Genomic DNA, 54,287 nt, shown 5'->3' on the forward strand with positions numbered 1-54,287 from the left:
TGACTTTTATGCAGAACCTTGGAAATTAAGACGGAGTCTTGATTCATCAGATATAGAAATTATGGATGATTGGTTCTTTAATATGGGCGGAAGAGGTTCTCTTGAAAGTAGAGGGTCTCGACAAAAAAATGCCTTGTTATCAGCAGGTTTAATATCTATTCTTGGCGAATTATATGGAGATCAGTTTCAGACTCTTATTTTAGCTTCGCAGCCTGAACGATTAGGTGAATGGAGAAGAATTCTTCAAGATTCACTTGGTCTCACAAGGGATGACTTTGGACCTAATAGTGGGATTGTTCTTTTTGAAAGGCCTGAAGGTGTAATAGAAAGAGCTGACAGATTAGAAGCCAATGAAGAATTACCATTTATTATTATTGATGCAGCAGAAACATCTGTTGAAATTCCAATACTTCAATTCCCATTATGGCTTGCATTCGCTGGTTCAGATAATGAAATTTACGATGATCTTGAACTAAACTAATCTTTATGAATATTTTAATAATTTTTGTAAGTTATCTCTTAGGATCTTTTCCTACTGGTTTTTTAACTGGAAAATATCTCAAAAATTTAGATCTAAGAACAATAGGCTCTGGATCTACAGGTGCCACAAATGTCTTGAGAAATGTAGGAAAATGGCCAGCACTTTTTGTTTTTATCATTGATGTTGGGAAGGGTGTTATTGCTGTAAAAATTGCTCAGCATTACACAGACCAAGGATTAATAGAAGTAATAGCAGGCATATCCGCTATCACAGGACATATATGGCCAATATGGCTTGGAGGGAAAGGAGGAAAAGCTGTTGCTACTGGACTAGGCATGTTTTTAGCCCTTTCCTGGAAAGTTGGACTTGCTTCTCTTGGGATTTTTTTAATCGTATTAGCAAAAACTAAATTTGTATCTTTATCAAGTATTTCAGCTGCGATCTTACTTCCTTTGTTTATGTTTTTTTATCTAGGTAATATTATAAATTCATACTTTTTTATTAGTTTAATTGTGGCGTTTTTAGTTATCTGGAAACATAGAACTAATATAACAAGATTGATTAAAGGAGAAGAATCTAAAATTAATCAGAATTAATAGATTTGAAAATTTCTATAAGAGCTTTATTAGGATCTAAAGCTTTGGATATTGTTCTACCAATGACCAATTTAGAAGCACCATTATCTATAGCCTCATGGGGAGTCATAATCCTATTTTGATCATCTGCACTATCGATCTTTAATCTAATGCCCGGTGTTATTAGTTCAAAATTATTTTTATAAATCGATCTCAATATTTTTACTTCCCATGGGGAGCAAACGCATCCATCTAATTCAGCATCAAAAGACAATTTCGCAAGTCTCAATACATTATCTTCAATTGAATTTTTCCTATCGAGATCAGTTTGAAAATCTTTAAGAGAAAAACTTGTTAATACAGTTATACCAACAACTAATGGAGGTTTTACATTAGCGACGGTCGCTCCTTCAAAAGATGCTTTTTTTGAATACTTAAGAGCTTTAAGACCTGCCGAAGAATGAATAGAAATTATATCAACCCCTAATTTTGAAACTTGATAACATGCTGCACTCATGGTATTTGGAATATCATGAAATTTTAAATCTAAAAATATCTTTTTATTTAAACCTTTCAAAATTTCAATAGCTCTTGGACCTTCCCTAACAAAAAGCTCTAAACCAACTTTCACCCACTTAATACTAGGACATCTTTCTAGAAGTAATTTTGCTTGATTAAGATCTAGACCATCAATTGCCAATATTATTTTATCTTCTAAATTAAATCTATTTTTCATTTATAATCAGTTTTCAAACCTTTTAATGATTTTTTTTCCAATTTGCAAAATTTTACCTTCTAAATCTTTTTTTGATTCAAAAACTAGATTTGGATCGATTACTTTCTGGCTATCAATCTTAACTCCACCACCTTTAATAGATCTTTTCGACTCACTGCTAGATTTAAATAATTTTAAAGCACTTAACAAATAAAAAAATTTAACAGGAAAAACTATTTCTTTTAAAGAAATCTCTGGTATTTCTCCAACTTTCTCTTTATGTCCAAGGAATAATTTTTCGCAGTTGGATTGTGCTTTTAATGCTTCTTCCGCGCCATGGAATAAAGTAGTAACTTCTAAAGCCATTCTTCTCTGCAATTCACGAGGATTCATGTCATTAAGTACATTTAGATCTAATTCAGTGAGTAATTCAAAGTAGGTGGGTATTATGTTATCGGGAACTTTTTCTAACTTTGAATACATTGAAAGAGGATCTTCAGTTAAACCTACGGTGTTAAATTCAGATTTACTCATCTTCTTAATTCCATCTAAGCCTGTCAAAATTGGCAACAGAACACCAAATTGAGGTTCTTGTTTAAAGTGCCTCTGAAGATCTCTTCCTATTGCAATATTAAATTTCTGATCTGTACCTCCCAGCTCAATATCTGATTGAACAACTACCGAATCATAACCTTGCAATAGTGGATATAAAAATTCATGCAAAGCAATTGGAACTTGTGAAGTATATCTTTTATTAAATTCTTCCTTAGCTAGCATTTGGCTAACTGTTGAACTGCTCATTAATTCAATTATCGAATTAAGATTTAATCCTTTTAACCATTCACTATTATATCTGATTTCTATTCTCTCTTTTGAATCAAAATCTAAAATAGATTCATTAGCTGTTTTACCCATTCCAAGTTGGTTTAAATATGTTTTTGCGTTCTCCCTAACTTGTTTTTCAGATAACTGCACTCTTGTTTTATTTTTTCCAGTTGGGTCACCTATTTGTGCTGTAAAATCGCCAATGATTAAAACTGCAATATGTCCATTATCTTGGAATGCCCTAAGCTTTTTAAACAATATGCTGTGTCCAAGGTGAATATCGGTTCCAGTTGGATCGATTCCTAACTTAACCCTTAATTTTTTATTATTTTTTTTTGCATGATCAAATATCTCCGAAAAAGTTTGATCTATTCCCTTAACTGGAAAGTACTCGTCTATTCCTCTTGAGAGCCATGACGGCAATATTAATTGATCGGACATTAAGTTTTAACCGTTAAGTTTAAGAAGTTTTATCAAGTTCATCCTTCATTCTTATTAGGGTTTTATTCATCTGCTCAAACATCTGATCAGGAGTAATACCAAACTGGCTTAACTGAGTTTTTAATTGCTCTACTGTCATTTTTGCTTGAAAATCTTCAGACAATTCAAATCTCTTCATAAAAACCTTATAACGATCCATAAGAGATTCCATCTTTTTTATAAACATTTTTTTCCCCTCTCTATCAAATTTGCCATAATCAGAACCAAGCTTCATGAGGTCTTGGTAATCAGTAAAAAGCTTTTTAGCTTCTTCTTGCACAATGTCTGACTCAAAAAATCCCATTTCTATTTTTTAACTTCACAAGATTAAGGCTCAATTACAAGATAACAAGAATCTTTTCAATTGATTAGAACATTAATAAAATTTTAGTTTAAAAATAATTCTCTGATAAATATTTATTCAGAATTAAATTTAATAGAAATGATTTATAATTTTTGGAATACTTCAACTCAAATAACATTTCAAAACAAAATAGACAATTTGAATTATTTGGTTCAAATACAAATACTGCAATTAATATTCAAAATACAAATAATTTAAAAATCAAATGTGAAACCTTAATTGAATGGCGAAATCAAATACATAATCACCAACTCAAAATTTCAGAAGATAGTTACGATAAAACTCTTCAACAAACAATTCTTCCTTTAAACAATATTTTCAATGAAAAAAAAATTGATCCGTTTTCCCTACAACCTTTATCACTAAACTTCTGGAGAACTAATCAACATATACATGATGGTCCAGCAATGTATTTTGTAATTGACAATATGGTAAGTTCTAAAATAATCCTTTACATAGGAGAAACAAATTCAGCAAATAGAAGATGGAAGGGAGAACATGACTGTAAAAACTACTTAATGAACTATAAAGAAGCCCTAGCTAATAACAACCTCTCAAGTCACCAAGATATACGTTTCTTCTTAGATGTACCTAAAGAAGTAAAATTAAGGCGTAAATTAGAACAGCAACTGATATATTTATGGTTACCACCTTTTAATAAAGAAACCAGAGATAGGTGGACAACTACTTTCACAAACAACTAAAAATTTATTTAATCCCTTTTACAAATGCAATTTTCTACATTCCAAAAAAATCTAGATAACTGGCAAGGTCCTTCATTAATTTTTGGAGTTTTAGAAGAAGAAATAGCAAACCAACTTGAAAAATTAAATTTTGTTGTTGACTCAAAATTATTACTAAAAAAAGTTACTCAAAGAAAATTTAAAGGAGAAAAAGGAAAAACTTTAAGCTTTGAATTTTTAGATCAAAAATTAGAAACTTTAATCATTGTTGGGCTTGGAAAATCAAAAGACCTTAACAAAAGTGATATAGAAATCTCCATAGGAAATCTAATTAGGAAGATTGTTGATAAAAACGAGAAAATCAGCATATTGTTGCCTTGGGAATTAATAAATTCAAAAATAGAAATAAATCAATTAGCAGAGTCAGCCAGATTATCTGCTTATAAGGACAATAGATTCAATAAGAAAAAAGATGAAAAGAAAGTTCTTAAAGAAATTGAATTTTTGAATTTAAAAAAATTTGAAAATATTAGCTTTGAAGAGTCAGAAAAAATATGTGAAGGTGTAGAACTAGCCAGAAGACTTGTAGCTGCCCCTCCAAATAGCCTTACGCCTCTAGAAATGTCTATGCAAGCTACTCAAATAGCTAAAGATCATGGCTTGGAAGTAAAAATTTTAGAGTCAAAAGAATGTGAAGATTTAGGAATGGGTGCATATCTAGCTGTAGCAAAAGGATCTGATCTTGATCCTAAATTTATACATCTAACTTTGAAATCAGAGGGGCCTATAAAAGAAAGGATTGCTCTTGTTGGGAAAGGTTTAACCTTTGATTCTGGAGGTTACAATCTGAAAGTAGGGGCATCTCAAATTGAAATGATGAAATATGATATGGGCGGCAGCGCAGCAGTTTTAGGAGCAGCAAAAGCACTTGGAGCTATCAAACCAAAAGGCCTAGAAATTCATTTTATTGTGGCATCATGTGAAAACATGATAAATGGATCTGCTGTACATCCAGGAGACGTAGTTAAAGCATCTAATGGCAAGACAATTGAAATAAATAACACCGATGCAGAGGGCAGACTAACATTGGCTGATTCTTTAACTTACGCATCAAATTTAAAACCAGATTCAATCATAGATCTTGCCACCTTAACAGGAGCAATTGTTATTGCATTAGGAAGTGATGTAGCAGGATTCTGGAGTAATAATAATGATTTAGCAAATGATCTAAAAACTGCATCAGCCGAAGCTGGAGAAGAATTATGGCAAATGCCTTTACAAAAATCCTATAAGGAAGGGTTAAAGTCTCATATAGCTGATATGAAAAATACAGGTCCAAGAGCAGGTGGATCAATAACTGCTGCTTTGTTTCTCGAGGAATTCTTAAATGAAGATATAAAATGGGCTCATATCGATATCGCAGGCACTTGTTGGACTGATAAAAATAAGGGGATTAACCCATCAGGTGCAACCGGTTTTGGAGTTAAAACTCTTGTTCAATGGATTAAAAATAAATAATAATATTTAAAATCATTCAGACCAAGGATTATTTGATCTAGCGTTATTCCCCCATAACTTATCCAATTTCTGATCTCTCCCACAGGAGTATCTATAAAACTTATATTTTAATTCATTTCTCTCAGCAAAATCCTGATGATATTCTTCAGCTAACCAAAATTGACCTCTTGGTTTTAATTCAACATATATTTTTTCTAATGGCAATCTCAATTCATTAGATGCTGAAACAATTGCATTTTTTGCATAAGTTTCCTCTATTTTATCTTTGAAAAAAATCACTGGCCTATAAGAATCTCCACGATCACAAAATTGCCCATTACCGTCCAGCGGATCAATATTTCTCATATATAGCCTAAGTATTTCGGCCAAACTTACAAGTTGGGAATCATAATTAACCAAAACAACTTCTTGATGACCGTCATGATTTTCGTAAGTAGGATTTTGGGAATCTCCTCCAGAATAGCCACTTTGCACAAAATTTATCCCTTTAAAAGACTCTAAATCGTGTTCTAAACACCAAAAACACCCTCCCGCAAGAATCAATTCTTCTGCGAAGGTATTTATAGGGTTAAGAAAAATTGAAAAAGCAATTATTAAAGGTAAAAAATATTTCATCACTTAATTATAAGGTTCAAATAATTGAATTAATGATTTCTTTGGCGGCTCTATCAACTACTCCTTCCTCTCCTAATTCTTTTTTTAAAAGAGCATACCCTTTTTTGATTTTTGCTTTTTCTGATTTCAGATCAAGAAGCCTGCAAGCTTTATAAAAAATTTTCTTTTCATTAAAATTTTTCTGGACAAACTCTGCTATTATTGATTTTTTCATTAAAAGATTCACAGGAGAAATAAATCTCACTTTAAAATTCAGAATTTTTCTTGCAATAAAAGCTGTAACTCTACTCACTTTATATCCAACAACCTGTGGTATACCGTATAAAGCTAATTCCATATTAACTGTACCTGATTTGCATAAAGCTAGTTTTGTTAATGAATAAATATAAGGTTTCAATTCAGAATTATCTTGCTGAGAGATAACCTTACCTTTGATTCCATATTTTTCTAAACCCTTTCTAAATTTTTCATCAAAAGCACTCCTACAGGATGGAATACAAACAACAAGACTTGGGTATTTTAGTTGCAATTGTTTTGCAGTTTTCAAAAATGTTGGCAATATGTACCTCAACTCTTGTGGTCTTGATGCAGGCATTAAAAGTAAAATATTCTGGTTATTTCTAAGTTTAAGAATTGTTCTAGAAACTTTCTTAGAAGGAAGTTTTTTTGTTAAATCAATCATTGGGTGTCCAACCCAAAAAACATTTCCACCCCTCCTTTTATAGAAGTTCGCTTCCTGCTTAAAAATCGCAAAAATTTTATCTGAAAAATTAATTAAATTTGTAGTGCTATTATTACCAACTCTCCACGCCCATTCTTGAGGAGCAATGTAGTAGTAAATTGGAAGAGTATTTTTCGATCTTTTTAATTTATTCCCAATACTAATATTTGGCCCCATATAATCAATCAAAATTAAGCAATCTGGAGGATATTTTTTTAGTAATTTATATAATCTTCTTTGAATTCTTATTGTGGGAAGAAGAAGAGGCAAAGCCTCCCAAATTCCTATTGCACTAATTGATGTAGTATCTTGAAGAATTTTTACACCTTCTTTCTTCATCCTTTCCCCACCTAATCCGCAAATTTCTAAATCTAAAGATTTTTTCATTGCTTCATCAAATAATGCTTTTGACAATAAACTCCCATGTAAATCTCCGGAGACTTCTCCTGTACTGATAAATATTTTTTTGTTCATTAATTTATAAAGGCATTGGACCGCGTCTTTCTTTCGAGATTGAATCTTTTAAAAAATTACATAATTTCATTGAAGCATTATCTAACTTACTTTTTTTTGCGATTTCCAATGCTTCAGACATTACATTATTGGATTTAAAAAGTAAATTCCACGTACTTTGCAAAATTTTTAAATCAACATCATTATTTTCCATCAAACCACTTCTTTTAATACCAATTCTGTTCAAACCTCTTAGTCTCCCAGGATGACCTTCTGCTATACAAAAAGGTGGTACATCCCTATCCACTCTAGTCATTCCTCCAATCATTGCTAAATATCCAATATGTACAAATTGATGAATACCTAAACAGCCACCAATAATAGCTTTATCTTCAACCTTTACATGGCCAGCAACTTGCACACTATTAGATAAAACTATCCCATTACCAAGTTCACAATTATGACCTATATGAGAATAAGCCATTAACAAATTATTATTGCCAATAATAGTTTTTTCCCCTTCATCAGTTGCTTTATTAATAGTTACACATTCTCTAAAAGTATTATCATCTCCAATAATGACCTCTGTAGGAGCTCCTCTATATTTAAGATCTTGGGGATCTTGACCTATAAAAACATTTGGGAAAACCTTATTGTTCCTTCCTATTTGAGTCTTTCCAGTAATTACAGCATTCGGTCCTATCTCTGTCCCTTTCCCAATAGTCACGTTAGGGCCAATAACAGCTCCTTGAGAGATAAATACTCCATCATGCAATTCTGCATTTGAGTCAACAAAAGCATTTGGGTGTACTTGTACACCTTCAAAGTTTTTCTTTAATTCATTATTTTTATTCTTCATATTACTAATCAACCAAGGAAAACATTAATTCTCCGGCACAAGCCAACTTCCCATCTACGTGTGCCTCTCCTTTTACCTTGCCAAATCTTTTTCTTTTTATACTCAATAATTCACAAGTAATTATCAATTGATCTCCAGGTACAACAGGTCTTCTGAATTTAACATTATTTATTCCAGCAAAAACGAAAAGTCCTTTAGGAAGGTCAGGCATTTGAGTTACTATTATTCCTCCAACTTGAGCCATCGATTCAACAATAAGGACCCCAGGCATTAATGGTCTCTCAGGAAAGTGGCCTTGAAATTGCGGCTCATTTATAGTTACATTTTTTACTGCGACGGCACGCTCACCAGGAATATGCTCAATTACTTTATCCACTAGAGCAAAAGGATATCTGTGAGGTAATAAACCTAATATTTTCTCAGAGGAGAGTTGATTATTTTCACTGGATAATTTCTTTTCCAAAGCAATAAAGATAAAGTTAATGTTTTAGCGATGAGGCCAATAAAGCGTTTAAAGAATGTGATCCTTTATAAACTAAAATTTGGGCCTTAGGTAACCCTACCAAAGCCAAGTCCCCAATAAGGTCCAAAATTTTATGTCTTATTGGTTCATTATCAAATCTTAATGGTGGATTAACCCATCCATCACCATCACAAACAAGGGCATTTTCCAAACTTCCACCCTTTATTAATCCAAGTTCACTCAACTCTTGAAATTGATCCTTAAAGCCAAAAGTTCTTGCTGGAGCAATCATTTCAACAAAACTTTTTGGATTTAAATCAATCACAAAAGTTTGATCACTAATTGCTTTATAGGGAAAACTTATGGTTGATATAATTGTAGTTTTTTCAGAGGGGGTTGCTGCTATAACTGAGCTTTTTTTATTTAAAATTATGGATTTATTAATCGCCCGAAAAAAATTATCTGGTTTAGGAGCCTTTTTTATCCCTACTTCCTCAAATTCTTTAACCCACTGAATCGCTGAACCATCTAAAAGCGGGATCTCTCTCCCATCTACTTCAATATGTATATAACTTAATCCACACCCAGCCATTGAAGATAATAGATGTTCAATAGTGTATAAATTTCGTCTTCCTAATTTAACCGCCGTACAAAGCATCGTACTTCCTATTAAATCTTGAGTTAGCTTAAAAATATCGTTGGGTTTATCCTTAAAAGAAACATAATATCCTTCTTTTTCGTAAGGAGAAATTGTTACCCTTGTTGAATCTCCACTATGAAGACCTATCCCTTCTCTGGTAATGGTACCAGCTAAGGTATAGCAATAATCATAATTAGTAGGCCAAGAAAACACTTAAAACTTCCATCCCACTCCAAGTGTATATCTCCAATCTCCACTTAGTTCTTTACTAGCAACATCTAATCTTAATGGACCAATTGGGGTTTTAACTCCAACTGAACCTCCAAGCGAATAGCCAGAACCTGATTTCTTTAATAATTTTCCGGGTTTTCCTGGAACATTCTTTTGAGAGCCTAAATCACTTCCTGCATCAACGAATAAAGCTCCAGTTATCATTCTCCAAACAGGGAATCTATACTCTATGGTACCTTCAACAAAACTTTTACTTACAGCTAGATCACAAGATCCCCAACCTCTAACTGATGATGTTCCTCCCATACAAAATGCTTCATAAGGAGGCAATTCCCCAACAATTGTTCCTCCCGTAAAGTGAAAACCAATAGCCTGAGGACAATCTTCACTACTTTCATTACTAGACCTACATGCTTTGGTTAAATTTATCAACTTTATTGGGATAAAAGATGAATAGGAGGCTTTCATTCTATTGAAAGTTGGAGAGTTTTGACCCATTGAAACAAATTGTTCAGTACCAAAGCTTAATTTGTTTCCTGAAGTTGGATTTACAGAATTATTCAAATTATTTCTAGATGTACTTGCAATTAAACTAACCAGTGTATTTTCTTCAGGACAGGTGCCATCACTAGGAGTAAATCCAATACATATAATATCGCTTATATTACCGGTTGTTGGTGTCATATCACCATAAGGTTTTTTGTTGCCATCACCATCAATCATCTTTACTTTCTTGAAATTCATCCCTGCAAGAACTCTCCATTTGGCAATTTTAAATGGATCCCCATCATTAAATGGTCTTGAGAAAGAAAATCCACCTCCTGTTTTTTCTAGAACTATTGATGAAAAAGTATCAGCTGTTGAAGTAGTTGTATCATTTACAGCATAAATACGTCCATTATCTTCACTTTTAAATTCCTGTGGATAATTTCTACTTAGAAAAATATTTGTTCTAAAAGAAGTTTTATATTTATCTCCTTTAATCCATGGGTCATATATAGAAAAATTATAGGTTGTTGAATATTCTCCAAAATTTAGATTGAATTTTGTAGACCAAGCTCTGCCTAGTGCATTAGTTTCCTGCAAACCAATAGTGGCAAAGACACCTGCACTATTACTATAACCAAGACCACCTGTTAATGATCCTGTTCTTTGCTCGCTCAAATCTAAGAAAATTATGACTTGACCAGGATTTAAATTATCTGGGCCAAGAGATACCTTTACATCATCAAATAATGATGTGGCATAAAGTCTTTTGATATCAGCTTCTAAAATTTTTCTATTAAAAATAGTACCAGGCTGTGTTTTTAACTCTCTATTTATAACCCAGTCTTTTGTTTTCCCTTTTCTAGGTTTCCCATCGACAGTAGATTCACCATCAGACCCAAGAAATCTTAACTTTACATCAGATATAATTCCCTCAGAGACTTTTAATGTTACTATCCCATTTTCGGAAATTCTGTCAGGTCCATTGATTCTCACTAAAGAATAACCCTTACTTTCATAATGCTTTTTAATAATTTTTATCTTGTTTTGCAATTCATTTAGGTTAAGAGTTGTGCCATAAAAATTTTTAAAAATATTATTTACATATGAATTAGAGATTACAGAATTCAATGGTTCAAGTTCAACTTTTGTCAAAATTGGATTGGGCACTACATTTACAATTATCCTTACTCCTAACGGGCCATCTTGAGAATTTATTTTAACTCCTGAAAACCAACCACTAGCATAAATTGCATTTAAATCTTTGTTTAAAATTCGATTATTAACAACACTTCCCGGCTTTATACTCATAGAATCATATGCAGCTAATTCAAGTTTCCTGCCCTCAGGATGATTTTCCCAACCTTTTATAATTATTTCTGAAATAAGAACACTTTCTTGCTTAGTATTCTTTTCATTTTCTGCCATAAAGAAATTTTTCTGTTGTTTAATATCAAAACCTTGAATTAAACCATCTTGAATATTTTGTATTTCTAAAGTTGAGATCGATTGCTCAAAGTCATTTGACAAATACTTAGCCGCTAGTTCTGAATTATTTGATATCAAAATCAAAGGAGAACAAGCAATATTCGTGAAAACCTTTTTAAATTTTAAAAAATGTTTTTGCATAGTATTTTTCATTATGGGAATAAAGCATTGCTCATTGAATTTAGTTAAATGACTTTGTTTATTCTTCGGTTAATTTCGCTATAAGCTTCAATTAGACCACCTAAATCATTTCTAAATCTGTCTTTGTCTAGGCTTACAATTGTATCATTTTTCTGATTGAGATCCCATAATCTACAATTATCAGGACTTATTTCATCTCCTAGAAGTATGTTATTTTTAGAATCATATCCAAACTCCAACTTGAAATCTATAAGTCGAAGCTGAATATTTTTAAAAAAAATTTTCAGGATTTCATTAATTTTTAAGGTTAAATCTACTATTAAATTTAAATCATTAGAACTTATAATATTCATTAATTCAATTCTATCTTTTGTAATAAGAGGATCATTTAGTTCATCATTCTTAAGATAAAAATCAATTAATGGTTTTGCCAAGTCAGTTCCAGGTCTAATAGTTGTTTGTTTACATAAAGAACCATAAGCAGTATTTCTCAAAACAATTTCAAGAGGTATTACTTTTATTTTTTGTGCAATTATTGTATTTTCATTTTTAAGTTCAATAAAATGAGTAGGAATATTCTTTTTAATTAGAAATTCAAAAATTCTTGCACTTATTAGGCAATTAAGTTTTCCCTTCCCTTCAAATTTAGCTTTTTTCAATGCATTAAAAGCTGTAGCATCATCTTTAAATTCAATTATCACTTTATCTACATCATCATGAGAAAATACTTTTTTTGCTTTACCTTCATAAATCAACTCATATTTATTATTCATTAATTTAAGACCTCAATTGATTACTAAAAGTAAAATTTATAATTAACATATTTATTAGAGATCAACTTTTATAAATAGTTTCTTTTATTTTACCTGATTATTCATCGAAACCTCATAACCTTCAAAAAAAACAAATTTTATGAGTATCAATTCAACAATTTCTAAGAACTTAATAAATTTAGAAAATATTTTAATAATTGGAAATGGAGGAAGAGAAAATTCTTTAGCTTGGGCTATTCAAAAAAATGAATTAGTCAAAAAAATTTATTTAGTCCCAGGCAATGGAGGATCAGAAAGAATAGAAAAATGTGAAAGAATAGATATTGATATTAACAAGAAAAATGAATTAGCCGAAAAGCTTTATTTACTAAAAATAGATTTGATTGTAATAGGGCCCGAAATACCTTTAGCAGATGGATTGGCCGATTTTCTTCGCAAAAAAGATTTCAAAGTATTTGGTCCTGGTAAAGATGGAGCAAAACTGGAATATAGCAAATCCTGGGCAAAGGAATTTATGGAAGATGCAAATATTCCAACTGCAAAGTTTTGGAAAGTAAAATCTCTAGAAGAGGCAAAAGAAATTATCCATGCATCTACTATTCCACTAGTCGTCAAAGCGGATGGTTTGGCTTCAGGTAAAGGTGTTTTTATTCCCGATTCAAAAGATGAATGTTTTAGAGCAGCAGAAATAATCTTCAATGGGAAGTTTGGTAATTCTGGGAATGTGGTAGTTCTCGAAGAAAAAATTCAGGGGCCAGAAGTTTCAGTTTTTGCTCTATGTGATGGAGAGAAATTCATATTACTTCCAAGTGCACAAGATCATAAACGTCTCAATGAAAATGATAAAGGTCCAAATACAGGAGGGATGGGGGCTTATTCTCCAGCTCCATTATTAACAGAAGATTACCTTAATATAATTATCAAAGAGATAATTAAACCGACAATAGTTGAGCTTAATAAAAAAAATATTGATTATAAAGGCGTAATTTATTTTGGATTAATGATCACAAGGTCTGGGCCAAAAGTTATAGAATATAACTGTAGATTTGGTGACCCCGAATGCCAAACAATAATGCCTTTGATGGATCAAAATTTTGTATTTCTTTTAGAAAAATGCTCCATGGGTAATTTAACTGGAGACGAAGTGATTAATACAACCGATAAGGTTAGCGGTTGTGTAATAGCAACTTCAGGAGGTTACCCTAACCAATATAAAACTGGTTTTCCGATTAAAATAGGAAATATTGATTCAAATGATTTTCAAATATTCGACTCTGGCACTGCTCAAAGTAAAAACGGGGAATTATTAACTAATGGAGGACGAGTTTTAAGTATTGTCTGTCAAGATAAAGATTTTGATACGGTTTTCGAAAAAGCATATAAAAATTTAAAAGAAATATACTTTGATGGTATTTATTTTAGAAATGATATTGGTCATCAAGTGAGGAAAAACTTTCCAAAGGGTAATTAAACAATGATAAATACTAACAATCAAGAAAGTAGAGATTATAAAATCGTGGATAGTGAAGATATTAATAATAACTATTGGATTAATAGACTGTTTGCTTGGTGGAGTGGGTTTAGTTTAAGAACAAAATTATTAGCAATAGCTACTCTTGTTGTAAGTCTCTTAATGACAGGAATAACATTCTTTGCATTAAACAGTATTCAAAGAGATGCGGGAATGAATGACACTAGATACGCTCGAGATCTTGGATTATTGCTATCGGGAAATGTCACAGAATTAGTTGCTAATAATCAAAAAAAAGAAATTTCAAATGTAGCTGAAAAGTTTTGGAGATCAAGTCGAAATTTACGTTATATATTTTTTACCGATGCTGAAGATATAGTTCAACTTGGAATACCAATTAGTGCAACTCCTACAAGTTCAGATAGTCAGTTTCAGCTTACTAGAAGATTAAAACTACCATCAGAATTGAAGAAGAGGCCCCAATTTCCACTAGTAAGACAGCATGTTACGCCTCAAGGTCAGGTCACAGATGTATTTGTCCCAATGCTTTGGAAAGGGAAATATCTTGGAACTTTAGCTTTAGGAGTTACACCTAATAAAAAAGCCTTAGCCAGTGCAGCTTTAACAAGAGAAGTAACAATAGCAGTATTTATATCAATTTGGGTTTTAGTAATACTTGGAGCTGTATTCAATGCACTTACAATTACTAGACCTGTAAGAGAGTTGGTAAGAGGTGTTAGAGAAATTTCAAAAGGAAACTTTAAATCCAGAATTTCTTTACCTATGACAGGAGATCTAGGAGAACTTTTAAATGGATTTAATCGAATGGCCACTCAGTTAGAAAATTATGACGAGGCAAACATTAAAGAACTTAAAGCCGCTCAAATAAAGCAGCAATCACTAATAGCTACTATGGCTGATGGTGCAATATTACTAGATTCTCAGGGAAAGATTGTACTAACTAATCCAACCGCAAAAAGATTATTCCGATGGGAAGGAAGATTCTTAGAAGGAAAATATTTTTTAAATGAAATTCCAGAAATTTTATCTAATGACTTGCATACAAATGTAGAATCTCTCCTCAATAGAGAAAAAGAGAAGGATGATTTGAGGTTTAGCCTAGGAGAACCTGCTAGAACTCTAAGAATTGTCTTACAATCAGTATTAGATACCAACAAAGTTGAATTAAAAGGTATAGCAGTCACAATTCAAGATCTAACAAGAGAAGTAGAATTAAATGCTGCACAAAACAGATTCATTAGTAATGTTTCTCATGAACTAAGGACACCACTTTTTAACATTAAAAGCTACGTAGAGACTTTACATGATTTAAAAGATCAGCTCACTAATGAAGAACAACTTGAATTTCTCGGAATAGCAAATTCAGAGACTGATAGGCTTACAAGACTTGTAAATGATGTTTTAGATTTATCAAGACTTGAGTCTGGGAAAATAATTCAACTAGAGGAAATGGATATAAAACCAGCAATTGAACAGACTCTACGAAATTACAGACTTAACGCTACAGAAAAAAATGTTTCATTGGCGCACGATATAGAAGAAACTATTCCCTCAATTCTTGGAAATTTTGATCTACTTCTACAAGTTTTCGATAATTTATTGGGGAACGGATTGAAATTCAGTCCAAAAAACAGCAACCTTATGATAAGAGCTTATACATGGCCAGATTCTTGTCCTGCCTTCCCCCCCAGTAATAAAGATGATGGAGCTCCTCAATGTGAATTAGTTTCACCATTACCAAAAGTCAGAATTGAGATTGCTGATACAGGTTCAGGAATATCTCAAGCAGATCAAGAAAAAATATTTGACCGTTTTTATAGAGTGGAGAACGCTGTTCATACTGAGCAAGGAACAGGTTTAGGTTTATCTATAGTGCGAGGAATAATTGAAAAACATGGAGGGGAAATTCGTATGGCTAGCGAATTAGGAGTTGGAACAACCTTTTGGTTTGATTTAGCCTTATCACAATCTGATAAAGATGAACTATTGACTCAAACAATTAAAAATAAAGATAATTTTTCAAACTCTGAAATCAGCGAAATTATCTAAATACTATCAACACCTTTAAAAACATTTTGAACATTTTGATCAGGAATAACTCTATGGGGGGCGCCACTAAATATTTGTTCAAAATTAGAAAAAGAATCTTTTATTTCAGGACCCTTATTTGTAATAATAAATTCTCTAATTCGTTTATCATGCCATGAACCTCGCATTTTAAAGACATTTAAAGCTCTAGCCATCTCTCCCTTAATTTCAACATATTGGAGCAAAAGTATAGTATCAGTAATTGTTGAGATATGAGAATCAGTAATAGAATGACTTCCCATGAATTCCTCTGCAGTATTAGTAAAAAATCCTGCTATTTCCTCTTGTTTTGTATAACCTGTGACTGCAATTACAAATTGTCTAAATGCATTCAAACTCACGCCTCGTGCTAGTGCCGAGAGAGAATCTATAGCCATTCTCTTTGGTTTAAATTGATTAATTTGTGTTTTTATGATTTGTAAGTGGTCTTCCAATCCAGTTGATTCAGGATATGCACAAATAATCTTTAATAATCCATCACTTTCCATCTTTTCAAAGTCTATTCCCCAACTAGTGGCATTCCTAAGTAATTGAGCCCTAGATTCTTCATAGGCGAAAAGTATTGCTCTTTCGCTATTGTTATATGCATCTTCTACAAATTTTGAGACTAACATCGTCTTACCAGTTCCAGTAGCTCCTGTAGCGAGGATAATGGAATCTTGGAAGTAGCCTCCTCCGCACATATCATCGAGATCTTTAACTCCAGAACTAATTCTAATATTTGAAGATCTTTGCGTAAGTCTCATCGCTCCAAGGGCAAAAACACTTATCCCATCCATTCCCATTGTGAATGGATATTCACCTTTCATATGAACAGTACCTCTCAATTTGAGAACTTCTAAAGTTCTTCTTCTTTTCTCAGACTCCAAAACATTTCTTAATAAGACAACATTATCAGAAACAAATTCTTCTACTCCATATCTAGCAATAGGTCCGTAATCATCGACCCTTTCTGTAGTCATAACTGTTGTAACACCTATTTCCTTCAATCTCGCTATTAGCCGGAATATTTCTCGTCTAACAACATAAATAGCATCATATTGTTGAAAAACGGCAGTTATTGAATCTATTGCAACTCTTTTAGCTTTATATTTCCTTATTGCGTAACTAATTCTCTCAATAAGACCAGATAAGTCAAAGTTCCCAGCAACATCTTGACCGTCAGGATCAGGAGAAGCATCTAATATAAATAGCTTATTTTGATCAATTAATTCTTGTAAATCCCATCCGAAGCTAGCAGCATTTCTAATTATGTCCAAAGGCGACTCCTCAAAAGTAACGAAGATTCCAGGCTCATCAAAATTGCAAATGCCATGATGTAGATATTGAAGAGAAAAAACAGTTTTACCAGTCCCTGATGTACCACTAATTAACGTACTTCGAGATACAGGCAACCCACCTCTACAAACATCATCAAAGCCCTCTATGCCAGTAGGTAATTTTTGTACTTGCATTTTATTTGATTTACCAAATTTCTTATCTTTCATAATTTTGTGCTAGAGAAACCTAAATAAAAAATAAACATGTAATTTATCTTGAGTTAATAAAGTTTTCTATATGTTATTTATCTCCACTATATTCAGTTTCAGTTAATTCATCAAAAAGTAGATCTAAACCGATTAAAACTTTTTCTCTATCAGACAAGTCACCAATTATTTTTCTAACTGGTGGGGGTAAAATTTTAGCTAAAGTTGGGGTAGCCAAAATCTTGTCTTCCTCTGCAAGTTGTGGTTGTTTCAATACATCGATAACCTTCAAAGCATAAACTCCTTTAAATTCATTTTCTAAAATTTCCCTTAAAGTATTTAAAGCTCTCATAGAGTTAGGAGTATTTCCAGCGACATAGAGTTTTAAAATATATGTTTTTCTTGCGGCCATTTTATGGTTCCTCGAATGAATATGTAAGATTTTAAAAAACCCTTGACTTATTACACTACAAGATAAGAAAATAAACAAACAATAGTGATTGCTTATTTGGCTTAATCAAATTTTAAATTTGAGCCTTATAGCGTCTTTAATATATGACAAATTCTAAAAACTCCTCCAACAATTCTTCTGAAAATGATGAATTGTACGCAATAGCAGAAACTTCAGGCCAACAATTTTGGTTCGAAGTTAATAGATACTACGACATAGACAGGTTAAATGCTAAAGAAAAAGATAAAATAACATTAGAAAAAGTTTTACTTTTAAAGGATAAAAATTCAATCACAATTGGGAAACCTTACGTAAAGGATGCAAAAATTGAATTAGAAGTTGTTTCGCATAAAAGAGATAAAAAAATTCTTGTCTACAAAATGCGTCCCAAAAAAAAGACAAGAAGAAAGATGGGCCATAGACAAGAACTCACAAGAGTTATGGTAAAATCTATATCAATAGGTAAAAGTGCTCCTAAGTCTTCTTCAAAAAAAGAAACTGTTAAAAAGGAAACTAAACCAAAATCTGAAAAATCTACAAATTAAACATTTCTAATGGCACATAAAAAGGGTACAGGTTCTACAAGAAACGGTAGAGATTCAAATTCCAAAAGACTGGGGGTAAAAGCATACGGTGGAGAGAAAGTAACTGCAGGTTCAATTTTAATTCGCCAAAGAGGAACATCCTTTTTGCCAGGAATCAATGTTGGCAAAGGAAAAGATGACACTCTTTTTGCACTCAAAGAAGGAACTGTGAGTTTTGAAAGCATTAAAAGAAATTTGAGAAATAGAAAAAGAGTTAATGTAGTTATTTAATTTTCTTATAAGCTCTTGTAGTTATAAGAATAGGGTGAAAAACTTCTAAAAACGTTGATTGAAGTGTATTAAAAAACTTTTCAACAATTTGAACATCGTCAATGTGGAAAGGATATTCATTTTTTTCTCCTTTATAGAAATACCAATTAAATAAAGCAATAGAATTAGAATCCATAAAATCATTAAAAATCTCAATTTGAGAAGCTGGATCAGCAAGATGTTCCAAAACATCGAGGCAAATTATCGTATCGAATTTTGTTATTTGTGTATCTTTAATTGTCTTGCAAAAAGTAAGTTTTTTTTCGACTCCTAATTTCTTAGCCCTATATTCAACAAAGTTTCTATTTGTTTTATTAATATCTACAAAAAAAACATGCTCAACTTTTGAAGACATCGCATTAGCTAAGGCATGTGTGCCAATCCCTCCTCCAAAATCTAAAACTAAATCTCTAGAAAATCTTTGCTGAAGTTTTAAAGTATCAGCGATATAATCCTTGCTTGTAATATGCCACGCAGCTAAATCAGCTACATGCCGATCTCCAACAATCTCAGTATAAAAATCTGAAACATCTCCTAACGCATCTCCAGGATGTGAATTTGCCAAATTCATCTTTGCATTTGAAAGAAATTCATCTAAATCGCATTCTTTAATAGATAAATATTCGATTAAATGTGATTTCAAATTGAAAGCATTATTTAAAAACTCCTTTAATATAAAATTATTCTTTTTCAATTTCTTACTTCAAATCTCTAATACAAAAATCATAGGATGTTGGTAAATCTTTCTCAAAATATTCTTAATATTAAAAATGGAAACTAAGGATGGATTCTTAATAATCAATAAAGAAAAAGGTTGTACATCTCATGATTGCGTTAAACAAATACGCAACTTATTAAATACAAAAAAAGTTGGCCATGCAGGAACTCTTGATCCAGAAGTTACAGGAATATTACCAATTGCCATAGGCAGTGCAACAAGATTTATTCAATATCTTCCCCAGGGGAAAACTTATATTGGACAAATTAAATTAGGTATTAGAACAAGTACTGATGATATTCATGGCAAAATAATAAACCGAAAAGATTGGCCTAAAATCAGTAATAAGAAATTAGATCAATATTTAAATAAATTCAGAGGAATAATTAAACAAGTTCCGCCAAAAGTATCTAGTGTACATGTCAATGGAGAGAGAGCATATAAAAAATCTTTTAAAAATGAAAATTTTGAATTAGAACCAAGAAAAGTAACAATAGACGAACTCCTTTTAATAAAATGGGACCAAATAAATGGAATCATAGAAATAAAAATCAAATGTTCCGCTGGTACATATATAAGATCAATTGCAAGAGATGTAGGTGAAATTCTTAATTCCGAAGGTTGTCTTCTACAACTAAAAAGAGTTTCAGCTTGCGGCTTTGATGAACAAAACTCTATTAAAATATCTGACATTGAAAAAGATAAAGGCAAAAAAAACGCAACAAATTATATTATTCCGACACTCTCTGCTCTCAATCACATTTCAACATTAGTCTTAAATAAAGAAGAAGAAATAAATTTTTGGCGAACTGGAAGAGCTATTAAAGTTAATACAAGTTACTTAAATAAAAGCAAATTTTTTGATTATAAGAGACCCATAAAGGTAGTGGACAAAAGAAAAGCTCTTCTTGGTATAGGCTTTTTTAATAAAGAACAAACTGATATAAATCCAAAATTGGTCCTTAATGCAAAATAATTTTTTATAAAAAATATTTTTTAAACGGTTTTATTTCAACTCCCTTATAAAAATGTTTTAGGATGGCATTTGCTTTTAGTCCCTTATTTGCCATATATTTAGCACCCCATTGACTCATCCCCACACCGTGACCAGATCCATATCCCGAAACTACTAAAATTTTGTCTGAAGATGATGAATTAAGATTATTTCTTGGAACTAATAATCTTTGACCTATATTTATTAATGATGAATTTTTAATATTATTTAAGGCAACTATTGCTTCAACACTTACATCATATTGATCAGCTATAAGTATCAAGGTATCTCCAACTCGAACTATATGGGTAAGAGGTTCATTTTCTGATGAATTTGTTGAAAATAATTTAAGGCTTTCATCACTAGATTTATTTTCATTATCTTCGATAAATTTAAATCTTACTAAAGTGCTTTTAAGGTTCATTTTTTTTCGAATATCAACTCCTGAAATTTGATCAGTTCCAAATTCACCATGAATTCTTACATTTTTTACTCGACCCGTACTTGTTACATTTAAAATTTCAATTTTGTTAATTCCTCCAATGTTTGGGAATAGATTTTGCAATTGAGACTTTGAGAATTTCTTATTCCATCGAAGTTTTGGATTATTTTTATCAAAGTCTTTAACACTTGATAAATATGGATATTTATTTTTCCATACATCTTGGCTATTTTCTGTCATGCCAGCCGAACTACTATGAAATAAAGAATTAATTAATTTGTTTTTATATGTCAAAACTAATGATCTTGTACTATTTACTGCTCTTTTAGTTCTATGCGTCCCGGCCTCTAGTCCAATGTAGACTTGATTCTTATTTGTCGAATCAATATCGTAAAGAGAATTTCCTTTTTGCTTCAAGGCATAAGTTCTTGATGCAATAGCTTGAGCTTTTAATGCTTCTAGAGGCCATTTAGCGGGCATTTCTGAACCAACAACACTACCAAGATACTTCTCAATCCCAAGAACATTAACAACCAATATGTCATTTTCACGTATGAATAGATTCAATTTACCTGCATATCTTTTCTGACCAACCCAAATACCTCTTCTATCTGAAGACTTCAATACAAGTTTTTCCTCATTTTTCAAGTAATAGATTTTCTGTTTATTCTTATCAAAATTTAAAGTATTTCCGTTATTTTGTTTTTTTAAAGTTAAACCTTTAATTTTTTTATTCGTAAATCTTTGACCTTTGATCGTTAATGGAATAGATCTATCAGATCTAATTCTTATTTCTTTGTCTTTTAAAATTAAAACATTTATGATAGGTTCCGTTGAAGCCAATACAGTTCTGGGCTGGGGAAAACAAAAAATTATTATGCTTAGTAAAAAAAAGTTATAAGTGGTTTTTATGTTCTTTAAAATCACTTTGTTTGAAAAACAAATTTTGAAATTGCCTAAGTTTGTCTAAAAGTCTAGATTTAATCCAGATAAAAAACACAAATATTATTATAAGTGAACATCACCTTTCTAGGAACAAGTTCAGGAGTTCCAACCTTAACGAGGAATGTCTCTTCATTAGCTCTTAAATTATCACAATCTTCTGAAGTTTGGCTTTTTGATTGTGGAGAGGGAACACAACATCAAATTATGAAGAGCCATATTAAATCTTCGCAAATCAAGAAGATATTTATTACCCATATGCATGGAGATCATGTTTATGGTTTACCTGGCCTTTTGGCTACCTTAGGTTTATCAGGAAATAGTAATGGTATCGAAATTTATGGCCCTTCAGAATTACGTGGTTTTATCAAATCTGCACTCAATACTAGTTATTGTAAATTGGCATTTCCATTGCATTTCGTAGAGATTGAAAATTTTGCATCACAAAATAAAACTTTATTTGAAGACAACAAAATAAAAGTAAATTGTGCCTGCCTTAAACATAGAATTCCAGCTTATGGTTATAGAGTGAGCGAAAAAGACAAGCCAGGTATATTTGATGTCAAAAAAGCAGAAGCCATGAACATAGCTCCTGGACCAATTTATTCTGAATTGCAACAAGGTAAAAAAGTCGTATTAGCAGATGGAAGGTCATTTGACGGGAAAGAATTCTGCGGACCTCCAAGAAAAGGTGAAAGCTTTGTGTATTGCACAGATACAGTCTTTAGTGAATCAGCTGTGTCACTTTCAAAAAATGCCGATTTACTTGTACATGAATCAACATTTTCTCAGGAGGATGAGAGCATGGCTTATGAAAAATTACATTCCACAACAATCATGGCTGCAAAAACAGCATTATTATCTAATACAAAAAAATTAATTATTACTCATTTTAGTCCAAGATACACTAATAAAAATTCAATTACGCCAAGCGATTTACTTAAAGAGGCTCAAAAAGTTTTTCCAAATACTCAGCTTGCAAAAGATTTTCTAACTGCAGAAATAAAATAAACTGCAACAGTTCGTTAGAAGAAGGGTCGTAAATGACCAACCCATGGAATAATAGTCATAGGTTTTCTATATTGATATTGATCGAAATGGTTTCTATGTTTTCATCACTACATAAGTCTTTAAAAAGGCTATTTATTTTTCTTCCGTTAATTATTGGTTTACTTATTAGTCCAATCTCTGCAAACGCACTCTATCCAAGTGATCCTTCATCAGTTGATGTACTAAAAGATGATCTTCATGGTGCCGACCTTCATAATAATGAATATGTTAAATATGATTTATCTAATCAAGATTTAGGAGAAGCTAATCTTCAAGGCGCATATATGAGTGTAACAACTGCAAAAAACTCTAGTTTTAAAGGAGCCAATATGACGGATCTAATTGCATATGCAACACGCTTTGATAATGCTGATTTTACAGATGCAAATCTTAGTAATGGTGAGCTATTGAAAAGTGTTTTTGATGGAGCAATTATTGATGGAGCAGACTTTACTGATGCAAATCTTGATCTTTCTCAGAGAAAATCATTATGTGAAAGAGCTAGTGGAACTAATTCACAAACTGGAGTTAATACAATTGATAGTCTTGAATGCACCGGTTTAAAAGGTTACATGCCTCCTAAGCCAAAATCATAAGATTTAAACCCAACTAACTTCAGAAGGGAAGATATTACCAGGTTCTTTTGAGCCTGGTTTTTTGCTGTACCACCATTCTTGTATGTCAGAAGAAAATTTCTTTGAAAAGAGAGTTATAACTGTCTCAACAGGTTTTGATCCAGGCTCCAAAATCTGTACTGAGTAAGATGGACATTTTCTTGAAGCCATATCAGCAACGAACCTAGAACCTATTCTTCTCCAACTAGGCTCCTTACTTCTCCAAGCAAGCCTTGAACAGGGCCATGGTAACTCTTCCCTATCATAAAGTCTGCAGCATGGTCCGATTACCTTATAACTGTACTGACCTCCATAACTTGATTGAACACTGCCAGTTTTGAAAAATTCAAATTTATTCATTTACAAAAAAAGCCACCTTCATAGAGGGTGGCAGAGAAATAGTAAATAATCAACTTAGAAAAGTTAATTTTTTATAATTAGTACAATTCTTCCTCAGCATGAGTTGTAATTGTTACGTCAGATGTTGGATAAGCAACACATGTAAGAACAAAACCAGCTTCTAATTGGTCATCATCCAAGAAACTTTGATCTGATTGATCAACACTACCTGAAGTAACTTTTCCAGCACATGTAGAACATGCTCCTGCTCTACAAGAATAAGGAAGATCGATACCTTGTTCTTCAGCCGCGTCAAGGATGTACTGGTCATCAGGTACTTCAATAGTTGAATTGAGACCTTCACCTTCGCTGATGAGTGTAACTTTGTAAGAAGCCATTTAAATAAAAAATTGTTGGTAGTTAATACCTATCAATTACATTTTTAACATCGATTAGGTCGATATGTGAGATTTTGACGTAAAAAATGACACAATAAAATGTATGAAAGAGTATCTATAAGAAAAACTTATAGTTTAGTTGGATCGCTGGTTTTTTGCGCAGAAATACATACCCAATCTTTTCTAGTTGATACATCCAATAATTTCAAGTCATTCTGAATTAATATTTTTATAATTTCATCCTTTTGTGAATTCAGAATTCCACTTAAAATGACTTCCCCATTGTTTTTCAAGCACTTATAAATATTTGGAATCATTCCTTTTATTACTTCAGCAAGAATATTGCATAAAACAAAATCAAATTGTTTAAGTTGATTTTTTAAAATTACCTCATTAAAAGATCCCAAATATGTATTTAAGTTGTTTAAATTACCGAAATTTAGTTGGAAATTTGATTTAGTTGAATTTATAGCTAAATAATCATTATCCACTGCAAAAACCTCTTTAGCGCCAAGCAATCTTGCGGCGATACTCAAAATCCCGCTACCACTGCCAATATCTAATATCTTTTTATCAGAAAATAAAATATTATCCATTTTTTCCAAGCAAAGATAAGTCGAAGGGTGACTTCCTGTACCAAAGGCTGCTCCAGGATCAATTTGTATGATTTTTTTATCTTTAAATTTTTCATCTAGATTTATCCAATAAGGCAATATTAAAAAATGATTTCCCACTAATTCAGGCGCCCAATATTTCTTCCAGCTTGTCAACCAATCCTCCTCTTTGATAGTACTCCAATCAAAAAATTTATCCTTAGAATCATCAATATTAATAAGTTTGCTAATTATTTCTTCAAAATTGTTTCTAGAACTCTCGTCCCATTCATTAATTGGGAGCCATATATTAACCTCTTTTTTATTTTCATTTTTAATTAAATACTCAAATGAAAAACTAAATATTCCAAGATCATTTAACTTCCAAATAATAATATCCTCTGAATCACTTTCTATCTGAAAAGTTAGTTTATACCAATCTTTAACTTCCACTAATAGAGCAAACCTCTTTATAAAGTAACTGGATTAGCGCTGGTAATTCCCTCTACTTCAGTAATGGTATCAAGCAACTTATTAGGAATTGGATCATCAATACTTAGAACCATAACAGCTTCTCCTCTAACAATTTTGCGGCCAACTTGCATTGAGGCAATATTTACATTGTTGCTACCCAATAAAGAACCAAGCTTACCAATGATACCAGGCATATCTCTGTGCCTAGTAACCAACATGTATCTACTTGGCGATACATTAACAGGATATTGATCAATACTAATAATTCTTAATTCCCCATCAGCAAAAATGCTTCCTGCTACGCTATGGTCGCCATTATCTCCATAAGTGGTTAATTGAAGTGATCCACTTGCGAATTCAGGTCTTGCCTCATCTTTACTTTCGACAACTATAATACCCCTCGAATCTGCTTCTAAAGAGGCATTCACATAATTTATCCTATCTCCCAAAGCTTTACTTAGAAGGCCTTTTAGACTGGCTATTATTAATGGTTGGGAAGGATGTTGAACAAATTCGCCTTGAAGCTTTACCTCTAGTTTTTGGATCTGTCCACCTGAAAGCTGGCTTACAAGCAGACCCATTGTTTCAGCTAACTGCAAATGAGGTTTTAGACTGTCCATAATATCAGGGCTCAAGCCTGGTATATTTACTGCGGTTCTAGCAGATAAGCCAAGCAAGACATCTCTGATTTGCTCTGCAACATCAACAGCTACATTTTCTTGTGCTTCCCGAGTAGATGCTCCTAGGTGAGGGGTAAGAATAAGATTCTTTTCAACCTTCAAAAGTGGTGAATTAGATTCCAAAGGTTCTTTAGAAAAGACATCTATTGCAGCTCCTGCAATCAATGATTTATTTAAAGCTTCTGCTAATGCTTCTTCGTCAATTAATCCCCCTCGAGCACAATTTATTAATTTTGCGCTACTTTTCATACTCTTAAGTACCTCCATATTTACCAAATTCTCTGTCTCTGGTGTGCGAGGCAAATGCAAAGTTACATAATCTGATTGTTTGAATAAATCCTCTAGTTCAGTTAGTTTAACTTTTATTTGTTGAGCTCTTTCAGTTGAAACAAAGGGATCATATCCGTAAACTTCCATTCCCAATGCATTAGCAACTTTCGCTACATGAGCACCAATTTTCCCTAAACCAACTACACCTAGTTTTTTATTATAAAGCTCATTCCCGACAAATTTCTTTCTTTCCCATTTACCTAAGAAAGTACTAATATTGGCAACTGGAATATGCCTAGATAAGGCCAACATCATAGCTATAGTATGTTCAGCGGCTGCTATCGTATTACCTCCTGGAGAGTTAACAACAAGAACTCCTTTTTGCGTAGCAGCCTTAACATCTACATTGTCGACTCCAACTCCAGCTCTTCCAATAATTCTAAGTTTACTTGAAGAGTTAATAATTTCTTCAGTCACTTGAGTACCAGAGCGAATCATTAAAGCATCATAATCATTAATGATGGAAGCTAGCTCAGAGTTTGAGATTCCTATCTTCTGATCAACCTGAGCAACTTGTGAAAGAATATCGATTCCTGTTTGATCAATTGGATCTGTAATGAGAACTTTTGTCATTTAAGATTGGTTCTTTAATCTTTTACTTTAACTTAATCTATAGTGTATGTATCTTATTTTATTAATTTGAATAACACACAAAAATTTGAGGATTGAAATTTGACTAAAAGTATTGTGATATTTGAAGACATTAATAAATGTATCCAGCTATTTGAAGTTTTCAAAGAAAAATCAGTAATGCTCTCTGAAGCTATTTTGATCCCACCAATAACTGAAAAAATAACATCAGAAGAAACCGAATTGTTAAATGCGAAAGCAAATATCTTATTCAAATCTCAAAATTTTGAAGATATAAGAATTTTAAATCCTAAACTTGATAGAAAGATTAGACAAAAAGATATGAGTAGATGGCTAATGCCATTTGGTTTTGTAGCTGGAATAGCTTTTTCTAATATGACAAATTTATCTACCTTCAGCTTTCTTGGTTTAAATAACATCGGGGAATCATTAATTGGAGGTCTTTTAGGAATGAGTTCTGGATATTTAGGAAGCATTGTTTCTTCTGCAAGTATCAACATCAATAGAAATAAAGAGTTGAGATCAATTATTAATTTTAATAAAGAGGGTAAATGGCTTGTTCTACTTGAAAATCAAATTGGGACTGAATTACCTTGGGCTTTGATAAAACAAACAGAAGCAAAAGATATAATTTTTTTAGAAGGCTAAATGATTGATTTAAAGGGAATCTTAATAAATTCAAACTACAAAAAAGAAACTGAGGAATTAATAAATATTGCTAACTTAGCTTACAAACACTGGGAAACTTATTGGACTGGATTTCATTCAACTTATGTTTGTGAAGAGATTTTAAAAGATTTTGAAAATTTAAATGATTTCAAATTTTTTATTTATGGAGGATTCTCCTCTTCTCAAAGATCCAGAATAGCTTGCTTTAGAGGAGATAATATTCCTGAAGAGGATATGCTAAAAAGTAATTTTCCTGCTCAAGGGATAAAAATTAATGGCAATTTTTTATTTGATAATGCTAAACAAGACGACTTTAGATCCCTCTTAATTGAAAATGGGGTAAATAAAGTAAAAGTAGGAGATATATGGACAATAGGCGATAGGGGGGCACAAGGGATAATTGATAATTTAGATATTGAGCATCTAGATGAAAAGATTTTTTATTTGCGAGACGTAAAAGTAAAAATTAATCTAGTTGGTATAGATGAATTACAAATACCTTCTGGAAGAACAAAAAAACTTGTTAATACAGTAGAAGCTTCAACAAGATTAGACGCTATAGCTTCAGCAGGTTTTAGGATATCACGAACCAAAATCATTGAAAGGATAGAAAATGGAATGCTCAGATTAAATGGGAGCAAAGTTAATAAGCCAACTATTAATCTAAAAATTGGCGACAAACTAGAACTTGAAAATAAAGGATTTATCGAAATTCTAAATTTAGAAATAACCAAAAGAGAACGATGGAAAGTTAAATTACTTAGAAAATGAAACGCAACCTGCTATTTTCTTATAAGGGGGATTAAAAATTCTTCAGTTTGGGCGATTAGCTCAGTGGTAGAGCACTACCTCGACACGGTAGTGGCCACTGGTTCGAATCCAGTATCGCCCATTAAAACTTTTGGCAACCTAGGTTATATCCACAGAAAATAATTTCATTTTTTAGATTATTAAAAAAATGAAACTTAATCAAATAATTAATCTACATAAAGGAATCACTGCATTTGTAGTGATAGGTCTTATGATTTTTTTTGATAATTTTAAGATCGCTCCCTACGTTTATTTAGCTCTGCATGGTACTTATGGATTACTTTGGCTTCTAAAAGAAAAGATATTCCCAGATCCTTATTTTAAAGAAAAAATCAATTTTTTAACTTCAGTTACTGGTTTTATTTTCCTTGGAAGTTACTGGGTAGCTCCCTACATTCTTATCTCAACTCAGAAATCTGTTCCAAATATCGTAATAGCTGCATCTATATCTATAAATATAATTGGTGTGTTTCTACACTTTGCTAGTGATGCCCAAAAATATTTTTCTCTTAAATTAAAAAAAGATCTAATTAAAGAAGGATTTTTTAAAAATATAAGGAATACAAATTATTTAGGAGAAATACTAATTTATCTATCATTCGCCATACTTTCAATGAGTTTCATACCATTTGTAATTCTTGCAATATTTTTCTCTATAGTTTTTCTACCAAGAATGATAAAAAAAGACAAATCGCTCTCAAAATATGATTCATTCGAAGAATACAAAAAGAAAAGTGGTCTTATATTGCCTAAATTAAATGCCTGATAACAACTTACCCAGTTGGAGGCAAGATTTAAAATCTTCTAGAAAAAAAGAGGGCAAATCACCCTCTTATAGATGGATACAGCTTGCAACAGTCAGCGAAAAAAATGAGCCAAGATTAAGAACAGTTGTTTTCAGAGGATGGAATAAAGACAGTTCAATGATTATTTTTACAGATAGAAGAAGTGAAAAAATTGGGCATTTAAAATATAATCCGAATGCAGAAATATTATGGTTCTTTTTGAAAACCAAATCACAATATAGATTCAAAGGAAAAATACGTGAATTGAGTGATAACAAAAATTATTGGGATTTATTATCAGAAAAATCAAAATCTTCTTGGTTTTGGGGATCTCCTGGAGAGAAAATAAACTCAAAAGACCGACCTGCTTATGAAATATTATCCAATCTACCCAAGTCAGAAAATTTTGTAGTTCTAAATTTTGAAATCGATTCAGTAGATCTTCTTAAATTAGAACAGCCTGTTCATAAACGATATCTTTGGGAAAAGATTAAGAAATGGGAAAAAGTTGAAATTAATCCTTAAATATTTCTAAATTGTATATTTAGGTTGAAAAACATATAGTGATCAGTCAGTTTTAAAAAAGAAGTATTATTCATATGAATTTCTCAGAAATTCCAGAAAACCCTTTTATTTTTTTATCTTGGGTGACTGCTATAGGGCTGTTTATAAGTCTGTCTGAAGCAACGATTAAGATAAAAATTGAGAAGAGAAACAGTTATCGCAAAAGGTTAGAGCTAATCGATAGCCTTTATCCTAAAAAGTTAGCTTGAAGTATCTGAGAGTATGTTGGCTTGCAGAAATTGAAATAAACCACCTTTGCTTGTTTCCTTAACTTCAACTTCCTTAAAATATTTTGATTTTGTTGAAGGTATAATTTCCTCTTCATCTTCTGATTTCAAAATTCTGATGATGACTTCGTCCAAAGAGAAATTGCCAGGTCCCGTTAATGCAATTGAGGTTGCTGAAGCGAAATACAAAAGTAAAAGCTCTAGTAAGAAAATATTAAAACCTGAAGTAACAAGTGCATGATAAATCGCGACAGAAATTGTTCCAACAATTGCCAAAGCTCCGAATCTTGTAGCTAAGCCGATAATTAGTAACCAACTACCACCTATTTCTGAAAATGCAGCTATGTATGATAAGAATATTGGGAATGGAAGATGTAAAGGTCTGACAAAAGCATCAGCGAAATTTTCTATATTTGCTAATTTCTCATAACCGTGATGAATAAGAACAGTCCCTGTTATAACCCTAAGAATTAATAAAGCAGTATCTTTGCTAAACGACTTGGTAAGAATTGTTGAAAGCACTATAAAAAAATTATCCTTAAGTAAAAATAACTAGTCACAGTATCCATCGTGGATTAAACAGCAAAAGTCGCACCTAATTAAGTATTTATACTTAGTGCTCTAATGAATTCTTTTTCTGATTAGGAATTCAACTAAGTTAAAAATTATTTTTTGAATAATTTTCTAATATTCTTTGATTAATTTTCGGAATATTTTCTTTAAATTTGAAAAACCCTTTTTTTGCAAATTTCCAAGCAAATAAATCTTCATCCCTCACAAGATTAAAAATTTTTTTATGGTGTAAATTTTTAAACTGAATTATGAAATCATAATTTTCTCCTACTCCAGGATAAATAATGTCTATTTCGTTAGTATTTTTAAAAGTAACTTCCAGTGAATTTGGATCAATCTGTTCAACATTATCAAATTTCTCTACAAATTCAGAGACCAAATCTTGTTTAAATTTGAAAACAGATTCAGACAATTTAATTTGTCTTTGTTCATTTTTTAAAAGGATAATAAATACCTTTTTATAGCTTGGAAGTAAATTTTTAAGGGTTGCAAGGTTCAGATCATTTTCAAACATAATCAGATTATCTGATTTAGGATCCATATTATTTTTATAAATCCCATCTTCTAATGGTATTTGATTCGATTCATCAAGAAAAATTTGTTTATTAATTATTTTTTCTGAATTAAATCTATTATTTGAAAATTTTCTGAGGTTTGATGATGAAAAAAGATATTGCTTTCCCTTCGTTTGCAATCCTCCGACCCATCTCCAGCTTAGGAGATTAGATGCAGCATCACCATCAAAAAGATACTTAAAGAAAAATTTTGCTCCCAATTGCCATGGGAGGCCTAAATTAAATATCCATGTACTCGCAAACCACATTCTTGTATGGTTATGCAAATAGTTGTACTGCTTTAATTCATGGACCCATGAATTAAAAAAATCTATTTCTGTATTGCCATTAATTGCACTTTCATATAGCTCATAATCAAAATTAAGATTGTTTTCTGAAAAAAAACTTCGCCAAACTTTAGGTCTATTTTCCATCCACCCTTTCCAATAAACTCTCCAAAATATTTCTTCAATAAATTTAGTTGAATTTTTGATTTTGTATTTACTTTTCATATCATGAATCAGATCATATTCCGATAATATTCTGTGAGTAATGAAAGGTGATAATTTTGAAACTGAACTTTCGTTATTTGGCCCAAAATCAAAATTTCTTAATTTTGCATAATCATTAATTTTATATTTCGCAAAATCGTCCCAGATATTTTGAGCTTTAAATAAAAATGACATTTTCTGATAACTTTAAAAAATATTTTTTTGTTTTGATAGAAATTAAAAAAATTAGCTGCAAATTAACCCCTTTAAGTTTTCTATTTCACTTTTTAAGTAAAAATGTTTGATTGAAGTATTTAATTTAAACCCCTAATACGTACATTTTATACTCTTAATTCGCTCTCCGCGTAGGAGGATATTTAGTTGTTAATTACTTTTGTAATCTTGTTTTAATTTTTTAAATCTTTATTTAAATGATTTTTTCTAAAAGATTTTAAAATATTTATCAAAATTATTATGAATGGTTTATTAGTTAGAGATGTTAAGTATCTAGATGAACAATACAGAATAGGTGAAGGCATAATTTCGGATGATGCATTTAAGCAACTTGAGAAGCTCTTTATTACTTTTGATCCAGAGCCTGACTACTTTAATCAAAAAAATAATAAACTTTTGCCAAAATTAGCTAAAGACAACTATAAAGAATTTTTGGGGAGTTTATTAACAAAAACAAGATTAAGCATTCAACCAAAAATTGATGGCTGTGCTATTGCAATTAGATATATAAATGGCAATTTTAAAAAAGCTATTACAAAAAAAGGATTTGATGTCTCAAGCAAAATTAAACAAATTAAAAATGTCCCCGATTGTATTCCTATCAAACGAGATTTTCAAATTAGAGGTGAACTATACGCTAAAAACCAAGTTGCCGGAATTTCCCAAAGAATTACAAGAAAATACCTCAATGATAAGAAAGGGATTGGAGAAAGTCTCAGCTTTTGCTGTTTCCAAATACTTAATGGAAGACTTAATCAATATGAAACCCTTAACTATCTTAAAAAATGTGGCTTCAGCACCCCTGACAGTTACTTCACAAATAATACAAGCGAAATCCAAATATATAAAAAAAATTGGTTAGAGGGAAAAATATTTACGAAATATCCAACTAATGGGATAGTTATTAAAATAAATAGTAGGAAATTACAGTTACTGAGAGAGAAAAGTTTATCTCGAAATAATGAATGGCAATATGCAATTGAAAAATAATATTAAATAGTACCTTCAAAAAGAGCTCACGATACTGACTTCCAGTATTTACAGTAGAGAAGTAATTATTTTTTGGTTAAATTCCAAAACATTTTGCAGGATCAATAAATGACTGCCACTATTTCAAGACCTAAAATCTCTAACTGGGAAACATCTAATATTCCAAACCTGAACGGCAAAACAGCTCTAATTACTGGCGCAAATAGTGGTCTTGGATACTACACCGCAAAAGCCTTAGCCGAAAAAAATGCTCATGTTGTTATAGCTTGTAGATCGCTTGAAAAAGCGAATAAAACTATCAAAAAACTCAAAGGTCTTAATCCTGAAGGAAAATTTACACCTCTAGAATTAGATTTGTCAGATTTAAAAAATGTTGTTGAAGTTCAGTCCAAAATTTTTGATGATTTTGAAAATTTGGATTTACTAATTAATAATGCAGGCATTATGCATCCGCCTAAAACACTTAGTGCCCAAGGATATGAAATACAATTTGCAGTTAATCATCTAGCTCACATGCTTTTGACCCTAAAGCTACTTCCAATTATTGAAAAAAAAGATGAATCGAGAATAGTGACGGTTACTTCTGGAGCACAATTTTTTGGCAAAGTTGGTTGGAAAAATCTGAAAGCCGAGAACTACTACAACAAATGGGAATCTTACTCAAATAGCAAATTAGCAAATGTAATGTTTGCTTTGGAACTAAATGAGATCCTAAAACACAAAAATATACTCTCTTTAGCTGCTCACCCAGGAATTGCAAAAACAAATCTCTTTACTGCTCAAAAACCTAAACCTAGTCCAATAGAAACATTCTCCTTGGAATTATTTAGCCCTATTTTTCAATCGGCTGAGATGGGTTCTTTACCTCAACTTTTTGCAGCTACTTCACCAGATGCAAGAGGCGGTGATCATTATGGTCCTAAATTTAATTTCAGAGGTCATCCAAAACTATCCCCTACTTCTCCTTTCGCTATTAATAAACAAGAAAGAAAAAATTTATGGGGGAAAAGCCTTGAAATACTAAGTAACTTCTTATAGATTTTTCATTTTTACTAACTTTAGAAAATACTTCAAGATATGTAATTCACTCTCTGAGAGTTTCATAAATTCTGTTAAGGCATCATAATTTTTTTCATCAATTTTTTTTGACAATTGAATAAAGCTATCATGGTTTTCATTAACAAAGCGCTCAGCAATCTGAGACGGAGTTAAACCCTGTTCAATTAATTCACCTGGAGCATTTTTCTCCCACTTTTCATAAAACCAAGAGAACCAATATTTTGCAGTATTATCATCCATTAATTAAATTTTCTTTGATGAATTCTATAAATACCGAAGAAATATCTCATGATTGAATTAACCATTAAACACAATTAATATAAATGCAATTATTAATTTAATGATAGATAATAATCATTCAAGTAAAAGAAAAAATATTAATCTTGTAATTGGATTAGGTAAATCTGGATTTTGGGCTGCCAAGTATTTGAGAAGTATGAATAAGAGAGTAATTGTTTGGGAACATAAAGATGGGATAGAATTCTTAGAAAGAAAAACAGAATTGGAGGCGCTTAATATACTAGTTTCTCTGAATAAAGAATTTGTATTTGAAAAAATTCAACCTTTTGTGAAAGAGATTGAATCTGTTGTTGTAAGTCCATCAATACCTTATGACCATACAACTATTATTGAATTAAAAAAAAAGGGAATTAACGTAATTGGAGAAATTAATGTTGCATGGGAAATTTTAAAAGACACAAATTGGATAGGTATTACTGGCACTAATGGCAAAACTACTGTTACACATTTACTAAGCCATATACTCTGCGATACTGGATTATATGCTCCTTTTGCTGGAAATATTGGCACACCTTTATGTAAATATGCTTACTCCAAAAATCACGAAAAAATTGATTGGGTTGTAGCTGAATTAAGCAGTTATCAAATAGAAATATCTCCAGAAGTAAAACCTAATATTGGAATTTGGACAACCTTCACAGAAGACCATCTTGAAAGACATAAAACACTTGACAACTATTTCAACATAAAAAAAAGCTTGCTAGAAAAATCAGATTTTAGAATTTATAATTATGACGATAAAAACCTAAGAAATCACTACAGTTCACTATCAAGAGGGGTTTGGATAACAACTAGTTTTGATAAATCAAATTTTATTCAATGTGACTATTGGATAGATGATGAAGCATACATTGTTGAGAGAGGAAAGAGACTATTCAAACTTGAACAATTTTCTTTAAAAGGAATGCATAATCTTCAAAATCTTTTATTGGTAATAGCAGCAGCAAGAAAAGTTGGATTATCTGGAAAGAAGATTAAAGGTTCTTTATCTAATTACAAACAATTGCCCCATAGGATGGAAACAATTTATAAAAATAATGATCTGGAAATAATTAATGATAGTAAAGCTACAAATTTTGATTCATCTATTGCAGGAATAAGTTCAATTGAAGGTCAAATAATAATTATTGCGGGGGGTAGATTAAAAGGCAATGAATATAGTGAATGGATAAAAGTTTTAAAGAAAAAAGTTAAATGTGTTTTCCTTTTTGGAGAAAGCTCAAAAGTCCTAAAAATGGCGCTTATTAATGAAGGATTTAAAAAAAATATTTTTGAATTTTCAGAACTCAAAGAGCTTTTAAATTTTGTTTTTCATTATTTAAAAAATAATAGGGTTGGAACATTATTATTCTCACCTTCATGCTCTAGTTTTGATCAATTTAAAAATTATGAAGAGCGTGGAGATTATTTCAAGAAACTAATAAGTGAAAAATTAAAGGTTAATTAATCCATTTTTTGTGCAAATATCATTTCGTAATTTTCAGGTCGGTCATCACAACCGTCTCCCCTCTAGCAAATATTCAATTAATTAGTTAGATTTTGACTATAAATCAACTACCAGCAATGAGTGAATCTAACAATTTACCTCAAGCAATAAGTCATAAAAAATTAAGTTACTTGATGCTTAAGGCACAAAAGGATTCTCATTTTTCTGATGAATTAGCAGAAATAGAAAGCCCCGAAAAAAAAGAATTTGAAGAGTTAATAAACAATTGGGAAGCTTCAACTAGGAAAGTAGTTAATGAATTATCCAAAAGAAAAGAGAATTTACTAAAAGATAAATCACCAAATTCTCTAATTGCTCTTGGCGCTATGGAAGTTCACCTTAATATGGCTTTGCAAGCCTTAAATGCATTTAATAAAGAAGTTGATGAGTAATAGTAATAGATAAACTATAAGGAAGGCATTGAAAATAAGAGAAAATCTAGCTCTTTCTCAGTATCTATAGAGACATCATCAAAATAATTAACTTCAAATCCCAAGCCATCTCCAGATTCTAGACATATATTTGAATTAGAGTCTTTACTTTTTAATAAAAGATTACCTTCTATTATTTGTATCCAATTATATTTATCGATTTTTAATGGCAATTTTTTTTCTTTAATAGGTTTATATTTACAACGCCATAAAGAGATATTTTGATTTAGAAAAAGCTTATTATTTTGACCATTTTTGTAATTAAAAATAAGATTGTCCCACAACTTTTCATTTAATGAAATTTGATTATATCGAGGTTTGATATTTTCTTTTTGAGGGTATATCCAAATCTGGAACAACTTACAGGTCTCATTTTCTTCATTCTTCTCGCTATGAGAGATTCCAGTACCTGCAGACATAATTTGCACTTCATCTTTATAAATTTTTCCAAGGTTGTTTAAAGAGTCTCTATGAGTTATTGCTCCTTTTGTTACGACAGTAATTATTTCCATATTTGCATGAGAATGTGTATTAAATCCTGTATTAGGAGAAATAACATCTTCGTTTATAACTCTTATTTTCCCAAAATTATCCCATTTTGGATCTCTATGCTCTGCGAAAGAAAATGAATGCATCGAATTTAGCCATTCTCTATTTGATCTAAATCTATCGTGCGATTTCCTTATTTTAATTATTTTCAAAGACATAAATTCTTAGAAATAAATATAGACAATTTGTGTATATAAATACTGTTGAAAATTATAAATTATGAATAATATAAATTCCTTTTTATTTATTTGCTAATTTTACTTTGTGCTTTATTTGCTTTATAAATTATTTTTTTTGCTTCTTCTCGTGTAGAACATTTTTCCGCCTCAACATTTAAATTTTTTAGTTTATTTAATTGCTTTGAAATTTTCATATAAGTTTAGATTAACAACTAGAAATTAACACATATTTAATGGAATAGCTAAAAATACTGGTTTGCATTTGGGCCATACTACCTAAAAATAAGATTGGAGGATGGAATTATCAGAACAGTATAGAGGATGTATTGGATTATCTTTGATTGTTTTTTTAATAAAAAGCGGTCCAAGAGGATTATCAAAATTATTTTTCCTGATTAAATTATATTGCATTATTTTTTTTGCTATTTTTTTATTTCTATTTAAAAATTTCCCTTTATTACCCCAACCTAACCATAAATCACAATTTTTACTTTCAGACCAGTGTTTTAAGTTTTTATAAATATGATTATTGTTTAGATAGCCCACAGGGTTTTTATGTTTAAAAAGTTTTTCTGGTTTGCTTGAAATAAGAGCAAATAGATTTATTAATTTTACTTTGCCGTAATTATTGTTTTTCGAAATTTTGATTATCTTTTTTGTTGTGTTGTCCAAGAAAACTTCATCCGATAATGAGGGATTTAAACCAATAAAGATAATCTCTTTTTTAGATTTAGAAATCTTATAACTTAAACTCCATCTATATAGTTTGTTGGCACTTATTAAACAATTTCTTTCTAGGAACAAATTATTCAACCTAAACCTACACCTCTAGCCATGAGAGTGGCAAACAAAGGTATTGTTGCAAAACCCACTAATTCAGTAGTAATGATAAGTCTGAACCTCTTGACTAGATTTTCAGATATTTCAGGTAATTTATTCTTACTTAATGGAATGGCCCATAAGATATAGGTTGTTGTTGGGTATAAAGAAAGTAATCCCACAAGAATATAAAGAGAAACCTTTATCCAAAACACAGGATTACCTGTATAGAAATCACCTCCTTGACCAAAATACTTAACACGCAAAATCCCAGTAACTAATATCGCAACTCCTGCTAAACCATAAACAACATCTGCAATTATCATTGAGATCGTCTCATTTCTATTAAGACCTACTTTGAGAGTCAATCTTTCAAACAAAAGAGAACCGAAACACAATATTATTCCTAAATAATGAACATATGCTACTAATGCACTTTTAGCAATTTCACCTGTCAATAAAGTTCCTAATAACATTTTCTAGTCAAAATTTATACAATACTAACCACCAAATAAAGAATTTGTTTAGAAAATAAATTAAACAATAAAAAGTCAGGTATTGAATCTAGGACTCTAAAAACCTTTTTTGACCATCTTCAAAGAAATCCTTTTTATTCCATACTTCGATTACATCTGGGAAATGTTTTTCCATACAATTATCACAAACCCCATGACTGAATCTAATATCACTAATTTTCGAAAGATATTTTTCTAAATGCATCCAATCGCCCTCCTTATTTTTCACTTCTCTGCAATATGAACAGACAGATAAAATACCTTCCTGTTTGTGCAAGTTAGACAAAGCATCTAGCAAGTTCAATGACTTTTTTCTAAGCTCTAAAAATGAAACTATTTGCTTAGATAATAATTCCATAATATTGAATTGTTGTGTAGTTAGATTTCCTGGCTTTCTGTCTATTACACAAAGAGTTCCAAGTTTATTACCATCACTATTTCTAAGGGGAAAACCTGCATAAAAACGAATCTTGGGGTCTCCTGTTACCAATGGATTATTTATAAACCTTTCATCTTGGAAAGCATCATGAATAATTAATGGACTATTTTCTTTTATTGCATGGGTACAAAAAGACCAATCTCTTTTAGTTTCTGATATTTGAAGTCCTATTTTGGATTTAAACCATTGTTTATCTTTGTCTACCAATGTCATTAAAGAAATAGGCACATTACAGGTTGTAGCAGCAATTTTTGTAATATCGTCATAACATGATTCTGGCTTGGTTCCCAAAATCCTATATTCTGCTAAAGCTTTTAATCTTCTTTCCTCTTCTTCTTTTTTTGATACAAGATTCTGCATTAATCTTCACCAATAATTAAAACTTTAAAATTAAAGTTTCTCCAAAAAACTTTTTCCGTCTAATACTTAATAAAAAAAAGATAAACTTATTGAATTGTTACTTACTGATTTATTACTTATTAATTTATTGATTGATTTAACTTTGAGACTGCCATCCCAGCGATCCATCCACTTGTCCAACAATGTTGAAAATTAAATCCACCAGTGATCCCATCAACATCCAAAACTTCTCCAGAAAAAAATAACCCTGGACAAATTAAGCTCTCCATACTTTTAAAATTAACCTCATTAATTTTTACGCCTCCGGAAGTAACAAATTCCTCGCCAAATGGACCTTTGCCCGAAATTATATATTTATCCCTCATTAGAGTATTTATCATTTTCTCTCTTTCATCCGCCAGTAAATCAGCCCACTTTTTCTCTTTATCAATACCTATTTTCTTTAATAAAAAAATCCATAATCTTTTTGTTAATAGTGGAACAGGTCTACTATTAATAAGATTCACCTTGCCTTTATTTAATCTTAAATAATTAATTTTTTCTTTTAACTCCTCATAACTTAAAGAAGACCATTTAATGATTAAATTAAATTTATATTTTTGGCTATAAAGTTCCCTTGCTGCAATTGATGAAAGTTTTAATACTGCTGGCCCACTAAACCCCCAATGCGTTATTAGTAAATCGCCTCTATTTTGAAAATTTTTATTGTTTAAATTAATTTCTATATCTATTCCCCTCATCGATACCCCACTACATTCATCCAAATTTGGTTCTTTTGTGGAAAAAGTAAAAAGCGATGGTACAGGTTTAACAATGGTGTGTCCAAGATTTTGAGCTAATTTATATCCGCTTGGATTACCTCCAGTTGAAAGAATAATATTTTTTGCAGTTACCTTTGCTTTTTTAAGACTAAAAATATTGAATATATTATCTGAAGTTTTAGCAATTTCTTTTACAAAAAATTTTGTTAGTATCTCTACGTTTTTTGATAAAGCACTTTTTCTCAAACAATCAATAACATCTGAAGAAGAATTAGACACTGGGAATACTCTTAGATCTTCCTCAATTTTTAATTTTAAACCTTTTTTCTCAAACCAATCGTATACATCTCCAGCAGCAAAACGATTAAATGATTCCAAGAGCTGAATTCCACCTCTGGGGTAATTCTCAATTAGTTCATTCGGTATCCATGTCGCATTAGTGACGTTACATCTTCCTCCTCCACTAATCCTTACTTTCTCCATAAGTTTTGAAGTTCCTTCAAGAATTATTATTCTTTTTACTCCATTTTCAGCAGCAGTTATTGCTGTCATAAAACCGGCTGCACCGCCTCCAACAACTGCTAAATCAAAAGGTTCCAAAAACTTATTATTTAATATGCTTCAATCTGATAATAGCAAGTAGTTATAAAGAAAAATTAGTCCAAAAACCATAAAAAAATAAATATAAAACTTTAAAACTACATAATAAATAGCTACGATTCGCTAATTTTTAAATTTCTAGAAAAATCAACACAGTCGTTATTTTTATGATTTAAGTTAATTAAATGAGTTTGTTATTTTCTTACGTTAAATATTCTGAGGCCAGTTTTCCTATGACTGGTCAATATACTGCTCTTCTTTTAATAACTTCTGTTATTTGGGTTCTACTTTGGTTTGGATATAGACAAAATAAGATAAATGATGAGATCAAGAAAAAAGAAAAAGAAGAAAGAATTAATGCGAAAGTTCAAAGAAGAAAGAAGTTAGAGAGTTTGTACCCTACTAATAAAAAAACTGTTTAAAATAAACTATTTAGGAACATGAAAAAAAATAATTTCAAATCATTAATTCAGTACTTACCGGGGATTTTGATTCTTATTTATGTATTCTTTTTAGCATTTACTCAATTTATAAAATAAAATTTTTAAAAATTATTCGTTTTGATTGGAATCCTTTCTGCTTTTGGAGCTGCTACATCTTGGACATATGCATGCTTTATTTGGCGCTCGCAAACTCAAAAATATAAATCAATAGATATTAATTTAATAAAAAATATAATAGCTTTTTTAATTTTTATACCTGCTTTTATCAATCTAAGTTCTACAACTGAATTAAAAAACATATTTATCCTACTAATGAGTGGAATAATAGGTATTGGTTTAGGTGATACTTTCTATTTAAAGTCACTACAAACAATTGGCACAAGAAAAACTTTATCTATAGAAACTCTTTCTCCGTTAATGGCAGCTTTATCAGGGGAATTTTTTATTAATGAAAATTTAACAACTAAATCATGGGTTGGAATAATTATAGTAACGATTTCGCTATTCATAATTCTCAGAAAAGGTAACGATTTTAAAGAGGAAAACTCCTCTTTCTCAGAAAAAAATAACTTTAAGATTTTTGCTTTTCCTTTTTTATCAGTTTTATGTGCTGTTCTTGGAGGTCTTTTATCAAGGATGGTTTTCCTTCAAAGCAATTTATCTCCTTTACTTACAACTGAAATAAGATTATTAGGTGCAATAATTTTTTTAATTAGTCTAAAAGGATTTAAGATTAATTTTTTCTTAAAAAACATAGACAAAAAACAACAAAAAAGATTTTTTATTTCAATACTTCTTGGAACAAATGTAGGAATATTTCTACAACAAGTTGTGTTTAAAACCCTTCCCATAGGAGTAGGATGGGCTTTATTAAGCATATCTCCAGTAATTTCCTTATTTTTTGCTAAGACTGAGGAAAGAGAAATTACCAAAAAAATAACATTTTTTACTTGTTTTTTATTTTTTGGCTTGACATTAATAATTGTTTAATCTCTGAGTTAATGTAAAAAATACTCATGTTAATAAAAATCAAATTAAATAAAATTACCCTATAAACACTCAAAACAATGAAAACATTAAAGAAAAAAAGACTCGGCACATTGGAAGTTTATGTTATTTTTTTAAGCTGCATTTATGCAGGCTTTATAGGTTATAAATCTCTATTAAATGTTTTATTTACTTGGAATTAATTAATTCTTTCTAATGATTTAATCAACTTACCTCCATCTTGGTCATCATCATCATTTGAAGCGAAAAATAAAAAAAATATTCCTAAAGAAGCTATAGATAGCGAAATTGACAATACAGAAAGCTCATCCATAAATTAGAAATTTTTTTTATGATAAACGAAAAAAAATAAAAGACAGTAAAGAAATACACATTCTCGAAAATAAATATTTCTTTTATTTGTAAAATGAAAAAACACATCCGAACTATTTCGTGAAAGTTCTAATAACTTCGCCCTGTAGTGCAAGCGTAATAATTCAGTATGGAATAAAAAGTTGGCCTATTTGGGAATGTGAGCCAAGCAAATTTCAATGGAATTACGATGATAAGGAAATTTGCTTAATTATTGAAGGTAAAGCGAAAATAAGTACCCAAAACGGTGACATTTACTTGATTAAAGCTGGAGATCTAGTTGAGTTTCCTGCTGGACTTAACTGCGAATGGGAAGTAACCAAAAGTATTAAAAAACATTATCGATTGGGTAGCTAAATTTAAGAAAAAAGATTTTTTCTTCTTTACTGTTAAGTCAATGTAGATAAAATATGGTTAATAAAAAATTTTCAAGAAGGAAATTAATATTATGCCTTTTACTGATCAAGAATATTTTGAGGTTATTGAAAAAAACGAAATAGTAAAAAAGGCCTTTGAAAATATTAAGCAAATTTGCATTGATTTACAAAAACAAACAAATTGTCCTGAAGAGGATCTAAAAGATTTTCTTGAATTTATTTCTAAACAATGGAATAAGTAATAATTAAAAAGCCTTTTAAATACTAAATTTAAAATTTCAATTTAGTTTTCTGAGACAATAAGTTCTAATCTAATTCCTTTTTTGGTTTTGTATTGATATTGGAAGTTCCCTTAGCAGCAGAAACGAAGAAAAAGAAGCCTACAATTCCTGAGATACCAAATATCGCAGCCAAAGGATCAAAAGTGAAAGAAAACATAGAATTTATAAAATCAAGATAAATAATAGTTTTTGAATCAAAATTGTACAATTATTGTTAAGTATAAAAAATAACAATTGCGCGATTCATTATGTCATTATTAGTTTCTCAGTAGGTTCAAAAAAATTATTATTCAAATTGATTTTAAGAATAAAAATATCAATACATACAAAAGATCTATTCGTGCTAAAGAGAAAAGTTTTTAAAAAATATTTATAGAAATATTGAATAAAACACTACCTAGAGGATCCACAATTGTTGTTTCTTTAGATTAATATCAATTCATGACAGAATTTTACTCAGCTTCTTCCTCAGTAAGTCCTTTTACAGCAATATTATGGTGCCTTTATCCAGTAGCTGTACTTGTAATTATTGAATTACTTCTGGGGGGTGGGTTTGATGATGACAATAATGACGATCAAGATGGTGGAATGCTAATACCTGCTTACTCTAGATCAGACGTTTGAATTTTTGAATTAAAGACTCATAAGGAATTTAATTAAATTGGAGAACAATATTGATACAACTCATATTTCTCTAATTACACTTACCATCCTTATGATTTCCTCTCTAACCTGGCTCGTCTTAAGAACCCTTAAGGAAGGTAGAAAAGCTCTGACAGAAATAAATAAGGATAGATCGTGAAATACAATAAACATTCAAAAATGTAGAATTTGATTAGATTTATAAAACTCTTAGATTTATAAGTTTTACTAACTAAATAGATATATTCCATAATTTAAAAACTTTTCCTTCTAAAAATTTGGGAAAAGCATAAAAAACTTAAATAAATACTAGAATTTGTTTGATTGCTAAGTCAAAAAACTACCAATCTGTTGAAATCCCATTTTTATGAAAGGACTTCTTTGTTATTACTTTAATAAATAAAAATGCATCTAAATTCTTTACTTTATATTTGTTCTATATCTTTATTCATTTATATAATGGCACTGTTTTGGAGAGACTTGCCAAATCAAAAAAAGTAAATAAATAATTAATATTAATTTTGTTGCTTATAAAAATAAATTGAGTTATTAATTTAATATTGGATTTAATTTTTTTATATAAATGCTGAAAGAATCTTCAAATAACAATAACAAAAACATATTCTCAAAAACTAACAGTATTGCAAAAGAAAAGATGATTTGCAAAGACGGATTCTGTTCATTACCAAATCAAGATGAGATTTCAAAACAAGATTCAAATGATATGAATTTATTTGATCCTATTTAGTAAATAAATAATATTTTGATAAATTAAAGATTAAATTGATAATGTTAGATTCTTTGAATTTTTAATTTATGTTTAATGACTTTTTAAACGCATATAAAGAGTTTTGGATTAAAGCTACAGACTTCAAGGGATTCACATCTCGATCGGACTGGTGGTTAGTTCAACTAGCGAATCTTATAATTTCTTTCCTAACTATCCCAATATTTTTAAAAACGTTTGGATTCAATGTTTATGGCATAGTTTGTATCATTCCTCAAATAGCTATTGATGTAAGAAGAATCAAAGATTTTGGAAAAGATTGGAAATGGATCTTTATTAATTTAATACCTATCTTAGGATGGATCTTGTGGTTCATCTGGCTAGGCTTTGGTAAGACTGGTAATGGGAAAAATAAACTTATATAGAAATTAACTCCTCAATTTTTTCTTTTTTTTAAAATCTACAAATCTTACCTTTTTTCTTAACTCTATTTGTTTTTCAAGAATTCTAAACACATGCATCTCGCATTCGGTTAATTTAAGAAACTGATCGAGTGTATCTTTATCTTCTTCATCAAAATTCTCGAAAACTTCTGAAATAGCATTACTATTTCTAGAAATAAAATCCTCTGCTACATCTCGTGGATTCTTGCCTGATTCAAAATCCTGAAAAGCTTCATAAGAATTGAGTTCTCTCGTTAACCATTTAAACCATGGTTCATTTTTATTATTTTTTTTATTTATGATTTTCTTCATGAAAAAATTTTTACTAGTTTAATCATTATTAGTTATTTAATCTTTGACAGCTGTACAAATACTTATTTTAAAAAACTAATTAAAGATTAAACTTATTTTTTTTACAAAATAACTAACATAATTACCATAAAGCTTTTTGAAGAATAAGTATTTATTACTCATTTTTTTGTTTATGAGATAGCTAGAATTTATTTTTAGTAAAGTACATTGTCAATTCCATTTTACGACTTTCCTTCATCTCCAATTTTAATAATTGGTGCTCTTGGCATTGCAGTAGCAATAGCAGTTTTTTTTGTCTCTTACCAAAAATATTTCAATTCTCCTTTGAATAAAGAGCTTGCAGAAAAGAAAAAAGCCTTAATTAAGGAACAAAAAGAATTAAATGAAAGATTAGAAAAAATAGAACAAGATTTAAAAAATTTATAAAAAATTACTTTTAAATAGAGATGAGTTAATGATCTCGAATTCAAGACCTTAATTTTTTTAACAGCAATTTTGGTCTATAAGGAGATATGGATAAAGATCATCTTATTGAGTTAATTTCTAATAGTCTTCTTTACGAGAGTAAAAATTCTGACTCTAATAAGAATCTTAGTGACTTTAAAAATTACTTAGAAAGATTAAATCTAGATCAATTGAGAACTATGTCTAAAGAATTTATTCTTTAGTATGGTTTTAAAATATTTTTTTGTTTATTAAATAATCAATACTTTTTAAAAATTGTTAGCATCAAAAAAATAAGAGAAATATGCTTAAAGTAAATAGAGTTGATTTTTTAATAAAACCATTTTTAAAAAGAAATAATATTAGAGCTTCTTATCAAATTATTTCTACCATCTTCCCAATCTTTTCTATTTGGTCAATCGTCCACCAAATAATAAATCAACCTTTTTCATTATTGATTAAAGGATTTCTATTAATACCTTTTTTAGTTCTTCTAACTCTATTTTCTTCTCGAACGTTCTCATTAATGCATGATTGCGGTCATAATTCTCTTTTTACAAAACGGAAATTAAACCGCTTTTTTGGATTTTTACTTGGATTGGTTAATGGTATTCCCCAGAAATCATGGTCAATTGATCATGCATTTCATCACAGAAATAATGGGAATTGGGAAATTTATAAAGGTCCCATAGATGTTTTAAGTCTTGAAGATTATAATTCTCTCTCAAAAAGAGAACAAATATTTTACAAAGTAAGTCGTAGTTGGTTAATGCTTTTCCCTGGTGGCTTTTATTACTTAGTTTTAAAACCTAGATTGGGACTATGTATTATTTTTTTTAATTTAACTAAAGATATATTGAAAGAGACTTTTATCAAAATAAAAAACAGAGATTTTACTGAACTTTTAATTATAAATTCAAGAGTTAAACCACCTTTTTCTGATTATGGAGATAATTTTGGTGAACTATTTGAATTAATAATAAATAACATAGTAGTAATAATCTGGTGGATTTTTATGAGTAAATGGCTTGGATTACTTTTTTTCTTATCATTTTATTCAATAGTGTTAACCCTTTCAGCCGCAATTCTAATATGTGTGTTTTTTGTTCAACATAACTATAAGAATGCATATGCTAAAAGTACAAAAAATTGGGACCTCGTCGATGGAGCGATTTTGGGTAGTAGCAATTTAAATATACCTAATTGGCTTAATTGGTTTTTAGCAGACATATCCTTCCACAGTATTCATCACCTCTCTGAGAGAATACCAAATTACAATTTAAGAGCATGTCATAAAGCAAATATTCATTTACTGAATCAAGCAAAGTTTTTAAAATTAAGCGATTTTCCAGACTGCTTTAGATATATTATTTGGGATAAAGAGAATGAAAAATTGATCCAAGTAAATTAATATCTAATTAAACTTTCTTCTTAACTTTCTTTTTATAGGAATACCACTATAAGCATGAGTTCCGATTGAAGGTGGCATGTCATTCTTCAAAGGATGCATAAAAGCATTTGCCATACTCTCTAACATTTTAGAAAGCCAATTTATAAGTGATTTCATTTGAGAATCTAAAAGTGTACTAAATTATCATCTAATTAAATTACTTAAAAGTAAATCAGTCTTTATGCTGATTTTTTTAAAGATTTATTTATAGATTTAATTTTAAATAATCAAAAATATTATTTTCTTATTATTTTATGAGAATATTATTAGTCTTTCTATTGACATAAAATAGGAAAATAATTGTTTAGTAAATAATACTTATTTTTTCTAATTCACTTAATAAAGTAAATTTTTGAGCATAATTTCGTGCTATATCTCTATTCCAAATAAATCTATCAATATTATGAATGATTCAGTTTTTCCTACTAACCAGAACACAGAAATAGATTCTATTAATTCATATTTTGAATGTATTACAGAATGCGGTGTTGTTGATGGTCATCAAGAATGTATTACTCGTTGTATAGAAATACATTTAAAGGGAGGGGATCAAAATGAATAAAAAAAAATTTCCACAAAGAAAAACAACTTTAAAATGGAACACCAATGGAGAGCTTTCGGAAATTGATATGTTAAGAATTTTAGATAAGTTGTCATCTAGTGAACTTAATCAATGTGAATTAACTTGCGATTCTGATCAAGTTTAAAATTATTAAAGCTTGAATTTATTTAAATTAGTAAATCAAAAACTAAAATCAAAATATAAGTAGTTTTTGTAATAAAAAATTACTTTTATTAAACTTTACGTACCACCAATTTAGTTTGAAAATGTTTAATTATAATTATCATTTCTATTATTTAATTCATTCGCCTGATAAAAAAAGCAAAAAAAGAGTTAATTGAAAGATATTAACAATTTACTTTATGGATTAAATTAAACTATTAAAACTTTTTCTAAGAACTTTGAGTATATTTTGAGTAATTACTGCGTTTTCTTCTTAATTTCTCATTAATTTCCTTTTTTGTGATTTCAATAGGTTCTAATATACCTTGATTGCCATAAGTAGGGCAATAATATGTCATTAGCATCCATTTTTTTTCTTTTTCCATAAGATAAATCACCGCAAAAATAAAAATTATTGAGTAATTAAATAAGATGAATTTCGTTGAGATTGATGTTTTTTAATCTTTTTTTCTTTTTTGCTTAATAATTTATATTGTTTTTAAGTAATTCTCAATAAATAGATATAAATACGCATGACTTTAAAAATAAATTCTGCTATTTATAAATAAATTCAAAATAATGAAATGTCTTTAGAAGCAATATTAATGGTAGTAGCTCCAATCTGTGTTTTTACGGTAGGAGTAATAGTTTTACCTATATTAGTCAAACCTCGTAAACCATCAGGGCTCCAAAAGAGATACATTCGCGGTCTTTAACTTAAATGAGATAAAAAGAAAAAAGTTAAACATTTAAAAAAAATTTTAATAAGCTAAGAGACTTTAAAAAATAAAATGTAGCTTTTGAGAATCCTAAAAAAACATAAACTATACATTATTTTCATAAAAAGCCCTTGTGATGGATAATATTATAAATGAATTGATTTTTATTTAACTAAATTCTTACATAACAAAAATTTGAGTAATATAAAATTATCAGGTCTTAAAGGCCAAGCGCTTGTAATAGAGAATAAAGATATTCCAAGCTTAAAAGAATTTCAAGATGTTATACCTAATCACTATTTAAACTGCGACACAATTTCCTCTCTAAGGTATCTTTTACAATCAACTTTAATTCAATTATTAGTAGTCGCAATAGGTTTATCTATTCCATTAACTCCAAGAATGATCCCAATTTGGATCGTTTACTCATTATTATCAGGCACCACTGCGATGGGATTTTGGGTAATTGCCCATGAATGTGGTCATGGTGCATTTTCTAAAAACAAGACTTTGGAAACCATAATCGGATATTCACTTCATTCATTTCTACTAGTTCCTTATTTTTCTTGGCAGCGTTCTCATGCAATTCATCATCGATTCACAAATAATGTAACAAATGGCGAAACCCACGTTCCCTTAGTTATTAAGGGAAATGGAGTTACTGAGAAAGGTGGAGGAGAAAAAGAAATAAATTTTTTGAATTCTATAGGTAAAAAAAATTACGGAATTCTTCAACTTCTATTACATCTAATATTTGGCTGGCCTGCTTATTTACTTACAGGTAGTACTGGAGGTGTTAAATATGGGACTTCAAATCATTTTTGGCCAATTAAACCATTTTCTAGATCATTATGGCCATCAATATGGACTAAGAAAGTTTGGATATCAGATATTGGTGTAGCTTTAATGATTTTAGCTATTTCTTTATTTGTTTTTAAGTATGGATTGTTTCCTGTAATTGCAATCTATTTTGGCCCTTTATTAGTAGTTAATGGTTGGTTAGTAGTATATACATGGCTTCATCATACAGATTCAGATGTGCCTCATCTTTCAAATACAGAATTTTCTTTCATGAGAGGAGCATTTCTATCTATTGACAGGCCTTACGGTAAGATTCTTAATTTTCTCCATCATAATATAGGTTCAAGCCATGTCGTTCATCATGTTTGTCCCACCATTCCTCATTACCATGCAAAAAAAGCGACTTTATTAATTAAAAGGGCTTTTAAAAAAGTTTATCTTTTTAATCCTGACCCCATACCCAAAGCTCTTTGGAATATTGCTTGTAATTGCGTTGCTGTAAAATCAGATAATGAAGGAGAAATATATGTCTGGCAATCTTCGTACAACAAAAAAGATTAAAACATAATGAATTTAGATTTTTATCACATTAATTTACGTAAACCTGAAAAGAATATAAAAGAATTAAAATTATCGTATTTTTCATCTTAAGAATATTATTATTAAAAAATTTTATTTACATGAGTGGTGACAATCTGCATGGTAGTCAGCCTATCAAATTTTATTCAGAGAAAATAACACTTACAAAAGTGGAATTGTTAGAAAGACATTTGAGTTTAGGTGAAAAAGTTCTAAATTTAGATGAAAAGCATAAAGAATGGAGCAGAAAGCTCTCAGGTTGATCAGTTCATAAAACACTACATATTAATTGTTGATTTTTTTATTTGCATTTAATTAAAAACTTTTTTGTAAATTATTGAATAATTATTTGCAGGCATATTAATAATATTTTCTTGAAAAAAACCATTTTTTTTAGCTTCATCACTAACTTCCTCAAGATTTCTAATACCCCATAGGTCATTCTTAACTTTTAATGAATTATCAAAAAAATAATTACTTTGACTTGTATGCTTATTGCCAATTTTAAATGGCCCATACAATATAAGAAATTGTCCCTCATTAAGTAATTTTCCTGACCCCCTAAAGAGATCTACAGTACATTTCCATTGCGCTATGTGAATCATATTTATAGAAACTATTCCTTGCAATGAATTTGCGAGTTCTAAAGGAATCTTCCAAGGAAATTTTTTTACATCAAGTTCAATAGGCTGGGGCATTTTCTTGTTTAATCCTTCATAATCAATCCAAGAACTTATACTTTTTCTATGTACTAATTCTGGATCACTTGTTTGCCAAATTATTTCAGGAAAGCGTTTTTGAAAAACCACTCCATGTTCACCACTTCCACTTCCAATTTCCAATACTGAACCATTTTTTTTTATGATTCTTGATAGTACATCCCCAATATAATTTCTATTCCTTTGAGTTGCCGAAAAAAAAAGTCTATTATCCAAAACCAAAAGAATTGAGTAAGAAAGTTGAAATAATTTTTATTAGTTTATTTTTCATTTGACCTTTCTTAGTTTCGGAGTTTTAAAAAACATTATTTTAAAACTAAAAAATAATATTGAAATTGTAATAGCAGGCAATACATAAAGTATTAAATCAGAAGTGAATAAAGAAGTATTTTTAGCAAAAATCAAATGCATAAAATAAGTAGAAAATGACATTAATCTGTGGTAGCTAATTTATTAATAGCAATTAATTTCTACCTTAAAAGTATCTTTTCTTAAAATAATTATTTCACTAAAAAGGGTCAGCCTGTATCCCTACTAGCTGACCTTAGTTTGATATTAATTAAAATTACTTCTAAATGAGGATTTAATACCAATAGTAAAAATTTTTTAGCCTATTTTTTTTGCGTTGTATTAACAAATAGGGGGCTCAAAGCCATACCGCACATAAAACATATAATGATACATATTTGTAGCAAAAGTGACGGTAATTAGGCTTAATAGGTAAATTTCCATATTTTTTCTTTACATTACTCAATAAATATGTTATATTTATTTACAAATCATATGAATAAAAATGACTCCAGAAGCAGAACGTTTTAATGGTTGGGCAGCAATGTTAGGTTTTGTTGCAGCTGTTGGCGCATACGTAACAACAGGCCAAATTATCCCTGGTTGGTTCTAATGAAAAATAATGATCCAAAAATAGTAGAAAAAGAAAAGATCATAGCTGAAAAGCTAAATGGGAGATTTGCTATGTTAGGTTTTATAGCCCTAATTGGTGCATATTTAACAACTGGTCAAATAATTCCTGGCTTTATCTAAAAAACTATATTTCATAAAGAACCTAGATTTTTAGGTTGTTTTTTATATCCAAATTTTGCTGAATGTATCAATTGAAGTTTAATATGCAAACAGACATTAAGATAATACTTTTAAAATCAGTATAAAAACTCTACCCTAATAATAAAAATAGAATTAAATTGATTTTAAAGATTGGAGGTCAATCCGATGTTAAATCAATCATTAGAAATTCTATTCTGGCTCATTTTAATAAGTTATATCGGAGCAATATTTACTCATACTAAAAAAGGGTTTAAACAACAATATTAGAAAATACAAAATAGTGTAAGTTAAGGAAATTAATAGTAAGCAAATCAAAGTGAAATATAGTACAGATAAAAATGTAAATTGAGTTGTATTTACTCTAAAATAATTGTGGAATCTATTTCTCAGAAGTGCTATTTTAATTCAACTACAACTAAGGTTTTTATGAGAGTAAAGCTTGAACCAGAAACAGCATTTATTGGAAGGAAATTTTCCTATTTGTTCCTTGGGATAATATTTAGTTTAAATGCAATAACTTTTATTTGGTTTTTTCTATTCTCTAAATTATACTAAATAAAAGATTTGGTAGTTAAGCAAATATTTTTTAGAAAATTCCAGGTATAATTTGGCCTGTTGTTACATAAGACCCAATTAGTGCAACGAAGCCTACCATAGCCCATCTGCCATTAATTTTTTCTGCATTTTGAGGATACCCATCGTAAGATACAGATTCATCAATATAGGGCCTTGTTTCAGAAGGGAACATGTTTTGTCTTCCGCCCGATTCATTAGTTATTCCTGATTTTGACATTAAAAAAATAATTGTTAAGTTAAATTAACATAAATATTAACTTATGTAAACCAAAGGGGAAGAATCATCTAACTACGAATGTTTACGGGTAAATACGTAACAAATTTGCCTAAAATTTGTTTACCGAAACACTCAGCAAATTATTTTTTTATATTTTACGAATAATTCACTTAAAATAAGCATTTATACCCACACTAAGTAAATTTACTTAGTAAAATGGATTTAGCATTTAGGAAGTGCTAAGCCGGTTAAGATCAAAAAATCTGAATTTAACTTGCACGTCATGAGCTTGCTAGAGGGATACTCGCAAGCTCTTTAAATTTTTAACCAATCAAATTCAAAATAAATTTTCTAACTTTTCATATTTTTTTTAAAAACTTTAAAGCAAATTAATTAATGAAAGTCAAAATTATATTCTATTGCTAACTATTAAATAGAAAAGAAAAAAAAATGTCTTTAGATTTTATACTCATTCCTTCATGTATTTTAATTATTATTTTTCTTTTAAATAGAGAAAATACAATCTACAAAAGAAATCAAAAAGCTAAATAATATCACTCAATTTTGCCAGATTATTTAATTACAAGCTCTAACAAGTTTTTTATTATTTATCTAATAATCTATAAGATAGAAACTAAGAGAGATTTTTACTTAGAATTACTTTGTCCCAATATATTCTTGAATTATTAATTTGCTCTAATTTTTGCTGACAATGTTGGCACTTGCATTCGTTTAATAACGTTTTATTTTTCATGCGTTTTACCTTTTTTTTAAAGAAACCAAATTATTTGTTTTGACGCAAGTATTAATAAATTATTTTTTTTATTTATTTGAAGATCTAAAAATGCAAAATATCTTACTTAGTTATAAATACTAAATTGGTTTCTAAATCATTGATATTTTATAATTCTAGAAAAGATATTAAAAATTAAATAAAATCCTTTTGAAACTCTCAAATCAATCACTTATTAAAAAAGCCGTTAACAAAATAATCACTCCCTGGTATTCAATAGCTTTAATAGATAGATGGTTATTAGGTCAAATAATACCTCCAATGGTATTTGCTATTTCCGCGTTTACCGTGATTTCTCTTTCGGTAGGTGTAATGTTTGATTTAATAAGAAAAATAGTTGAGTATGGCTTACCTTTATTAGAAGCTTTAAAAGCTTTAATTTATAGTCTTCCAAGCTTTTTAGTATTATCTTTTCCAATGGCTGTTTTGTTGTCCACACTATTATCTTTTGGAAAACTATCAGCCAATTCTGAATTATTAGCTTTAAGGTCATTAGGAATAACAACTTCACGAATTATTGCTCCAGCAATTGCTGTTTCAATATTCATGACAGGTTTAACTTTTTATTTCAATGATAATTTAGTTCCCAATAGTAATAAGCTTGCTGAATCTACTTTAAGATCCGGAATAGGAAGTTCTTTCAATCAAGGCAAAAATAAAAATAACATTATTTTTACTAGAAAAGGATCAAGAATAGATCCTGACAATCAGGCAACGAAAATCAATACATACCTAACTCATATTTTCTATGCCTCTCGATTTGAAAACAACATTATGAAAAAAGTTACAGTTTTAGACTTTTCTAGAGAAAATATAAAGCAGATACTTACTGCAAATAGCGCTACTTTTGATAAAGATAATTCTTCTTGGGTTTTCACAGATGGAAATATTGTTTCAACTGATAATATTGGTCAAACAACGAATATTAAATTCAAACAATATATATATCCTTTCGTTGAAGGCCCATTAGATCTTGCGAAAGTACCCAAGGATGCTAGCGATATGTCTTTAAAAGAAGCATTAGAAGCAGAAAGAATATATAAAAAAATTGGAGATCTTAAACAGATTAGAAAGATTCAAGTAAGAATTCAAGAAAAATTCACTTTACCTTGTGCCTGTTTGGTCTTTGGATTGATTGGTAGTATTTTGGGATGTAAATCTAATTTAAGGTCTTCAAAAAGTCAGGGATTTGGATTG

General features: G+C 30.1%; 72 protein-coding genes and 1 tRNA gene (2 of these 73 only partly in view). 38 read left to right on the top strand and 35 right to left on the bottom strand.

All coding sequences use genetic code 11. The features are described 5' to 3' along the window. Positions 1–481: the end of a DUF3086 domain-containing protein gene (locus tag HA144_RS07490; RefSeq protein ID WP_209043455.1), read on the top strand. Its footprint begins 530 nt before the window's first position; the window shows 481 of its 1,011 coding nt (coding positions 531–1,011); the start codon falls outside the window, past its left edge; its stop codon occupies positions 479–481. A gap of 5 nt (positions 482–486) precedes the next feature. After that, entirely contained in the window at positions 487–1,077 is a 591-nt protein-coding gene (gene plsY / locus HA144_RS07495) for a glycerol-3-phosphate 1-O-acyltransferase PlsY (protein WP_209043456.1), read from the top strand. Here plsY and pyrF read toward each other — a convergent pair. Genes pyrF through HA144_RS07510 form a run of 3 tightly spaced genes read right to left on the bottom strand, consistent with a single transcriptional unit; the run spans position 1,064 to position 3,380 of the window. Beyond that, the gene (gene pyrF / locus HA144_RS07500; protein WP_209043457.1) at positions 1,064–1,792 is read right to left on the bottom strand and encodes an orotidine-5'-phosphate decarboxylase; all 729 of its coding nucleotides are present in this window, start codon (positions 1,790–1,792) and stop codon (positions 1,064–1,066) included. The two genes, plsY and pyrF, sit on opposite strands and share 14 nt — an antisense overlap. A 6-nt stretch (positions 1,793–1,798) precedes the next feature. Then, a complete protein-coding gene (gene tyrS / locus HA144_RS07505; protein ID WP_209043458.1) occupies positions 1,799–3,037 on the bottom strand; it encodes a tyrosine--tRNA ligase in 1,239 nt (412 codons plus the stop codon). A gap of 19 nt (positions 3,038–3,056) precedes the next feature. Continuing rightward, positions 3,057–3,380, bottom strand: coding sequence for a DUF1825 family protein (locus HA144_RS07510; RefSeq protein WP_209043459.1), 324 nt, complete (start codon positions 3,378–3,380; stop codon positions 3,057–3,059). Positions 3,381–3,532: 152 nt separating this feature from the next. Between HA144_RS07510 and HA144_RS07515 the strand changes: the two genes are divergently transcribed. Together HA144_RS07515 and HA144_RS07520 are read left to right on the top strand one after the other, a co-directional pair. Further along, positions 3,533–4,144, top strand: coding sequence for a hypothetical protein (locus HA144_RS07515; protein ID WP_209043460.1), 612 nt, complete (start codon positions 3,533–3,535; stop codon positions 4,142–4,144). Positions 4,145–4,168: 24 nt separating this feature from the next. Continuing rightward, the gene (locus HA144_RS07520) at positions 4,169–5,641 is read left to right on the top strand and encodes a leucyl aminopeptidase (protein WP_209043461.1); all 1,473 of its coding nucleotides are present in this window, start codon (positions 4,169–4,171) and stop codon (positions 5,639–5,641) included. Between the two features lie 12 nt (positions 5,642–5,653). Here the strand turns inward: HA144_RS07520 and msrA are convergent, their stop codons facing one another. Genes msrA through purC form a run of 7 tightly spaced genes read right to left on the bottom strand, consistent with a single transcriptional unit; the run spans position 5,654 to position 12,511 of the window. Then, positions 5,654–6,256, bottom strand: a complete 603-nt coding sequence (gene msrA / locus HA144_RS07525) for a peptide-methionine (S)-S-oxide reductase MsrA (RefSeq protein ID WP_209043462.1) — start codon at positions 6,254–6,256, stop codon at positions 5,654–5,656. A 16-nt stretch (positions 6,257–6,272) separates the two neighbouring features. Then, positions 6,273–7,451 (bottom strand): lipid-A-disaccharide synthase, encoded by a 1,179-nt coding sequence (gene lpxB / locus HA144_RS07530; RefSeq protein WP_209043463.1) that lies wholly within the window; start codon positions 7,449–7,451, stop codon positions 6,273–6,275. A gap of 4 nt (positions 7,452–7,455) precedes the next feature. Continuing rightward, positions 7,456–8,289 carry an acyl-ACP--UDP-N-acetylglucosamine O-acyltransferase gene (gene lpxA / locus HA144_RS07535; RefSeq protein ID WP_209043464.1) on the bottom strand — a complete coding sequence of 278 codons (834 nt, stop codon included), beginning with the start codon at positions 8,287–8,289 and terminating at the stop codon, positions 7,456–7,458. Between the two features lie 4 nt (positions 8,290–8,293). Beyond that, positions 8,294–8,752: a 3-hydroxyacyl-ACP dehydratase FabZ gene (gene fabZ / locus HA144_RS07540; protein WP_209043465.1), complete on the bottom strand. Its 459-nt coding sequence runs from the start codon at positions 8,750–8,752 to the stop codon at positions 8,294–8,296. A gap of 16 nt (positions 8,753–8,768) precedes the next feature. Next, the gene (gene lpxC / locus HA144_RS07545) at positions 8,769–9,605 is read right to left on the bottom strand and encodes a UDP-3-O-acyl-N-acetylglucosamine deacetylase (protein ID WP_209043466.1); all 837 of its coding nucleotides are present in this window, start codon (positions 9,603–9,605) and stop codon (positions 8,769–8,771) included. After that, entirely contained in the window at positions 9,606–11,738 is a 2,133-nt protein-coding gene (locus HA144_RS07550; protein WP_209043467.1) for a BamA/TamA family outer membrane protein, read from the bottom strand. Positions 11,739–11,782: 44 nt separating this feature from the next. Beyond that, positions 11,783–12,511, bottom strand: coding sequence for a phosphoribosylaminoimidazolesuccinocarboxamide synthase (gene purC, locus HA144_RS07555; RefSeq protein ID WP_209043468.1), 729 nt, complete (start codon positions 12,509–12,511; stop codon positions 11,783–11,785). 139 nt (positions 12,512–12,650) lie between these two features. Between purC and purD the strand changes: the two genes are divergently transcribed. After that, positions 12,651–13,982 (top strand): phosphoribosylamine--glycine ligase, encoded by a 1,332-nt coding sequence (gene purD / locus HA144_RS07560; protein ID WP_209043469.1) that lies wholly within the window; start codon positions 12,651–12,653, stop codon positions 13,980–13,982. 3 nt (positions 13,983–13,985) lie between these two features. Further along, positions 13,986–16,052, top strand: coding sequence for a HAMP domain-containing sensor histidine kinase (locus HA144_RS07565; RefSeq protein WP_209043470.1), 2,067 nt, complete (start codon positions 13,986–13,988; stop codon positions 16,050–16,052). On the opposite strand, the gene kaiC is transcribed toward HA144_RS07565, so the two are convergent. Together kaiC and kaiB are read right to left on the bottom strand one after the other, a co-directional pair. Continuing rightward, on the bottom strand, positions 16,049–17,578 hold the full coding sequence (gene kaiC, locus HA144_RS07570; protein WP_209043471.1) for a circadian clock protein KaiC: 1,530 nt from the start codon (positions 17,576–17,578) through the stop codon (positions 16,049–16,051). The genes HA144_RS07565 and kaiC overlap by 4 nt on opposite strands. Positions 17,579–17,651: 73 nt before the next feature. Next, complete coding sequence (gene kaiB / locus HA144_RS07575; RefSeq protein WP_002807968.1) at positions 17,652–17,969, bottom strand: circadian clock protein KaiB; 318 nt, start codon at positions 17,967–17,969, stop codon at positions 17,652–17,654. 143 nt (positions 17,970–18,112) lie between these two features. On the opposite strand from kaiB, the gene rplU reads away from it, so the two are divergent. Together rplU and rpmA are read left to right on the top strand one after the other, a co-directional pair. Continuing rightward, complete coding sequence (gene rplU / locus HA144_RS07580; RefSeq protein ID WP_209043472.1) at positions 18,113–18,553, top strand: 50S ribosomal protein L21; 441 nt, start codon at positions 18,113–18,115, stop codon at positions 18,551–18,553. A 9-nt stretch (positions 18,554–18,562) separates the two neighbouring features. Next, positions 18,563–18,823 (top strand): 50S ribosomal protein L27, encoded by a 261-nt coding sequence (rpmA, locus tag HA144_RS07585; RefSeq protein ID WP_011376987.1) that lies wholly within the window; start codon positions 18,563–18,565, stop codon positions 18,821–18,823. Here rpmA and HA144_RS07590 read toward each other — a convergent pair. Continuing rightward, positions 18,816–19,490 (bottom strand): class I SAM-dependent methyltransferase, encoded by a 675-nt coding sequence (locus tag HA144_RS07590; RefSeq protein ID WP_209043796.1) that lies wholly within the window; start codon positions 19,488–19,490, stop codon positions 18,816–18,818. The two genes, rpmA and HA144_RS07590, sit on opposite strands and share 8 nt — an antisense overlap. Positions 19,491–19,632: 142 nt before the next feature. Between HA144_RS07590 and truB the strand changes: the two genes are divergently transcribed. Next, positions 19,633–20,556: a tRNA pseudouridine(55) synthase TruB gene (gene truB, locus HA144_RS07595; protein ID WP_209043473.1), complete on the top strand. Its 924-nt coding sequence runs from the start codon at positions 19,633–19,635 to the stop codon at positions 20,554–20,556. A 4-nt stretch (positions 20,557–20,560) separates the two neighbouring features. Here the strand turns inward: truB and HA144_RS07600 are convergent, their stop codons facing one another. Further along, positions 20,561–21,943 carry a SpoIID/LytB domain-containing protein gene (locus tag HA144_RS07600; RefSeq protein ID WP_209043474.1) on the bottom strand — a complete coding sequence of 461 codons (1,383 nt, stop codon included), beginning with the start codon at positions 21,941–21,943 and terminating at the stop codon, positions 20,561–20,563. A gap of 87 nt (positions 21,944–22,030) precedes the next feature. Here HA144_RS07600 and rnz point away from each other — a divergent pair, with 87 nt between their 5' ends. Next, the gene (gene rnz, locus HA144_RS07605; RefSeq protein ID WP_209043475.1) at positions 22,031–22,969 is read left to right on the top strand and encodes a ribonuclease Z; all 939 of its coding nucleotides are present in this window, start codon (positions 22,031–22,033) and stop codon (positions 22,967–22,969) included. Positions 22,970–23,055: 86 nt separating this feature from the next. Beyond that, the gene (locus tag HA144_RS07610) at positions 23,056–23,604 is read left to right on the top strand and encodes a pentapeptide repeat-containing protein (RefSeq protein ID WP_209043797.1); all 549 of its coding nucleotides are present in this window, start codon (positions 23,056–23,058) and stop codon (positions 23,602–23,604) included. 3 nt (positions 23,605–23,607) lie between these two features. On the opposite strand, the gene HA144_RS07615 is transcribed toward HA144_RS07610, so the two are convergent. From HA144_RS07615 to serA, 4 genes are all read right to left on the bottom strand, one after another. Beyond that, entirely contained in the window at positions 23,608–23,982 is a 375-nt protein-coding gene (locus HA144_RS07615; RefSeq protein ID WP_209043476.1) for a hypothetical protein, read from the bottom strand. Positions 23,983–24,059: 77 nt separating this feature from the next. Further along, positions 24,060–24,359 carry a ferredoxin gene (locus HA144_RS07620; protein WP_011376994.1) on the bottom strand — a complete coding sequence of 100 codons (300 nt, stop codon included), beginning with the start codon at positions 24,357–24,359 and terminating at the stop codon, positions 24,060–24,062. A 128-nt stretch (positions 24,360–24,487) separates the two neighbouring features. Continuing rightward, the gene (gene prmA / locus HA144_RS07625) at positions 24,488–25,405 is read right to left on the bottom strand and encodes a 50S ribosomal protein L11 methyltransferase (RefSeq protein ID WP_209043477.1); all 918 of its coding nucleotides are present in this window, start codon (positions 25,403–25,405) and stop codon (positions 24,488–24,490) included. A 17-nt stretch (positions 25,406–25,422) separates the two neighbouring features. Beyond that, positions 25,423–27,009 carry a phosphoglycerate dehydrogenase gene (serA, locus tag HA144_RS07630; RefSeq protein ID WP_209043478.1) on the bottom strand — a complete coding sequence of 529 codons (1,587 nt, stop codon included), beginning with the start codon at positions 27,007–27,009 and terminating at the stop codon, positions 25,423–25,425. A gap of 99 nt (positions 27,010–27,108) precedes the next feature. Here serA and HA144_RS07635 point away from each other — a divergent pair, with 99 nt between their 5' ends. From HA144_RS07635 to HA144_RS07655, 5 genes are all read left to right on the top strand, one after another. After that, complete coding sequence (locus tag HA144_RS07635) at positions 27,109–27,675, top strand: hypothetical protein (RefSeq protein WP_209043479.1); 567 nt, start codon at positions 27,109–27,111, stop codon at positions 27,673–27,675. Further along, entirely contained in the window at positions 27,676–28,467 is a 792-nt protein-coding gene (locus HA144_RS07640) for a photosystem II S4 domain protein (RefSeq protein ID WP_209043480.1), read from the top strand. It abuts the gene before it with no gap. A 49-nt stretch (positions 28,468–28,516) separates the two neighbouring features. Further along, a tRNA-Val gene (locus HA144_RS07645) sits at positions 28,517–28,588 on the top strand. 66 nt (positions 28,589–28,654) lie between these two features. Continuing rightward, positions 28,655–29,272 carry a DUF1295 domain-containing protein gene (locus HA144_RS07650; RefSeq protein ID WP_209043481.1) on the top strand — a complete coding sequence of 206 codons (618 nt, stop codon included), beginning with the start codon at positions 28,655–28,657 and terminating at the stop codon, positions 29,270–29,272. Next, complete coding sequence (locus HA144_RS07655) at positions 29,265–29,816, top strand: pyridoxamine 5'-phosphate oxidase family protein (protein WP_209043482.1); 552 nt, start codon at positions 29,265–29,267, stop codon at positions 29,814–29,816. The genes HA144_RS07650 and HA144_RS07655 overlap by 8 nt, the downstream gene beginning before the upstream one ends. Positions 29,817–30,055: 239 nt before the next feature. Here HA144_RS07655 and HA144_RS07660 read toward each other — a convergent pair whose 3' ends face one another. Continuing rightward, entirely contained in the window at positions 30,056–30,604 is a 549-nt protein-coding gene (locus HA144_RS07660) for a DoxX family protein (protein ID WP_209043483.1), read from the bottom strand. 136 nt (positions 30,605–30,740) lie between these two features. Beyond that, a complete protein-coding gene (locus HA144_RS07665) occupies positions 30,741–31,895 on the bottom strand; it encodes an FAD-binding domain-containing protein (RefSeq protein ID WP_209043484.1) in 1,155 nt (384 codons plus the stop codon). Positions 31,896–32,174: 279 nt separating this feature from the next. On the opposite strand from HA144_RS07665, the gene HA144_RS07670 reads away from it, so the two are divergent. After that, complete coding sequence (locus HA144_RS07670; RefSeq protein WP_209043485.1) at positions 32,175–32,924, top strand: NAD-dependent DNA ligase; 750 nt, start codon at positions 32,175–32,177, stop codon at positions 32,922–32,924. A 108-nt stretch (positions 32,925–33,032) separates the two neighbouring features. Further along, positions 33,033–33,962, top strand: a complete 930-nt coding sequence (locus tag HA144_RS07675; RefSeq protein WP_209043486.1) for an oxidoreductase — start codon at positions 33,033–33,035, stop codon at positions 33,960–33,962. On the opposite strand, the gene HA144_RS07680 is transcribed toward HA144_RS07675, so the two are convergent. Then, positions 33,957–34,223 (bottom strand): hypothetical protein, encoded by a 267-nt coding sequence (locus HA144_RS07680; protein WP_209043487.1) that lies wholly within the window; start codon positions 34,221–34,223, stop codon positions 33,957–33,959. The two genes, HA144_RS07675 and HA144_RS07680, sit on opposite strands and share 6 nt — an antisense overlap. A gap of 100 nt (positions 34,224–34,323) precedes the next feature. Here HA144_RS07680 and murD point away from each other — a divergent pair, with 100 nt between their 5' ends. Continuing rightward, positions 34,324–35,730: a UDP-N-acetylmuramoyl-L-alanine--D-glutamate ligase gene (gene murD / locus HA144_RS07685; RefSeq protein ID WP_209043488.1), complete on the top strand. Its 1,407-nt coding sequence runs from the start codon at positions 34,324–34,326 to the stop codon at positions 35,728–35,730. A gap of 116 nt (positions 35,731–35,846) precedes the next feature. After that, positions 35,847–36,161, top strand: a complete 315-nt coding sequence (locus tag HA144_RS07690; protein WP_209043798.1) for an MATH domain-containing protein — start codon at positions 35,847–35,849, stop codon at positions 36,159–36,161. Positions 36,162–36,175: 14 nt separating this feature from the next. Here HA144_RS07690 and HA144_RS07695 read toward each other — a convergent pair whose 3' ends face one another. The 6 genes from HA144_RS07695 to HA144_RS07715 all read right to left on the bottom strand — a co-directional run bounded on the left by HA144_RS07695 (position 36,176) and on the right by HA144_RS07715 (position 40,422). Further along, on the bottom strand, positions 36,176–36,907 hold the full coding sequence (locus HA144_RS07695) for a pirin family protein (RefSeq protein WP_209043489.1): 732 nt from the start codon (positions 36,905–36,907) through the stop codon (positions 36,176–36,178). An 86-nt stretch (positions 36,908–36,993) separates the two neighbouring features. Then, complete coding sequence (locus tag HA144_RS09625; RefSeq protein WP_257470533.1) at positions 36,994–37,122, bottom strand: hypothetical protein; 129 nt, start codon at positions 37,120–37,122, stop codon at positions 36,994–36,996. An 82-nt stretch (positions 37,123–37,204) separates the two neighbouring features. Continuing rightward, a complete protein-coding gene (locus tag HA144_RS07700; RefSeq protein ID WP_209043490.1) occupies positions 37,205–37,741 on the bottom strand; it encodes a DUF1643 domain-containing protein in 537 nt (178 codons plus the stop codon). Then, positions 37,738–38,223: a DUF2214 family protein gene (locus HA144_RS07705; protein WP_011863482.1), complete on the bottom strand. Its 486-nt coding sequence runs from the start codon at positions 38,221–38,223 to the stop codon at positions 37,738–37,740. Before HA144_RS07705 ends, HA144_RS07700 begins: the two co-directional genes overlap by 4 nt. 88 nt (positions 38,224–38,311) lie before the next feature. Next, positions 38,312–39,061: a GAF domain-containing protein gene (locus HA144_RS07710; protein WP_042850920.1), complete on the bottom strand. Its 750-nt coding sequence runs from the start codon at positions 39,059–39,061 to the stop codon at positions 38,312–38,314. A 119-nt stretch (positions 39,062–39,180) separates the two neighbouring features. Continuing rightward, on the bottom strand, positions 39,181–40,422 hold the full coding sequence (locus HA144_RS07715) for an NAD(P)/FAD-dependent oxidoreductase (RefSeq protein ID WP_209043491.1): 1,242 nt from the start codon (positions 40,420–40,422) through the stop codon (positions 39,181–39,183). 185 nt (positions 40,423–40,607) lie between these two features. Between HA144_RS07715 and HA144_RS07720 the strand changes: the two genes are divergently transcribed. Beyond that, entirely contained in the window at positions 40,608–40,844 is a 237-nt protein-coding gene (locus tag HA144_RS07720) for a hypothetical protein (RefSeq protein ID WP_025954851.1), read from the top strand. Between the two features lie 138 nt (positions 40,845–40,982). Next, positions 40,983–41,855, top strand: coding sequence for a DMT family transporter (locus HA144_RS07725; protein ID WP_209043492.1), 873 nt, complete (start codon positions 40,983–40,985; stop codon positions 41,853–41,855). A 196-nt stretch (positions 41,856–42,051) separates the two neighbouring features. On the opposite strand, the gene HA144_RS09630 is transcribed toward HA144_RS07725, so the two are convergent. Next, positions 42,052–42,186: a hypothetical protein gene (locus tag HA144_RS09630; protein WP_012008254.1), complete on the bottom strand. Its 135-nt coding sequence runs from the start codon at positions 42,184–42,186 to the stop codon at positions 42,052–42,054. A 119-nt stretch (positions 42,187–42,305) separates the two neighbouring features. Between HA144_RS09630 and HA144_RS07730 the strand changes: the two genes are divergently transcribed. Beyond that, positions 42,306–42,581: a cupin domain-containing protein gene (locus HA144_RS07730; RefSeq protein ID WP_209043493.1), complete on the top strand. Its 276-nt coding sequence runs from the start codon at positions 42,306–42,308 to the stop codon at positions 42,579–42,581. A gap of 91 nt (positions 42,582–42,672) precedes the next feature. Next, positions 42,673–42,843, top strand: a complete 171-nt coding sequence (locus HA144_RS07735; protein WP_011863490.1) for a hypothetical protein — start codon at positions 42,673–42,675, stop codon at positions 42,841–42,843. 64 nt (positions 42,844–42,907) lie between these two features. Here the strand turns inward: HA144_RS07735 and HA144_RS09635 are convergent, their stop codons facing one another. Then, a complete protein-coding gene (locus HA144_RS09635; RefSeq protein WP_257470534.1) occupies positions 42,908–43,039 on the bottom strand; it encodes a hypothetical protein in 132 nt (43 codons plus the stop codon). Positions 43,040–43,323: 284 nt separating this feature from the next. Here HA144_RS09635 and HA144_RS07745 point away from each other — a divergent pair, with 284 nt between their 5' ends. From HA144_RS07745 to HA144_RS07760, 4 genes are all read left to right on the top strand, one after another. Continuing rightward, positions 43,324–43,506: a hypothetical protein gene (locus HA144_RS07745; RefSeq protein ID WP_025939205.1), complete on the top strand. Its 183-nt coding sequence runs from the start codon at positions 43,324–43,326 to the stop codon at positions 43,504–43,506. A 37-nt stretch (positions 43,507–43,543) separates the two neighbouring features. Further along, positions 43,544–43,684, top strand: a complete 141-nt coding sequence (locus HA144_RS07750; protein WP_209043495.1) for a hypothetical protein — start codon at positions 43,544–43,546, stop codon at positions 43,682–43,684. Between the two features lie 423 nt (positions 43,685–44,107). Next, the gene (locus HA144_RS07755) at positions 44,108–44,272 is read left to right on the top strand and encodes a hypothetical protein (protein WP_198936254.1); all 165 of its coding nucleotides are present in this window, start codon (positions 44,108–44,110) and stop codon (positions 44,270–44,272) included. 68 nt (positions 44,273–44,340) lie between these two features. Continuing rightward, on the top strand, positions 44,341–44,676 hold the full coding sequence (locus HA144_RS07760) for a DUF805 domain-containing protein (protein WP_025913812.1): 336 nt from the start codon (positions 44,341–44,343) through the stop codon (positions 44,674–44,676). Positions 44,677–44,679: 3 nt separating this feature from the next. Here HA144_RS07760 and HA144_RS07765 read toward each other — a convergent pair whose 3' ends face one another. Beyond that, a complete protein-coding gene (locus HA144_RS07765; protein ID WP_209043496.1) occupies positions 44,680–45,006 on the bottom strand; it encodes a restriction endonuclease subunit S in 327 nt (108 codons plus the stop codon). 207 nt (positions 45,007–45,213) lie between these two features. Between HA144_RS07765 and HA144_RS07770 the strand changes: the two genes are divergently transcribed. The 3 genes from HA144_RS07770 to HA144_RS07780 all read left to right on the top strand — a co-directional run bounded on the left by HA144_RS07770 (position 45,214) and on the right by HA144_RS07780 (position 46,861). After that, a complete protein-coding gene (locus HA144_RS07770) occupies positions 45,214–45,432 on the top strand; it encodes a M protein (protein WP_011818999.1) in 219 nt (72 codons plus the stop codon). A gap of 86 nt (positions 45,433–45,518) precedes the next feature. Next, complete coding sequence (locus HA144_RS07775; protein ID WP_193741638.1) at positions 45,519–45,674, top strand: hypothetical protein; 156 nt, start codon at positions 45,519–45,521, stop codon at positions 45,672–45,674. A gap of 80 nt (positions 45,675–45,754) precedes the next feature. Continuing rightward, positions 45,755–46,861: a fatty acid desaturase gene (locus HA144_RS07780; protein ID WP_209043497.1), complete on the top strand. Its 1,107-nt coding sequence runs from the start codon at positions 45,755–45,757 to the stop codon at positions 46,859–46,861. A gap of 3 nt (positions 46,862–46,864) precedes the next feature. Here the strand turns inward: HA144_RS07780 and HA144_RS07785 are convergent, their stop codons facing one another. After that, entirely contained in the window at positions 46,865–47,017 is a 153-nt protein-coding gene (locus tag HA144_RS07785; RefSeq protein ID WP_209043498.1) for a hypothetical protein, read from the bottom strand. 286 nt (positions 47,018–47,303) lie between these two features. On the opposite strand from HA144_RS07785, the gene HA144_RS07790 reads away from it, so the two are divergent. Together HA144_RS07790 and HA144_RS07795 are read left to right on the top strand one after the other, a co-directional pair. After that, positions 47,304–47,462, top strand: a complete 159-nt coding sequence (locus HA144_RS07790; RefSeq protein WP_209043499.1) for a hypothetical protein — start codon at positions 47,304–47,306, stop codon at positions 47,460–47,462. Beyond that, complete coding sequence (locus HA144_RS07795) at positions 47,455–47,607, top strand: hypothetical protein (protein WP_209043500.1); 153 nt, start codon at positions 47,455–47,457, stop codon at positions 47,605–47,607. Before HA144_RS07790 ends, HA144_RS07795 begins: the two co-directional genes overlap by 8 nt. 247 nt (positions 47,608–47,854) lie before the next feature. Here HA144_RS07795 and HA144_RS07800 read toward each other — a convergent pair whose 3' ends face one another. Together HA144_RS07800 and HA144_RS09640 are read right to left on the bottom strand one after the other, a co-directional pair. Further along, a complete protein-coding gene (locus tag HA144_RS07800) occupies positions 47,855–48,010 on the bottom strand; it encodes a hypothetical protein (RefSeq protein WP_209043501.1) in 156 nt (51 codons plus the stop codon). Between the two features lie 185 nt (positions 48,011–48,195). After that, complete coding sequence (locus tag HA144_RS09640) at positions 48,196–48,327, bottom strand: hypothetical protein (RefSeq protein WP_257470535.1); 132 nt, start codon at positions 48,325–48,327, stop codon at positions 48,196–48,198. A 211-nt stretch (positions 48,328–48,538) separates the two neighbouring features. Between HA144_RS09640 and HA144_RS07805 the strand changes: the two genes are divergently transcribed. After that, positions 48,539–49,705 carry a fatty acid desaturase gene (locus HA144_RS07805; protein ID WP_209043502.1) on the top strand — a complete coding sequence of 389 codons (1,167 nt, stop codon included), beginning with the start codon at positions 48,539–48,541 and terminating at the stop codon, positions 49,703–49,705. Between the two features lie 119 nt (positions 49,706–49,824). Continuing rightward, entirely contained in the window at positions 49,825–49,986 is a 162-nt protein-coding gene (locus HA144_RS07810; RefSeq protein ID WP_209043503.1) for a hypothetical protein, read from the top strand. A gap of 48 nt (positions 49,987–50,034) precedes the next feature. Here the strand turns inward: HA144_RS07810 and HA144_RS07815 are convergent, their stop codons facing one another. Then, entirely contained in the window at positions 50,035–50,658 is a 624-nt protein-coding gene (locus HA144_RS07815; protein ID WP_209043504.1) for a DUF938 domain-containing protein, read from the bottom strand. 577 nt (positions 50,659–51,235) lie between these two features. On the opposite strand from HA144_RS07815, the gene HA144_RS07820 reads away from it, so the two are divergent. Both HA144_RS07820 and HA144_RS07825 read left to right on the top strand, forming a co-directional pair. Continuing rightward, positions 51,236–51,343 carry a high light inducible protein gene (locus HA144_RS07820; RefSeq protein WP_011132751.1) on the top strand — a complete coding sequence of 36 codons (108 nt, stop codon included), beginning with the start codon at positions 51,236–51,238 and terminating at the stop codon, positions 51,341–51,343. After that, positions 51,343–51,483, top strand: coding sequence for a high light inducible protein (locus HA144_RS07825; RefSeq protein ID WP_209043505.1), 141 nt, complete (start codon positions 51,343–51,345; stop codon positions 51,481–51,483). Before HA144_RS07820 ends, HA144_RS07825 begins: the two co-directional genes overlap by 1 nt. Before the next feature lie 607 nt (positions 51,484–52,090). Here HA144_RS07825 and HA144_RS07830 read toward each other — a convergent pair. Further along, positions 52,091–52,297, bottom strand: coding sequence for a high light inducible protein (locus HA144_RS07830; protein WP_209043506.1), 207 nt, complete (start codon positions 52,295–52,297; stop codon positions 52,091–52,093). Between the two features lie 943 nt (positions 52,298–53,240). On the opposite strand from HA144_RS07830, the gene HA144_RS07835 reads away from it, so the two are divergent. Then, positions 53,241–54,287: the 5' portion of an LptF/LptG family permease gene (locus HA144_RS07835; protein WP_209043507.1), read on the top strand. It continues 153 nt past the right edge of the window; the window shows 1,047 of its 1,200 coding nt (coding positions 1–1,047); its start codon is at positions 53,241–53,243; its stop codon lies beyond the right edge, outside the window.

Origin of the sequence: Prochlorococcus marinus XMU1404 (assembly GCF_017696175.1) — a bacterium.
Taxonomy (GTDB): domain Bacteria; phylum Cyanobacteriota; class Cyanobacteriia; order PCC-6307; family Cyanobiaceae; genus Prochlorococcus_A; species Prochlorococcus_A marinus_X.

Excerpts from the sequence above, each read along its gene's own strand:
- HA144_RS07710 (WP_042850920.1), bottom strand. The coding sequence starts at position 39,061 with ATGCAGAATCTTGTATCAAAAAAAGAAGAAGAGGAAAGAAGATTAAAA.
- HA144_RS07640 (WP_209043480.1), top strand. The coding sequence starts at position 27,676 with ATGATTGATTTAAAGGGAATCTTAATAAATTCAAACTACAAAAAAGAA.
- HA144_RS07680 (WP_209043487.1), bottom strand. The coding sequence starts at position 34,223 with ATGGATGATAATACTGCAAAATATTGGTTCTCTTGGTTTTATGAAAAG.
- HA144_RS07565 (WP_209043470.1), top strand. The coding sequence starts at position 13,986 with ATGATAAATACTAACAATCAAGAAAGTAGAGATTATAAAATCGTGGAT.
- rplU (WP_209043472.1), top strand. The coding sequence starts at position 18,113 with ATGACAAATTCTAAAAACTCCTCCAACAATTCTTCTGAAAATGATGAA.
- serA (WP_209043478.1), bottom strand. The coding sequence starts at position 27,009 with ATGACAAAAGTTCTCATTACAGATCCAATTGATCAAACAGGAATCGAT.
- HA144_RS07755 (WP_198936254.1), top strand. The coding sequence starts at position 44,108 with ATGCTGAAAGAATCTTCAAATAACAATAACAAAAACATATTCTCAAAA.
- HA144_RS07550 (WP_209043467.1), bottom strand. The coding sequence starts at position 11,738 with ATGCAAAAACATTTTTTAAAATTTAAAAAGGTTTTCACGAATATTGCT.
- HA144_RS07745 (WP_025939205.1), top strand. The coding sequence starts at position 43,324 with ATGACAGAATTTTACTCAGCTTCTTCCTCAGTAAGTCCTTTTACAGCA.
- HA144_RS07655 (WP_209043482.1), top strand. The coding sequence starts at position 29,265 with ATGCCTGATAACAACTTACCCAGTTGGAGGCAAGATTTAAAATCTTCT.
- truB (WP_209043473.1), top strand. The coding sequence starts at position 19,633 with ATGGAAACTAAGGATGGATTCTTAATAATCAATAAAGAAAAAGGTTGT.
- HA144_RS07800 (WP_209043501.1), bottom strand. The coding sequence starts at position 48,010 with ATGGAAAAAGAAAAAAAATGGATGCTAATGACATATTATTGCCCTACT.
- kaiC (WP_209043471.1), bottom strand. The coding sequence starts at position 17,578 with ATGAAAGATAAGAAATTTGGTAAATCAAATAAAATGCAAGTACAAAAA.
- HA144_RS07720 (WP_025954851.1), top strand. The coding sequence starts at position 40,608 with ATGAGTTTGTTATTTTCTTACGTTAAATATTCTGAGGCCAGTTTTCCT.
- HA144_RS09635 (WP_257470534.1), bottom strand. The coding sequence starts at position 43,039 with ATGTTTTCTTTCACTTTTGATCCTTTGGCTGCGATATTTGGTATCTCA.
- kaiB (WP_002807968.1), bottom strand. The coding sequence starts at position 17,969 with ATGGCCGCAAGAAAAACATATATTTTAAAACTCTATGTCGCTGGAAAT.
- rpmA (WP_011376987.1), top strand. The coding sequence starts at position 18,563 with ATGGCACATAAAAAGGGTACAGGTTCTACAAGAAACGGTAGAGATTCA.
- HA144_RS07830 (WP_209043506.1), bottom strand. The coding sequence starts at position 52,297 with ATGTCAAAATCAGGAATAACTAATGAATCGGGCGGAAGACAAAACATG.
- plsY (WP_209043456.1), top strand. The coding sequence starts at position 487 with ATGAATATTTTAATAATTTTTGTAAGTTATCTCTTAGGATCTTTTCCT.
- HA144_RS07670 (WP_209043485.1), top strand. The coding sequence starts at position 32,175 with ATGAATGGTTTATTAGTTAGAGATGTTAAGTATCTAGATGAACAATAC.
- HA144_RS07510 (WP_209043459.1), bottom strand. The coding sequence starts at position 3,380 with ATGGGATTTTTTGAGTCAGACATTGTGCAAGAAGAAGCTAAAAAGCTT.
- HA144_RS07810 (WP_209043503.1), top strand. The coding sequence starts at position 49,825 with ATGAGTGGTGACAATCTGCATGGTAGTCAGCCTATCAAATTTTATTCA.
- HA144_RS07735 (WP_011863490.1), top strand. The coding sequence starts at position 42,673 with ATGCCTTTTACTGATCAAGAATATTTTGAGGTTATTGAAAAAAACGAA.
- lpxB (WP_209043463.1), bottom strand. The coding sequence starts at position 7,451 with ATGAACAAAAAAATATTTATCAGTACAGGAGAAGTCTCCGGAGATTTA.
- tyrS (WP_209043458.1), bottom strand. The coding sequence starts at position 3,037 with ATGTCCGATCAATTAATATTGCCGTCATGGCTCTCAAGAGGAATAGAC.
- HA144_RS07615 (WP_209043476.1), bottom strand. The coding sequence starts at position 23,982 with ATGAATAAATTTGAATTTTTCAAAACTGGCAGTGTTCAATCAAGTTAT.
- HA144_RS07705 (WP_011863482.1), bottom strand. The coding sequence starts at position 38,223 with ATGTTATTAGGAACTTTATTGACAGGTGAAATTGCTAAAAGTGCATTA.
- HA144_RS07825 (WP_209043505.1), top strand. The coding sequence starts at position 51,343 with ATGAAAAATAATGATCCAAAAATAGTAGAAAAAGAAAAGATCATAGCT.
- HA144_RS07820 (WP_011132751.1), top strand. The coding sequence starts at position 51,236 with ATGACTCCAGAAGCAGAACGTTTTAATGGTTGGGCAGCAATGTTAGGT.
- HA144_RS09625 (WP_257470533.1), bottom strand. The coding sequence starts at position 37,122 with ATGAAAATTTCAAAGCAATTAAATAAACTAAAAAATTTAAATGTTGAG.
- HA144_RS07795 (WP_209043500.1), top strand. The coding sequence starts at position 47,455 with ATGAATAAAAAAAAATTTCCACAAAGAAAAACAACTTTAAAATGGAAC.
- pyrF (WP_209043457.1), bottom strand. The coding sequence starts at position 1,792 with ATGAAAAATAGATTTAATTTAGAAGATAAAATAATATTGGCAATTGAT.
- purD (WP_209043469.1), top strand. The coding sequence starts at position 12,651 with ATGAGTATCAATTCAACAATTTCTAAGAACTTAATAAATTTAGAAAAT.
- HA144_RS07785 (WP_209043498.1), bottom strand. The coding sequence starts at position 47,017 with ATGAAATCACTTATAAATTGGCTTTCTAAAATGTTAGAGAGTATGGCA.
- lpxA (WP_209043464.1), bottom strand. The coding sequence starts at position 8,289 with ATGAAGAATAAAAATAATGAATTAAAGAAAAACTTTGAAGGTGTACAA.
- HA144_RS07775 (WP_193741638.1), top strand. The coding sequence starts at position 45,519 with ATGGATAAAGATCATCTTATTGAGTTAATTTCTAATAGTCTTCTTTAC.
- HA144_RS07765 (WP_209043496.1), bottom strand. The coding sequence starts at position 45,006 with ATGAAGAAAATCATAAATAAAAAAAATAATAAAAATGAACCATGGTTT.
- HA144_RS07695 (WP_209043489.1), bottom strand. The coding sequence starts at position 36,907 with ATGTCTTTGAAAATAATTAAAATAAGGAAATCGCACGATAGATTTAGA.
- HA144_RS09640 (WP_257470535.1), bottom strand. The coding sequence starts at position 48,327 with ATGTATCTCTTTTGGAGCCCTGATGGTTTACGAGGTTTGACTAATATA.
- purC (WP_209043468.1), bottom strand. The coding sequence starts at position 12,511 with ATGAATAATAAATATGAGTTGATTTATGAAGGTAAAGCAAAAAAAGTA.
- murD (WP_209043488.1), top strand. The coding sequence starts at position 34,324 with ATGATAGATAATAATCATTCAAGTAAAAGAAAAAATATTAATCTTGTA.
- msrA (WP_209043462.1), bottom strand. The coding sequence starts at position 6,256 with ATGAAATATTTTTTACCTTTAATAATTGCTTTTTCAATTTTTCTTAAC.
- HA144_RS07665 (WP_209043484.1), bottom strand. The coding sequence starts at position 31,895 with ATGTCATTTTTATTTAAAGCTCAAAATATCTGGGACGATTTTGCGAAA.
- HA144_RS07620 (WP_011376994.1), bottom strand. The coding sequence starts at position 24,359 with ATGGCTTCTTACAAAGTTACACTCATCAGCGAAGGTGAAGGTCTCAAT.
- HA144_RS07610 (WP_209043797.1), top strand. The coding sequence starts at position 23,056 with ATGGTTTCTATGTTTTCATCACTACATAAGTCTTTAAAAAGGCTATTT.
- HA144_RS07690 (WP_209043798.1), top strand. The coding sequence starts at position 35,847 with ATGAGTGAATCTAACAATTTACCTCAAGCAATAAGTCATAAAAAATTA.
- HA144_RS07675 (WP_209043486.1), top strand. The coding sequence starts at position 33,033 with ATGACTGCCACTATTTCAAGACCTAAAATCTCTAACTGGGAAACATCT.
- HA144_RS07650 (WP_209043481.1), top strand. The coding sequence starts at position 28,655 with ATGAAACTTAATCAAATAATTAATCTACATAAAGGAATCACTGCATTT.
- HA144_RS07780 (WP_209043497.1), top strand. The coding sequence starts at position 45,755 with ATGCTTAAAGTAAATAGAGTTGATTTTTTAATAAAACCATTTTTAAAA.
- HA144_RS07520 (WP_209043461.1), top strand. The coding sequence starts at position 4,169 with ATGCAATTTTCTACATTCCAAAAAAATCTAGATAACTGGCAAGGTCCT.
- HA144_RS09630 (WP_012008254.1), bottom strand. The coding sequence starts at position 42,186 with ATGGATGAGCTTTCTGTATTGTCAATTTCGCTATCTATAGCTTCTTTA.
- HA144_RS07790 (WP_209043499.1), top strand. The coding sequence starts at position 47,304 with ATGAATGATTCAGTTTTTCCTACTAACCAGAACACAGAAATAGATTCT.
- HA144_RS07760 (WP_025913812.1), top strand. The coding sequence starts at position 44,341 with ATGTTTAATGACTTTTTAAACGCATATAAAGAGTTTTGGATTAAAGCT.